Raw genomic sequence first — 57,671 nt, forward strand, 5'->3', positions numbered from 1 at the left:
CTGATTATCGTCGCATTGACGAAATCAAGGGAGTAAGCCATGGCCGACATCACCCGGCGCTTCGGCTGGCGCCATCTGCGCTCAGCGCCCACCACCCACATCCGCCACCACAAGCGCGGCCGACTCGTCCACGACGGGCGGGGGCTCAGCTTCTGGTACCGGTCGCTGTCGGCCGCGCTGTCCGAAGTCCCGGTCGATGACCGGGAACTGGCCATGGCGTTCCACGCCCGCACGTCGGACTTCCAGGACGTCGCCGTGCAGGCCACCGTCACCTACCGGATCAGCGATCCGGCCGAGGCCGCGGACCGGCTCGACTTCTCCGTCGACCCGGACACCGGAAGCTGGCGCGGCGCGCCCTTGGAGCAGATCGCCACGCTCCTCACCGAGACCGCGCAGCAGCACACGCTCGACGTACTGGCCCGGACTCCGCTGGCCGTCGCCCTGGTGGACGGAGTCGCCTCGGTACGGGAGCGGGTCGCCACCGGTCTCGCCGCCGAGCCCAGGCTTCCGGCCACCGGCATCGAGGTGGTGGCCGTACGGGTCGTGGCGATCCGCCCCGAGGCCGAGGTCGAGCGCGCGCTGCGGACCCCGGCCCGTGAGCAGATCCAGCAGGAAGCGGACCGGGCCACCTACGAACGGCGGGCCGTCGCCGTCGAGCGTGAACGCGCCATCGCCGAGAACGAGCTGGCCAGCCAGATCGAACTGGCGCGACGCGAGGAAGAGTTGATCGACCAGCGCGGCACCAACGCCCGCCGTGAAGCCGAGGAGAAGGCGGCGGCGGACGGCGTACGGACCGAGACCGAGGCGGCCCGCAAGGTCCGCCTGGCCCGCGCGGACGCCGAGGCGGCGCGCGAAACGGGCGCGGCCCGCGCCGAGGTCCAGGCGGCCTGGCTCCGCGTGCACGACGAAGCCGGCCCGGGCACGCTGCACGCCCTGGCGGCGACCCGGCTGGCGGAGAACCTGCCGAGGATCGAGAGCATCACGCTCTCTCCTGACGTCCTCACCGGGCTCCTCACCAGGCTCGGACGTCCGGAAGGCGGCTCGGGCGAGTGAGTCTGGCCCCGCGGGCCGTGGTCGTGCACCGCAGGACCGAGTACGAGGAACTGCTCGCCCGGCACGGGACGCACGGGCAGGCCGCGTTCTTCCTTTCCAGCCGGGGCCGGTCGATCGACGAGGTGGTCCGCCGCCACGACCGCACGCGTCAGGCGCTGCGGGAGGTGGCGGCGGCGGTACCGCTCACCTGGCGCAGTTCCCGGGTGGAACGGGCCGACCTCGACCGCTTCCTGTTCGCCCCGGAGGACGTGGTGGTCGTGGTCGGCCAGGACGGCCTGGTCGCCAACACCGCGAAGTACCTGCACGGACAGCCGGTGGTGGGCATCGACACCGACCCCGGGCGCAACCCCGGCGTCCTGGTCCGTCACCGCTGCGCCGACGCGCCCGCGCTCCTGCGTGCGGCGACCGCCGGCGGCCGGGCGGAGGAGCTGACCATGGTCGAGGCCGTCGCCGACGACACCCAGCGCCTCGTCGCGCTGAACGAGATCTACCTGGGCTCGCCCGGTCACCAGACGGCCCGCTACCGCCTGGGCTCCGAGGGCGAGGAGGGCCCGGGCGAGGCCCAGGCGTCCTCCGGGGTGCTGGTCGGCACCGGCACGGGCGCCACCGGCTGGCTGCGTTCCCTCTGGCTGGAACGCGGCAGCCTGGAGGGGCTGCCCGCACCCTGTGACCGGCGGCTCCTGTGGTTCGTACGCGAGGCCTGGCCGTCCCCCACGACCGGAACGACGAAGGTCGCCGGCGAGCTGGGGCGGGGGCAGGGACTGCGGCTGACCGTGGAGTCGGACCGGATCGTGGTCTTCGGCGACGGGATGGAGGGCGACGCCCTGGCACTGACCTGGGGCCAGAGCGTACGGCTGGGCATCGCGGAGACATCGCTCCACCTGGTGACGTGAGCGCCCTGCCCGACCGGTTCCGGCCCTTTCCGTAGGCGACGGTCCGGAAGGCGTGGCTTCGAACAGTTCGCGCCGGTTATCCGGCTTCTGCTCCGGGCTCCGGCCGATGACCGCCCAACGTGTCACGGCAGGTCATGAAGCAGGCAGGGCGAGGCGCATCACCCACCGGCCCGCAGCAACACATGGCGCATACACCGACCCTGGCCGAATGTGCCCCTGGCTCATGCGGAACGGAGCGGGAAGCATCCACCGTGTTGGTAGAACCTCCACGAGACCGGAGTGACCCATGTTTGCTCGTACGTCACGTATCGCCATCGCAGCAGCTACCACCATCCTGGCCCTGGGTACGGGCGCCGCCACCGCGAACGCGGCGCCCGCCCCGAGGAACTGCGTGCTCAACATCGATTCAGGCAGCATGCGGTGCTACGGCACCTTCCAGGAGGCGATCACCGCCTCCACTCACGGACGGATCACCGACGCGCCGCTGTCGGCGAAGCACATCGACCAGAAGCTGGCCGACCGTCTCAAGGCCTCCGCCGACACCGCCGGGGCGCAGGACGCGCAGCTCGGCGTCGTCTACACGGACTCGAACTACGGTGGCTCCGCCCTGGTCTTGACGGGCGGCAGCGGTTGCCAGAGCGGCAACGGCCGCGACGCCCAGATCAACCTCGAAGGCACCTGGAACAACTCCGTCAGCTCGCTGACCACGCTGTCCTGCTGGCTGGAGTTGTGGGACGCCCCCAACACCTCCGGTATCCAACAGGAGTACCAGCAGTCGACCTCGTACGTTGGGGACGCGATGAACGACCGGGCGAGTTCGGTCGCCCTGCTCTGAGGACACCATCACGCAGCGGCGCCCAGCTCCCGCGCATCGCGGGAGCGGGGCGCCGCTGCGCACGTACTGGGCCCGTGCAAGTCACCCGCACCACCTGGCGGCTCACCCGGGACTGGGTCCCACCGTCGCGGCCGTGATCAGGGCTGGTTCGCGATCCGTCGGCCGAGCTGTTCGAGGAATTCCTGCAAGCTGGCCGCGGCGAGCTCGAAGTCGTCGAACCAGGACGCCGTGGTGGACTTCCAGACCCGTCCACTGTCTCCGATCGCGAACAGGTGGCCCCCGCCGTCGCCGGCGAAGACCAGCGCGATCCATTCGCCGGCGATCGGAGCGGGACCGTACGCGCGGAAGTCCTCCGCGGTCTTCGCGGGCGAGTGGACGAAGTACCCGCTGTCGACATCGGGCAGGGAAGCCTCGCTGATCACCCAGTAGAGCGTGGTCAGGTCGGAGGGGATCGGCGTCAGGTCCACCAGCGCGTCCGTCGCCCGGTGGCTGTCGTCGGTGGCGAGCGTCACGGAGTTCTGGCCGGGTGGAAAGCCGTGCGCCGGGAGGAAGGACCGCATCAGCTCCGTCAGCGCCGCATCGGCCTGCTCCCACCAGGACCGGACCCACTCCGCGTCAAGCCGTTCACCTGCCACGATCCCCCCTCACCGACACGTGTGACCCGCCCGCGCGGGTCCGCAAGACCCTACGCGATCACACCCTGGTACGCGGGTGGCGGCCGGGCGGGTAACTTTGCTCGGATGAGTCTCCTTGATGATGTAGCAGAGCGTGACGGCTGGCGGTGCTGGGTGTGTGACGAGCCGGTCGATCCCGACGAGTCGGTGAACGACCCGCGGGGGCCCAGCGTCGACAGCCGGACCGCCGACCGGAAGGCCAAGGTCGCCGAGCGGCTCGCACACCGCGGGTGCAACACCCGCAAGGGTGCGGTCAAGGTGGTCATCGCCTGGCCGGAGCGCCTGTACGTCGTCGAACCCGCGCCGCTGATCGCCGTTGCCGAGAGGCTGGAGCGCAAGGGGGGCCGCGAGATGGTGGGCCGTTGTCCGACCAGGAAGGACGCCCAAGAGGCGGCGGATTGGCTGGTGGACCGCTTCTCCCGACTGGTACCGGGCATGCCGGTGACCGCCGACATCCAGGCCGGCGGCGGCCAGTTCCTCGTCATCCTGGCCACCGGCCGCCGCTGACCGGAGACCACCCGCGGACACGCGCGCCGATGAACCCTTGGATCACTTCGCATCATTACCGGGAGAACCCGTGACCGACAGCAAGAACATCAACAACCCCGTGGGCCAGGGCGGCGGCCAGCGCAAGAAGCTGTCCCGCGCCGAACGGCAGAACAACGGTCCGCACCGCAACCGCGACCGCCAGGGTGCGGCCGACCAGAAGGCGGAGCTGGTGCGCAAGATGCGCGAGAAGGCGCGCGCGGCCGAGGAGGCCGCGCAGGCGAGCGAGGACACCGCGCAGAGCTGACGCACCGCCGCCGCAGAGCGGCGCCGCACGGGGCAGGGCCCGGACCGCGACGCGCGGTCCGGGCCCTGCCGCCGTACCCGGGGCTTCGCCGGGCGCGGCCGGTCCCGGTCAGGCCTGCGGGCGCGTGCACGCGAACTGCCCCTTCAGGGCCGGGCGGTCCGGCGCGCGCGGATGCCGGTGTGGAGGGCCCAGGCCGTCAGGAGTGCACAGGCGACGACGGCCGCGAACCGTACGGCGGTCCAGGTGCCGGTGGCGACGGCTCCGTCGAGTTCGGGGTCCCCGGGCAGGCGCAGGTTCATGTCGATCATCGCGATCAACGGGACGATCAGGCGGAAGGCGAGTCCGCGCAGATGCGGCCGGCGCGCCAGGGTTCCGGCCCCTCCCAGCAGCGGGCCGAAGACGCAGGCCGCCACCCACCACGCCAGCGCGTGCCCGATGAAGCCGGCCCAGTCGACGGGCAACGACTCCACCTGCCGGCTCCCCGCCGCCATATCGAAGACCCGGAACTCGCCCTGCCCCAGCTTCACCAGGTAGTAGGCGGCCACCGCCACCATCAGCGCGGCCGGAGCCAACCACACCGCCCGCTTCCACGACCGGCACACCAGCCCGATCGCGAACGCGAAAGCCGCCCAGGACCACCCCGCGCTCGCCACCAAGTGCAGGACGTGCCCCGCCGCTCCGCCGACAGCCTCCCTCCCGCCGTCCCCCCTCGGCCGCGTCAAGGCCGGGCCCAAGGCCCCCAGAACAGCCCCCGCCACCAGAGCGAGGGGGACCACCACACGCGCACGCGTCCACGTCGTATCCATAGCCGGAGATCCTCGACCAGCCCGCCCCGCACCACCACCCCTTTCCGGCCCCGCGCCAGCGGTCCTCTCCTCGGCCTCCGCGCGGCGAGCGCGGCAGGGTGCGCGGCGGTCGCCCCGGGTGGTCACCGCGTGGCATCCGGCCATTGCCGGACATTTGCGGGCAGAATGCGCCTGCGGGCATGGCGGGCCGGGTTCGGTGCGGGCGTAGTAGGAGGCACATCTCGCCGGAGGTGTGATCGGGCGGCCGGATCGGCGGCCCCCGTCCCAGGGTGGCGGGACGTACTCGGGTCCGGATCTCCACGTCCGGATGATTCCCGAGGACACGCCCCGGTGTTCCCGTCCTGTCGGACGCCGCCACGGCTCCAACGACGACGGGAGATCCTCATGAGCGCCTACCCGGCGATCGCCGACCACGGAATGGTCGGTGACCTCCAGACGGCCGCGCTGGTGTCCTCGGACGGGACGATCGACTGGTGGTGCACGCCCCGGTTCGATTCCCCCAGCGTGTTCGCCTCGCTGCTCGACAGCGAACGCGGGGGTTACTGCCGGCTGGCCGCGCACCTCCCCGGCGGGCAGGAGCCGGTAGTCCGCCAGCTCTACCTCTCCGATACCGCGGTCCTGGTCACCCGCTTCATGGCGCCGGGCGGCGTCGGCGAGGTCGCCGACTTCATGACCCCCCTGACCGGCGGCCCGACGGACCGCCACCGCCTGGTGAGGGTGGTGAGGGTGGTGCGCGGCAGCATGGACTTCCGCCTGACCTGCCGGCCGCGGTTCGACTACGGGCGAGCCCCGCACACCCTGGAGCGGACCGGCGAAGCGGCCGCGGTCTTCCACGGCCCCGGCACCGACCTGCACCTACAGGTCGCCGGCCCCTTCGTGCTCCACCCCGACGACGACGACCTCACCGCCCGCTGCACCCTCACCGCGGGGCAGACCGCCGCCGTGGTCCTGACCTCCGACGCGAGCGGCGCCGCCGCCCCGGCCGAGCTGGCGGCCGAGGAGATCCGGGCGGAGCTGGAAGCGTGCCGGACGTTCTGGCACGGCTGGTTGCGCTCCTCCACCTACCGCGGCCGGTGGCGCGACATCGTCAACCGCTCCGCGATCACCCTCAAGCTGCTCACCTACGCCCCCACCGGCGCTCCGATCGCCGCGGCCACCATGGGGCTGCCCGAACAGATCGGCGGCGAGCGCAACTGGGACTACCGCTACACGTGGGTCCGTGACTCCTCCCTGGCCGTCAGGGCCCTGTCCGACCTCGGCTTCACCAAGGAGGCCGCGGCCTTCCGCCGCTGGATGCGCGAGCGCCTGGAGGCCGGCGGCACCGCCTCGGGCGAGCCCCTCCAGATCATGTACCGCATCGACGGGAACCCCCATCTGACCGAGGAGATCCTGGACCACCTGGAGGGCTACGAGGGCTCGGCCCCCGTACGGGCGGGCAACGCGGCCGCCGACCAGATCCAGCTCGACATCTACGGCGAGGCCGCCGACGCCCTGTCCCAGGCCGGGGAGATGGGCGGAATCCGCGGCTGGAAGACGTTCGCCGACGTGCTGGACTGGCTCACCGACCACTGGGACCGGCCCGACGAGGGAATCTGGGAGACCCGCGGCGGGCAGCAGGAATTCACCTACAGCCGCCTCATGACCTGGGTCGCCTTCGACCGCGGCATCAAACTCGCGACCCTCCATTCCCGGCCCGCCGACACCACCCGCTGGGCGCAGGCGCGCGACGCCGTGTTCCGGCAGATCGTCGAACGCGGCTGGAACGAGCAGCGGCAGGCCTTCGTCCAGCACTACGCCACGGACGTCCTGGACGCCTCCCTGCTGCTGATGCCCCGCGTCGGATTCCTCTCTCCCACGGACCCGGCCTGGCTGAGCACCCTGGACGCCATGGACCAGGAGCTCGTCAGCGACAGCCTCGTCTACCGGTACAACCCCGAGGCCTCCCCGGACGGACTGCGCGGCTCCGAAGGCACCTTCAACCTCTGCAGCTTCCTCTACGTCGAGGCACTGGCCCGCTCGGGCCGCCTCCAGCAGGCCCACTACGCCTTCGACAAGATGCTGACCTACGCCAACCACGTCGGCCTGTTCGCCGAGGAGATCGGCCCGTCCGGCGAGCAGATGGGCAACTTCCCCCAGGCGTTCACGCACCTCGCCCTGGTGGCCGCGGCCATCGCCCTCGACGAGCAGCTCGACAAGGCGGAACGCGGCGGCGCCGATGGCTGACCCCGCCCCGGCCACACCCGCCGCCCTGCGGCGGGTCATCGCCCCCCTCGCCCTCGCCCAGTTCATCTGCAGCTTCGCCGGCTCCAACATGAACGTGATGATCAACGACATCAGCGAGGACCTCGACACGACCGTGCAGGGCGTCCAGGTGGCCATCACCATCTTCCTGCTGGTGATGGCCGCCCTGATGATCCCCGGCGGCAAACTGACCGACCGCTACGGCCGCAAACGGTGCCTGCTCACCGGCCTCGTCGTCTACGGCGTCGGCGCGCTGATCAGCGCCGCCGCACCGGGCCTCGGCGTCCTCATCCTGGGCAACTCGATCCTCGAAGGCGTCGGCACGGCCCTGCTCATCCCGCCCGTCTACATCCTCACCACGCTGCTCTTCACGGACATGACCTCACGCGCCCGCGCATTCGGCACGATCATGGCGCTCGGAGGCATCGGCGCCGCGGCCGGCCCGCTGATCGGCGGACTCATCACCTCCGCGATCGGCTGGCGGGCCGCCTTCGTGTTCCAGGCCCTCGTGATCGTCGTCATCATCGTCCTCAGCCGCCACATCGAGGACCCCCTCCCGCCGGACCCGACCCGCCCGTTCGACACCGTCGGCACCGTCCTGTCCGCCGTCGGTCTCGTCCTGGTCGTCACCGGCATCCTGGCCGCCGACGACAACGGCTGGCTGATGCTCGCGCTCCTGGCCCTCGGCGCGCTCTTCCTGTTCGCCTTCTTCCGCTGGGTCCGCGCCAGAGAACGGGCAGGCAAGGAACCACTGCTCTCCACGAGCCTGTTCCGCAGCCGCACCTCCAACCTCGGACTCGTCACCCAGAACACCCAGTGGCTGCTCCTGATGGGGGTGTCCTTCTCCGTGGCCTCCTACCTACAGGTCGTCCGCGGCTACGACGCGATCCAGACCGGAGTGATCTTCACGGCGGCCACCCTCGGCATCCTCGTGTCCTCCCTCGCAGCCGAACGCCTCGCCAAGCGCCATGCCCAGCGCACCCTCATCCTCACGGGATTCGTCACCACCATCGCCGGCATCATCGTCCTGACCGTCGTGGTCGGCGCTTCCCCCAACCCCTGGGCGTTCGCGCCCGGACTGCTCCTCATCGGCCTCGGGCTGGGCGTGATGCTCACCCCGTCGGTCAACATCGTCCAGTCGAGCTTCGCCGAGGACCAGCAGGGCGAGATCTCGGGCCTGTCCCGCAGCGTGTCCAACCTCGGCTCCTCCCTCGGCACGGCGATCGCGGGCACCATCCTCGTCGCCGGCCTCACCAGCCACGCGTACGCCGCCGCGATGATCACCCTGGCAGCCGTCGGCCTCATCGGCCTCACCGCCGCCGTGCTCCTCCCTCACCGCCCGCCGCACACCCCCGCCCCGACCGGCCGACAGGGCGCACCCGACCCGGCCGACGAACGCTGAACACACGCTGCGCCCGCCCGGCCGTCGGGGCCGGCTCCGCGTTATCCTGCGGTCGGCGGCGGAAGCACGGGCGGGCGTTGACCGCCCCTCGCGGCGTCAGTGCAGTCCGCTGTAGGCGGCCATGACGATCTCCATGCCGCGGTTGTCCTCCTGCTGGTCCCGGTCGAGCATCTGGTTCATGACGTAGGCCACCGTCATGCGTGACTCGGGATCGTTCACGACCAGCGAGCCGCCCCAGCCGCCCCAGCCGAAGGCATTGCCGAACCTGCCGAAGCCCGCGGTCCAGGACATCGGCGTCCGCAGGACGCGGTCGTCGCCGCGGAACACCTCCTGCCACGCGGGCTCACAGCCCTCGGGGGACAGCAGTCGCACACCGCGGGCCGACCCCCGGTTCGCCAGTACCGACTGGGCGAGGGCGACGGACCGGGCGTTGCCGAAACCGTTCACCGCGGGGATCTGCGCGCGACGCCAGGCCGCGGAGTTGACGTCCCTGACCCGGATCGCGGCACCGGTGTACTCCCGGCGTGCGCCGTCCGGTCCGGGCGGTGCGCTGGAGGCGTACTCGTCCGTCAGGGACGGCGGCGGGACGAGCGGTGCGACCCGGTGGTCATGCTCCGCGGGGAGCCCGATGTGGAAGTCCGCGCCCAGCGGCGCGGCCACCTCCTCGGCGAAGAACTCGGCGAGACCGCGACCGGTGATGCGGCGGACGATCTCACCGACGAGGAACCCGAAGGTCAGCGCGTGATAGCCGGCGGCCGTTCCGGGTTCCCATTCGGGAGCCTGCGCGGCCAGTCCCGCCGTCACGCCCTCCCAGTCGTAGAGCTCCTCGACCGCCGTCAGCCCGGCCAGGTCCGGCAGGCCCGCGGTGTGCGACAGAACGTGCCGCACCAGCACGTTCTCCTTGCCGGCCGCGGCGAACTCAGGCCAATAGGCGGCCACCGGCGCGGACAGGTCGAGCCGGCCCCGGTCGGCCAGGACCAGCGCACACAGGGCGCTCATGTTCTTGCTCGTCGAGTTCACGCCGGTGAGGGTGTCGCGCTCCCATCGGGTGGAGCGGTCCGCATCGGCGTAGCCACCCCAGATGTCGACCACCGGCTCGCCGTCCACGTAGACGGCCGCCGAGGCACCCACGTCGTCCTTGCCGAGCAGTGCCGCGAATGTCTCACGGACCGCGGTGAACCGCGGCTCGCACGTTCCCTCGATATCAGTCATGCCGGTAAGCCTCGGTCGACGCCCGGGCTACCCGCCCGACAATTCCCGCGCCGGTTCTGTCGGGCGGGTGCGACCGGATTCGCCCACCAGACGGCACTAGGCTCGGATGCCGGCCGCCACGGCTCGCCGGGCCGGGCCCGCCGGCGGGGCGGGCCTTCCCGCGGCGGGGACACGAGGAAGAAGGACGGATACACGTGCTGGAGCGGCTGAACCAGGCGCTGGACCACCTGGAGACCTGCCTCGACCGCGAGGTCGACATGGCCGAGGTGGCCCGGATCGCCGCGGTGTCGGAGTACCACTTCCGCCGGCTGTTCTCCGCGCTCGCCGGGATGCCGCTCCCGGTCTACGTGCGGCGCCGGCGGATGACGCTGGCCGGGGCCGAGGTGCTGGCCGGGGAGCTGACGCTGCTCGATGTCGCGGTGCGGTACGGGTACGGCTCGGGCGAGGCGTTCGCCCGGGCGTTCCGGTCGGTGCACGGCATCGGGCCGGGCGAGGCCCGGCGCACGGGCGCGGTGCTCACGGCCCAGCCGCGCATGTCCTTCCGTGTCGTCGTCGAAGGGGCTACGGCCATGCGGTACCGGATCGTGGAGAAGGAGCCGTTCCGCGTCGTCGGCAGGAAGGCCCGGGTCCCGCTCGTGCACGACGGGGTCAACGCGGCCGCCTCGGCGCACGTGGAGGGCCTGGACGAGCAGGCGGTCGTACGGATGAAGGAACTGGTCCACCGGGAGCCGCAGGGGGTCCTGTCGGCGGTGGTGTACCTGACCGGCAGCCGGGAGGAGGGAGCCGAGGTGGACTACTGGATCGGCGTGGTGACCGGTCCCGACGCGGCCGCCGAGGACCTCGACGCCCTCGACGTGCCGGCCGGGACCTGGGCTGTCTTCGACAACCACGGGCCCTATCCGAGCGCCCTCCAGGAGCTGTGGCGGGACGTGTTCACGCAGTGGTTCCCCTCGAACCCGTACACCAGCCGGCCGGGCCCGGAACTCCTGCGGACGCAGCCGGTGGAGATCGGCACGGAGACCGACTCCCAGCTGTGGATTCCGGTCGAGCGGGGGAGCGGGAGTCCCGGGGCCTGAACACCGCCGGGGCAAGGGTCCGCCCTGCGCATCACGGACGGGGTGTCGTCGTACCGCCGCGTAACCACACGGGGGCGGAGTGCGGGCACGGTCGCGGAGCACGGGGGAGAGCGGCACTGTCTCCGACGCGGCAGGACGTGACGCGGGGGCGGCGTACTCCCGTGCGCCCCCGCGTGCTCCTTCGGCGATACGGAGCTCCCCGCTACGGTTCCGGGCCATGAGCGGATACACGATGAAACCGGCCATGCCGACGGAAATCAGCACTGATGTGCTGCCGCCCTCCTCGCCGTGGTCAGCGTCTCCCGTCATGCCGGCGCCGGTCTGCCGCTTCGAAAACTTCCTGGGAGCGGAACGCGCCGCCTCCCTGCTGGCATACGCGATCTCCCGGGAGGCCGACTTCTACGCGGGAACCGTCCTGGACCCCCTGTCCGGGCAGGTCACCCGCAAGGGGCGCAGCTCCCTCGTGCTCCCCGTCACCAGTTCCGTCTTCGCCGCGCACCTGGCGGACTCCCTCCCGCTCGTGAGGGAAGTCCTCGGCCATCAGGCCGTGCTGACGCAGACCTTGACCGTCCTGACGGCTCACGGCGAAGGGGGCCACTACGGCCTCCACACCGATGCTTCGCGCGTACGGGACGTCAGTACGGCCCTGTCGGCGGTGTACTACCTCCACGGCAGGCCCCGCGGCTTCGAAGGCGGCCAACTCCGCCTGTACGACACCACGTTCCACGACGGCGAGGCCCGGCCGGCGGAATCCTGCCGCACTATCGAGCCCGAACACGACAGCATCGTGTTCTTCCCGGCGAGTGCGTTCCACGAGGTGGTCCCGTCCACGTGCCCCAGCGGCCGGTTCGCCGACTACAGGTTCTCCCTCACGACGTGGATCAGCGGCGCCGAGTCCGAGACGGCGTCGCCCGGTCCTTCGTCCGGGATCTGGCAGTGGATGGCGCGCGCGGCCGAACACACCCGCCCGGTGGAGGGCACTCCGCGGAACCACGACGGCGCCAGCCCCGTCGCTCTGCCCTCGGGCGACCCCGCCGCGCGGCTCGTCTTTCCCCGGCCCCGCTCGGTGTAGGTGGTGCGACGCGGATCGGCGCGGCCGGTTCCGGCTCGCCGCGCCGCGCCGCGACCGCAGGTGAGGTCAGCCCGGTGCCGGGGGAGGGGGCGTGGTTCCTGGTGACGTGGCGTGGTGCGGGGGCCGGCGGGGATCGGCCTGGGCGCAGTGCAGACAGGTGGTCGCGGCGGGCCGGACTTCCAGGCGTTCGGGCGGGATGGTCCCGCCGCACCCCTCGCACTGTCCGTACCGTCCCTGTTCGAGCCGTTCCTGTGCCCGGTCCAGTTCTCGCAGGTGCTCGCTCGCCCGCTCCAGCAGGGAGGCGACGTGGGCGCGCTCGAAGGCGGTGCTGCCTCCTTCGGGGTCGTGCTCGTCGTCGACCGCGATCAGGGCGTTCGCCGCGACGATCCCGTCGAAGTCGCGGCTCAGCGCGGCCGCCCGCGCGAGGGTGTCGGCGCGGTCGGCAGCGATGCGTGCGCGGGCGGTCACCGAACTGGACGGGCCGAGCTCGTCATGGTCGTAGCCGCGCTCGTCATGGTCGTACCGGGATGCATCGCCCATACGCGGGAAACGCCCGTTCGCGGTCCTGGATTCCCCGCTGACCGGGGATCCCCGACCAGGGCCGGCGGCGGACGGGGCGATCGCCCGGGCCCGCCGGAAGCCGCCTGGCCCACCCCGGGCGGGGTGGGCCCCGTACGTCAGTCGTGCGGCACGACGGCCACAGGGCACGGGGCGTGGTGGATGACGGCGTGGGTGACCGCTCCGATGTGGGAACCCCTGGCCGCCCTGCGCCGGCCGACGACCACGAGGCTCGCGTCCGACGCGGCCCCGACGAGGTGCTCCGCCGCCCGTCCCGGAGCGGACACTTCGGACACCTCCACCGTGGGGAACTTCTCCCGGAACGGGCGCACGGCGTCGGCGAGCGCCGAGGCCAGTTCGGCGTCGGCGGGTGCCGCGCGGTGGGGGAGGAAGGAGTGGTGCCATGTGTGCACGACCTCCAGCGGGACGCCGTGCCGCCCGGCGAAGTCGAACGCGAAATCGAGGGGCGCGTCGTGTGCTTCGCTCACATCCACGCCGAGGACCACCTTCCGGGGGCCGCCTCCGGAGGAGCCGCGCGCACCGTTCTGCCCGTATCCAGGACGCACCAGGACCACGGGACGCGATGCGTCCCCGACCACCTCCTGCCCCACCGAACCCACGATGAAGCCGCGGACGCTGCCGAGCCCATGAGATCCCACGACCAGGAGCTCGGCCTCGGCGGCGGCCGCGAGCAGCACGCCGGCGGGGGCGTCCTCGATCTCCTCCGCCGTCAGCGCCAGCTCCGGCCGCCGGGCCCGGACGCGTTGCTCCGTCGCCGCGAGGACGTCTTCCGCCTCACCCGCACGGTCCTCGTGCGACACCCTCACCGCCGCCACCTGGTGCTGAGCCCAGCGCGTGGCGTACACGAGCCGCAAGCCGTTGCCGCGCAGCGCTGCCTCTTCGGCGGCCCAGTCCACCGCCGCCACGCTTCCTTCGGAGCCGTCCACTCCCACGGTGATGGGTCGGGACATGTCGCTCTCCTCGCCTCGGGGCTGTCGTCAACGGGCCGTCACATGGCGCCCGAGGGCGTCCACGCGCGAGGCACCTGATCGAGAAGCTACCCAGTGGCCGGAACACGGCGGTGTACCGCGTTCGGCGACGCCTCCGAAGTGCCCCATCCGGCGGATCACACCGGGCCGACACGCACAGCACGGCCCCCTACGTCGCCCGCCGCCACACCGGGCCCTCCGCTGACTGGCGGGGGCCGCCCGGCAGGTGGCCGGAGCCCGTGAGGTCCTCACCGGCCGCCGGAGCCGTCGAGGTCCGGGTCCGGTGACGCGGGCCGGTGCCGGCTGCGGTACGCGCCGGGAGGCATGCCCTCCCACCGGGTGAAGGCCCGGACCAGGGCCGTCGCGCCGCTCAGACCGACGAGCGGGGCGACCCGGTCCAGTGGCAGCGAGGTGGTCTCCAGCAGCCGCCTGGCCCGGCCGTGGCGGGCGGTGTCGAGGAGCGCGCGCCACGACGTGCCCTCCGCGTGCAGGGCCCTGCGCAGGCTCCGGACGCTGAGGCTGAGCTCCTTGGCGGGGCCCTCGGGTCCCGCGTCATCGAGCGCGGCGTCCTCCAGCCACTGCCGTACGCGCCCGGCGACGGTCACGGCCGCGGACAGCCGGTGCAGGAGCCGGTCGGCGTAGGCCCGGTGCAGGGCGTTGAGCGCCGGGTCGTGGAGGGGGCGGCGCCGGTCGAGGTCTTCGGCGGCGACCGTGATCGCGGTCTCCGGAGCGTCGAAGACGACGGGGCAGCCCAGGACGTGGGCGTACGGTTCCGCCGAGCCCCTGCGGGGGTGGGTGAACGACACGGCCAGCGGCGCCCAGCCGTCGCCCGCGATCCAGCGGCCCGCCCGCACCATGCTGCTGACGATCGCCTCCACCTGCTGGGGGTGCATGGCCGCCGGGTCCACGGTCGGCCGGTAGCAGACCCGGCCGACCCCGGCGCGGCGGTGGAGGGTGACCGTGCCGGCCTGGCTCACCAGGGGGTGGTAGCGCTCGGCGGCCTCCGCGGCTTCCGCGAGGCTGGCGGAGGTGAGGACGAGGTGGCCGAGGATGTGCAGCCCCTCGGGCTTGATGCGGTCGCCCACCAGGAGCCCGGTGTGCGGGCCGGAGCCCGCGGCGCCGAGGACCTCGTCCCACAGGGCGCGCATCTCGCCGAACTCCAGCCGGTCCGTGGGCAGCGCCCAGGGACCCGATCCGCCGGTGCCCTCGGCCGTGGCGCTCAGGACGGCGAAGGCGTAGCACGCGGTGACGGAGGGCGGCTCGATGACGGACACGACCGCCAGTCAATGCGGGCACCCCGCCCGCGTCAACACCGTCGGCCGGCCGATTGCCGGGCCCCGTCCCGGGCTCCGGTCCGGGTTCCGGTCCGGGGAGTCAACGGGTTGGCCGCCGGAGTGAATGACGGGGCCGTCGGCCGCTCCTAGGGTCGGCCTTCGGACACCGAGGAGTACGCCGTGATTCTCTTCCTGCTCCCCGCAGGCGACTACGACCCCACCGAGGCGGCGGTGCCCTGGGCGGCACTGCGGGACGCCGGATTGCAGGTACGGTTCGCGACCCCGGGCGGGAAGGCCGCGTACGCCGACCCCAGGCTCACGGACCTCGGCTTCTCCTGGCTGTCGCCCTGGCTGATGACCCGCCGCGCCGAGCTCGCCGCCTACCGGCGGCTGACCGAGGACCCCCATTTCCTCGCCCCCTGCTCGTACGCGGATGTCGATCCGGCCGCCGTCAGGGGCCTGTTCGTACCCGGCGGCCACGCCGCGGGCATGCGGACGCTCCTGGAGGACGCCACCGCCCAGGAGCTGTTCGCACGGGTCTTCACCCGGGGGCTGCCGGTGGGAGCCGTCTGCCACGGCGTGCTGCTCGCCGCCCGGGCCAAGGATCCCGCCACCGGGCGCTCGGTCCTCCACGGCCGTCGGACCACGGCGTTGACGGCCCTGCTGGAGCTGACCGGGTGGAACCTCACCCGGTTCTGGCTGGGCCGCTACTACCGCACGTACCGCACCACCGTGCAGCGGGAGGTCACCGAGGCGCTCGCCGATCCGCGCCACTTCCGCCCGGGCCCGCCGCTGCCCGTCCGCGACACCGCCGCCCGGCCCGGACGCGGCTTCACCGTCACGGACGGCAACTACGTCTCCGCGCGGTGGCCCGGTGACTGCCACCGCCTGGCGGCCGAGTACCTGGCCCTCGTGCGCGCCCACGAGGCGGGAGAGCTGCACCGGCCGGGCTGACCGGCCCCCGGGTTCACGCGTGAACGAGGGCGGTTCCGGGCTCGGCGCCGTAGCGGCGCACAAGAGGTCCCACGGCTGGGACGGGGCTGCGCCGGCCTGTCCGATATCAGCCGCACGGTCGGCCGGATCGGTCCCTGGCTTGTTGTCACCCGCGCAGGACAATCGTCGTATGCCCCTCTCGAACATCGCGCTTCCCGTCGCCGTCAGCGCCTTCATGACCCTGGTCCCCCTGACCGATCACGTCGCCGCCGCGGACGCCTCCCCTCCGGCGGCCTCGGCCGCCTGCCGGGGAGCCAGGACCTGCTACGTGGACGTGTCCGTCGCCCAGATCTGGGAGAGCCCCGACAAGGTGCGGACGGTGGACGCGAAGGCGCTCACCAACCCCGTCGACATCAGGGGCTGGTTCGCCGCGATGGCCCACGACATCAACCTGCGCCGAGACGTTCCGGGCGAGACGCAGGCCCTGTACGGCGGCAGGGTCACCGTGGTGGACACGACGACGAAGGACGGCGTGCTCTGGGACAAGGTGGTGGTCCACGGCCAGCCCACGCCCCGGGACGCGGCCGGCTACCCCGGCTGGATGCCCGACCGGCAGCTGACGAAGCTCCGGAAGAAGGCCCCGTCCGGCACGACGGCGGAGCGCGTCACCGGTCCGACGGCCTGGGGCTACCGCTCGCGTCAGGCACTGGCGGCGGGGGCGCCGTCCAAGGGGCGCACCGAGTACTCGTTCAACACGGAGTTCGCCGTGAAGCCCGTCCCCGGCGCCCCGTCCGTCGTGGAGGCCCGGGCCAACGACGGCACGCCGATCTACTTCGAGCGCGACGACCTCGCGAAGGTTCCGACGTCGGGGGTGACCGGCGACGACGTGGTCGCCGAAGCGCGCAAGTTCCTGGGCCTGGAGTACCTCTGGTCCGGCACGGCCGGGTTCGGCTACGACTGCTCCGGCCTGACGAGCCAGGTGTACTCCACCCTCGGCATCACCATCCCGCGCGACAGCCAGCCGCAGTTCGACGCCGGAGGCGGCGCCGCCCCCGCCAGCTCGGCCGAAGGCGAGCGGATCACGTCTCCGGCCGACCTCCGGCCGGGCGACATCGTGGGCTTCGGCAGCAGCACCTCCAACGTCACCCACGTGGGCATCTACGTCGGCACGAACGACCAGGGCGAACCGATGATGATCAACTCGCCCAAGACGGGGGAGAGGGTGAGGGAGGAGCCCCTGTCGAACCGTCCGTTCGTGGGCGCCACCCGCTTCATCGGCTCCTGAACCGGTGCTCCGCACCGCCGGACGGTCGGGGGTGGCACATCGGGATCACCGGCCGTTTCCTTCGAGCTGGGCGGGGACGCGGGAGGTCCGCCTCGGGGTGCGGGACGAGCGTCGGCCCGGGGTCACCAGGGCAGGGTGACGAGCACCGTCCCTTCGGTGGTCCGGACCGACACGCTGCCCGTGTCGCCGTAGACCTCGCGCCGCCAGTCGGCGAACAGCCCGGCCAGGCGGAGCGCGGCGCCGTGGCTGAGGGCGTCGTCGGTGAAGTCGGAGTAGAAGGTGATCCGTGCCTCGCCGACGGCGCCTGCCTTCCGGACCCGGGTCTCCCGTACGGACCGATGGGAGACGGTTCCGTCGTCGGCCTTGGTGAGATGCTGTACGAGGTAGGCCTGGAAGTCCCGGGTCATCTCGAACCAGTCCGCGGGCCCGCAGGGGCCGCCCCCATTGCCGATCTCCGCGTCGGTCGGCGGACCGGCGCCGCCCGAGGCCTCCTGATCGGTGGGCGGTCCGGCATGGCCGCCGGTCTCCTGGTCGGTGGGCGGACCGGCATGTCCGCAGTCGGCGGTCGGCGCGAGGGAGGGCGCGGGCCCAGGTCCTGCCGCCCCTCCCCGCGCGGTACTCCCGCACCCCGCCATCAGGGCGCACAGGAGCCCCACCACCAGTACGCGCCCCGCTGCCGGAACGGCCTTGCCTGCCATGGACTTCTCCCTCGGTCCTCCACCAAGAGGGGATTCCGCTCGCTCCGGTTCACCCGCCCCCGCCCCTCAGGCACTGACGGAGTCCGGCCGCGCCCACGGTCGTCGAACGGGCTCTCACCGGACAGCTGATCTGCTGACCTGCCTGAACCGGCCGACCGCTTAAGATGATCACCAGACGATCAACCGGCGGGAGAAGAACACCAGTGCCGACCACGCGCGAACACGAAGCGGCCCAGGTCAGGGATGCGGCCCTCTTCATAGGACTGCCGAATCCGGCACTCTGGTCGGGGCCGCCCGTACGCGAGGGTGACCTCGCCGCGTGGATGAAGTCGGTGGAATACTTCACCACCCTCGAGATCAACTCGGTCCTCACCGTGCACAGCCGCTCCGGCAACGCCTTCGAGTTGTACGGCAAGGGGCGCAGCTTCCTCAACCCCGTGCGGCTGGCCCGCTATTCGCCCTGGGCCATCGAGGCGGACTCCGCCGAGGAGAACCCGGAAGTCCTCGTCCGCGCCCACGCGGCCTGGCGGTACTACGTCGACGGTGTCGCGCGGCGCCTGGGTCCGCCCGTCCGCGTCACCGAGGACGGGGACCGCTTCCCCGAGGCCATCTGGCTCCCCGGCGGCGAGGAAGGCCCCCGCCTGCGCCTCTGGCTGAACTGCTCGCAGGTGCTGAACCCGGACATCCAGCTGTCCGACAAGATGCCCGGGGCCGCCCTCGTCCGCCTCGACGCCTACGCCCCGGCGCAGCCGGCCGACGCCGCACCGGCCGAGGTCTCCTCGGCCAACGACGTGCCCGAGTGGATCCCCGCGTCCTACCAGGAGTACGCGGTGCAGCAGGCGCGGCTCGAGTACGAGGCCCCGGAGGACGACGACGACCTCGTCAAGCGGATCCAGCACGCGCTCGCCGGCGCCCTCCGGAACGGCGGATCGGTGCGGGCCTACCTCGGCGACCTCGCCGAGAGCGCCGTCGCGTCACAGCCGGACGTCGACTCGTACCACTGGCAGCACGTCTTCCAGCACCCCGACGCCCCTCAGGGCCGGCTGCCCGCCCTCCACATGGCGCATGTGATCAGCGTCCTCGTGAACCAGACGACGGACGGTTCGGCCCGCATCCCCGAGACCGTGGAACCGGGACTGTCGCTGCACTACTACGACCTCTTCAACCCCCGCATGCAGAACTCCCTCGGCATCACGGGGCAGGAGGCGTGCGCGGTGTGGCGAAGGGTCAACACGTCGTACCGCGCGTCGATCGACGGGAAGTCCTACATGGTGGCCCCGACGGACGTCATCGAACGCCTGTCGGCGAACGCCGACAAGACGCCCTGACATTCCGTTCCTCCCCTCCGCCTCCTGTGGTGTCAGTGGGCCGGGTTATTCTTCCGGGCACCGCACACCGACTGTGAGGACCACCAGAAGTGACCGGCTCGTCCCCCTTTCCTCTGCCCTTCCAGAGCTCCCCTTCCCCGGCGTTCGCGGCGCCACGGACGCTGCGGGAGCTGGAGATGATGCAGTGCAGCTCGCACCTGCGCGCGAAGCCCGCGTGGTTCGACAAGATGAACGACGCCGACATCGTCGCCAGGTGGACGCGGGAAGCGTTGGCGCAGGGCCTGACCGAAGCGCAGGTGCGCTACGTTCTCGCCGAGCTGGAGCACTACGCCGCGCTGCGGGACGCGCGCACCGGCGTCGAGGTGTCCGCGGTCGACGGGGTCTGGCAGTCGGACACCCTCGTCGACGAGCAGCTCAGGACCCGGTTGCGTGAGGCGGTCCGCGTCCTGGAAGAGGTCCCCGAAGCGGAGCGGGACTGGCATCCCGGATCCGACGGCCAGGTGCTGGATCTCGTCCACCCCTCACTGTTCTGCCTGGTGAGAGAGGTGAGCGGAGGTCCTGAGCGGGCCTGGCAGAACCCGACGAACCGCTACTCGAAGTACGAGTTCTCGGAGAGGTTCCAGTGGCTGCCCACGGACGCCGACGTCAGTGACGACGGCGCCGTCGCCTTCCGCTCGTACGTCAACAACGTCCACCCCGAGACGCATCACGCACTCGCGTCCGTCCTGCCGGACGTGTTCGCGCGCCTGCGCCCGCTGTTCGAGAACGTGCTCACCGACCTGAGGCACCCGCGGCCCCTGCGGATCGAGGCCGATCCCTACGGCTGGTACGACTCGGAACCGGAGTATCCGAGCCAGTCGTCCTACAGCGACAACGCGGCCTACCTGGATGCCCGCGACGCCTGGGAAGAGGCCCATGAGGCCTGGTGGGAGAACCGCCGCCCGGTCGTCCCGGACGCCCCGGCCTTCAGCCCGCCCGCACGGCCCGACGCCTCCGCCCGGGTCGACCTGCGCGGCCGCCGGCTCCAGGTCATCGTCAAGCTCGCCACCCTCCACCTCACCCCGGAGAAGCCCGAGTACCCCGGAGGTTCCTGGCACGTCGAGGGCATGCTGAACGAGCGGATCGTCTCGACCGGCATCTACTACTGGGACAGCGAGAACATCACCGAGAGCCGGCTGGGTTTCAGGGCCGCGCTCGACGACCCGCGCTACGAACAGAACGACGACGCCGGGCTGCGCGAGGTCTATGGCCTGGAGGACGAGGACGCGCTCAACCAGGTACTGGGCGCGGTACCGACCCCGGCCGGCCGCTGCCTGGCGTTTCCCAACGCCCTCCAGCACCGTGTGGACGCGTTTCGCCTCGCGGACCCCACCCGCCCGGGACACCGCAAGATCCTCGCGTTCTTCCTGGTCGACCCGGCGGAACGGATCGTCTCGACCTCCGACGTACCGCCGCAGCAGCCCTGGTCCGACACGTCGACCATGACGCTCGACCAGGCCAGGACGTACCGCGAGGAACTCATGAAGGAACGCAAGTTCTTCGTCGACGAACACAACGAGCAGCTCTACGAACGGGAGTTCTCGCTCTGCGAGCACTGAACCGCGCGGGCAAGCCCACGGGTACTCGCCCCCGGCGGCGCACACAACGCTACCGGGTGGTCCGAAGAGACGCACGAAGAGGGGGACCGGGACGGGAGGGGCGGCCTCGCCACCGGGCGTGACCGCACCGCGAGCGCGCGAACGCTCCGCCGGGTAGCGTTGAAGACGTGCGTTCCGCCCAAACCGCTGCGGCCTGGCCGGGCAGGTCAGGCACCTCTGTCCGGCAGAGGAACGAGATCACATGCCAAAGCACAGCATTCGCGGGGCGACCGCCGCGACGGCTCTGGTCTGCCTGGCAGCCTTCGGCCCCGTACCGAGCAGCTCCGCTGCAGCCCCGCCGTCAGCGGCTCCGCAGCCGGCCGGGCAACCCGGCGCGGCAGGCTCCTCACGGTTCGTGCCCGGTCCCTGTCCGAAGCCGCCCGAGCCGATCGAAGCGCTGAGCGACGCACAGTGCGGGTACCTGGAGGTCCCCGAGAACCGCTCCCGCCCCGGCAGCCGGACCATCAAGCTGGCCGTCGCGAGGATCCCGGCCGCCTCGGACAAACCCGCCGCGGACCCCGTGGTGTTCATGGCGGGCGGCCCCGGCGCCGACACGTTCGACGACATCCCGTTCCTCGTCGAATCCGGCCTGAACAAGGACCGCGAACTGATCGTCATGGCCCAGCGCGGCAACCGCTACGACCAGCCGAACCTCGCCTGCCCGGAGGTCGACCGGTTCAACGGGCAGGCGGTGGGCCTGGGCTATGACGCACAGCAGGCGGAACGGATCATGCTGAAGGCGGTGACGGACTGCCGGACCCGCCTCATGGCCGACGGAGTCGACCTGAGCGCCTACAACAGCACGGAGAACGCCGCGGACTTCGCCGACCTGCGCAAGGCGCTCGACATCCCCCGGTGGAACGTCTACGGGTACTCCTACGGCAGCAACCTGGCCCTCACGTACCTGCGCCTGCACCCCGAGGGCATCCGCGCGGTGGCGATCGACTCGATCGCACCTTCCCAGTTCGTGACCCTGCCGTGGACGTGGGGCAGCACCGCCGAGGGGATCCGCAACATCTTCGCGGCCTGCGCGGCCCAGCCCGCCTGCAAGGACCGCTACCCCGACCTTCCCCGACTGCTGACGGAGCAGGTCCGCGAGCTGGAGGCGCGGCCCCTGACGCTGAACGTCACGCCGCCGGACGGCGGGAAACCGGTCAAGACCGTCCTCGACGGGGGTGCGCTGCTGAACCTGATCGTCGCCTTCACCCCGCGGCCCAAGGACATGCCCGCAGCGCTGGAGGAACTCAGCAAGGGGAACCCGGAGCGCTTCGCGCAGGCCCGCGCGGCCGGCTCGGTCCAGAAGGCCGGCGAGTTCGCGCACGGCCTGACGAACTCGATCGCGTGCAGTGAATGGGCCCCGGGGTACTCGGAACCCGACGTGCTGAAGGCGGGACAGAAGGCCTACCCCGGCTGGCCGGACACCGTCCTGGCCCAGCCTCCGCAGCTGCCCTTCCAGTACCCGGTGTGCGGGATCTGGAACGTCCCGGACCGCGCGTCCGTCCAGCGGGTACCCACCTCCAGTTCGGTGCCGGCACTCGTCATCTCGGGCACGTTCGACGTGAAGACCGGGGCGAGTTGGGCCAGGGGAGTGGCCCGCAACCTGTCCAACTCGACCTCCGTGCAGGTCCCCGGGATCGGCCACTGGGTGGTCCCGCAGTCGCCTTGCGCGCAGAGCGTGCTCGCCTCGTTCTTCGCCCACCCGACCGCGCCCGACACGCGTTGCGTGGACGACCTCGAGCCCCAGCCGTTCACGATCATCCCGAAATAGCCGGGAGTGCAGATGACCCTCCACCAAGCTCCCCGTCGCAGGCGCCCCGCACGACGGCTCCTGGCGACGTCGGCCGGCATGGCGACCGGTCTCCTCGTCACCGGCCTGCTCACCGCCCCCGCCCAGGCACAGTCCCGCACCGAGCCCAGCCCCGGAGCGCCGATCGGCACGGTCGCCCGGACGGTGGGCGACGCCGGCTTCGAACCGGGTCCCTGCCCGAAGACGAAAGACCCGGTCGAGGAACTCGCAGGGGCCCGTTGCGGAACGCTCACCGTCCCCGAAAACCGCGCCGCACCAACCGGCAAGACGATCGAACTCGGGGTCGCGATCGTGCCCGCCGTGGCCGGCACACCGAAACCCGACCCCATCGTGTGGCTCGCGGGCGGACCCGGAGACGACGCCGTGGGCGAGGCGAAACTGGCCGTCGACGGAGGCCTGAACCGCGACCGTGACGTGATACTCATGTCCCAACGCGGCACCTACTCGGCCGACCCGGAGCTCCTGTGCCCCAACGTCGACGAGTTCAACGCCCGCGTGGTCGGCCTGGTCTACGACGCTCCGTCCACCGAACGTCTGCACGTCGAGGCCACGAAGGCCTGCCGCGACAAGCTGGCCGCCCGCGGGATCGACCTCAGTGCCTACAACGACACCGAGAGCGCCGCCGATTACGAGGACCTCCGCAAAACCCTGGGCGTCGACCGGTGGAACCTGTACGGCATCTCCTACGGCACCCATCTGGCGCTGGCGTACATGCGCCTGCACCCCGAAGGTCTCCGCTCGGTGGGCATCGACGGCATCCTGCCGCCGTCCAGATCCGGGTCGGCCGCGACCTGGAGCAGCTTCCGGCAGGGCACCGACGGCCTGTTCAAGGCCTGCGCGGACCAGCCCGCCTGCAACAAGCGCTATCCGAACCTGTCGGCCACCTTCGAGAAGCTCGTCAGCGACCTCGAAGCCAAGCCCGTCACCACCACCGTCACGGTCCCCGGCAGCGACAAGCCGGTGAAGGTCGTGCTGGACGGCGGGACCCTGGTGAACTGGCTGACCTCCGCCACCCACACCGCGGAGGACGTACCCCTCTTCATCGACGAGCTGGCGAACGGCAACCCGCAGAAGATCGCCCAGCAGTGGGCGGCCTGGAGGACCAACCCCAAGGGCATCGGCGTGGTTTCGCACGGTCTCGCCTACGGCATCTTCTGCAGCGAGTGGACGCCGTACGAGAGCAAGGACGCGGCGCTCCAGGCCGGACGGAAAGAGTTCCCGTCGTTCCCCCGCTCGGTGCAGGCCCAGACTCCGATGCTCACCTCCCTCCATCCGGACTGCGACGTCTGGAACATCCCCAAGGCCGCGCCCTCGATCCGGGACGTCACGACCAGCGACATCCCCACCCTTGCCCTGTCGGGTGCGTTCGACGCCCAGACCGGAGCGGACAACGGGGCCTACGTCGCCCGCACACTGAGCAACGCCAAGGTCGTCACGATCCCCTACGAGCCGCACGTGGTGATCGCCACCTCGAAGTGCGCCCAGGACATCGCCGTCTCGTTCTTCGACAACCCGGACGCGCCGAAGACCGAATGCCTGAAGAGCCTTGAGGCGCCGGAGTTCAAGACCGCGCCCTGACACCGCTCTTCTTCCCCGCCCCGTCGGAGTGTCACCATGGCCCCCACCTGGGAATCACGTCCTCCGCGCCGCTCGGGAGCCTCGCTGCTGCCGGTCCTGCTCCCCTTCGCCATCCTGATCGTGGTGGCGGTGGCCGTGGGGTCATGGCTGCAGTTCACCGAGCGGCAGGTGCTCGACACGGTCCGCACCGTCGGATCCCAGGCCGCCGACCGGGTGGACGTGGAGGCCGACGTCCAACGCGTCGACGCCGCGGCCAGAGAGCTGACGCTGCGGGTCCGGGTCACCGCGCGCGGGACCCTCGGTGAGGAGGACGGGACCGCCCCGGTCGCTGATCTCAGCCTCCAGACCTCCGCGCAGACACTCGGCGATCTGGAGTTCAAGGCCCACGAGCGGCTCACGATCAGGGACGTGCAGGTAGCGATCACGGATGGATCGATCAGCGACTACCCGTTCGACACCTACGAGACCGACATCGAATTCTGGGCACAGATGGACGCCGAGCAGGTGCCGGTGCGGCTGCTGTTCTCCAACCACGACACGCTCTTCGCAACCTCCGCGACACCCGTCCCGTCCGCGCAAGAGGCTGCCGGCATGGCGCTGGTGCTGGCCCGATCGGGCAGCCTGCTCGCCTTCGCCGTCTTCATGATGATCGTGATGTGGGCGCTGGCAGCATCCGTGACCATCGGTGCCTGGTACATGGCGACCCGCGGGGAGGGCCTGGTCTGGGCCGCACTCGGCTGGATGGCCGCCACCCTGTTCGCCCTCTCGGCGTTCCGCAACAACGCCCCCGGCGCGCCCCCGATCGGCTGCGTGCTGGACTGGTTCGCCTTCCTGTGGGCCGAAACCGTCATCGCCCTCTGCCTGATCTTCGTGGTCGTCACCGGCGTCCGCACCGCCCTCCGGGACGACGACCACGACTAGCCTGTGCCGATGGGACTCGACATCACCGTGCTCATGGTCGACTGGGACCACCTGGCGCGCATACCGGCGGACGACAGGGTCGAAGTACTGCGCGACGCCGCCTGCCCCGACTTCTGCTGCACGGCGTGCGAAGACGCCGACTCCGCCGTGACGGGCGGCTGGGCGTGGCAGCGGCAGGTGACCTGGTGCGCCGAGTACCGGTTCTACGGAACCACCGGTTCCTACGGCTACCACCCCCGGTTGGCCAACGCCTGGGAGGACGTCCGGACCTGGGTCGCCCCCGAACTGCGGGACGCCCTGGACCACTTCCTGCGCGGCCTGTTCTGGGACGACCCGGACGACCTCACGGGTATGGACTCCACGTCCTCCGCGGAGGACGAGCGGCCCGCCGCGCGCGGCTTCCCCGACGACCCCGCCCCGTGGCGCCCCCGGGTGCTCCTGCTCAGCGCCCCGGACGAGGTACCGGAGCTGGTCCGTTCCTGGCAGATCGCCGCGCCCCGGCTGGAGGAGCTTCGCGGGCCCTTCGCGGACGAGGCCGCCGGCTGGGCGGGCCGGCCCGCCGGCTTCGACGCCACCGCGGCGCTGCTGCGCGAATGGGGCGACGTGGCCACGGAGGCCGGCGCCCGTGGGTGGGGCCTGATCGGACTCCCCTTCTAGCCGGGTGTCCGCGAGAAAATCCGGGCCGGGGTGAATCCTTTCCGGGCCTGCCCGCCTCTTGTGTGTGTACCGGCCGAACGGGCCGGCGGAACCGGGAGGAAACGCACATGATGGTCACTGGACTCGTAGTGGTCGGAGCCCTGCTCGTGGGCGCGTGCAGCTGGCACCTGATGCGGCGCTACAAGGGCCGAAGCTGACCGGCGCGGCGCGCGAGGGGAGCCTTTGGGAAGATGAGGAGCAGATGAACCAACGCTACGCCTGGCCGGACGAGCCGCTGATCAGGGCCGCTCAGGACGGCGACTTCACGTCGCTCACCACGGTCGTCATGGAATCGCAGCCGCACGTGCGCAAGTTCGCCCTGTCGCTGTGCGCCTCGCCGCAGGACGCGGAGGACGCGGCACAGGAGGCGCTGATCATCCTCTACCGGAAGATCGGCACCCTGCGGAGCACCGGGGCGCTCGCCTCTTGGATGTTCCGGATCGTGCGCAACGAGTGCCTGCGGCAGGTACGGCTGCTCGTCTCGCGGGGCGGCGAGGCGCCGGCCGGACCGGAGACGTCCGCGGAACGCTCCGCCGAGGACGCGGTGCTGCACCGGCTGGAGGTGGAGCGGATCGCGGCTGCGGTCGGTTCCCTGCCCCGTGACCAGCGGCAGGTCCTGATCATGCGGGACATCCAGGGCCTGCCCGGCGGCACCGTCGCCCGTGCGCTGGGTCTGAGCAGCGCCGCGATGAAATCGCGGCTGCACAGAGCACGAGCGGCACTGCGTCACGCGTTGGAGACCACCGACCGGACGACACCCCAGCCCCCCGACCCGCCCATCGACCCATCCGCCGGAGGGGACTCGACACCGTGAAGACCTTGGACACCGTGAACACAGTGAAGACCGTGAACAGCGCGCAGGGTGCGACGGGCCTGGTCACCGCGGCGCCCGTGCCGCCCGTTGCGCCCGTGGCGGCCGAGAGGAACTTCGCCAGCGCCTCCGTCCCGCGCCACCTGGCGCGCGGCGCCATCGGTTTCGGGCTGATCATCGGCTCGATCGCCCTGGTGCCCGTCCTCGGGCCGGCCTCCCTGCTGGCGGCCCCGCTGGCGCTGGTCGCCTTCCGCGGCTGCCCCACCTGCTGGCTGGTGGGCCTCGCGCAGACCATCTCCCGCGGCCGTCTGGAGCGCCAGTGCACGGACGGCGTCTGCACCCTCACCAAGGCGCACCCGTCGTAGGCGATGAGGAAGGCCCCGCTGCCGGCCGGCAGCGGGGCCTTCCCGTCGAGCCGGTCCGTACTGGCCACCCGGGCGCCGGCCCCCGCGACGTGGGGGCGCTACACCCAGTCCGTTTCCGGCGTGGCGGAGCGGAGCACGGCGCCCGCGTCCTGCGTCAGCGGTTCGCCGTGGGGCACGCACACGACCTCCGTCTCCAGCGCGGCCAGCCGCCGGAAGGAAGCGACGGCCTGCTCCCTGTCCACGTTGAACGGACCCAGGATCGCTCGGCCCTCCGCGGTGGCGACGGTGTCACCCGGGAACAGCACACCGCTGGACGTGAGATGGAGTGCGATGCTGCCCGGGGTATGGCCCGGAACGTGCAGGACCCGGACGGGCTCGGCCCACCCGTCGAGGACTTCTCCGTCGCTCAGTTCCACGTCCACCGGTACGGGTTTCGCGGGCGGCACACCCGCTTCTGCGAAGCCGGCCATGACCTGCTCGTAGAGGGCACGCTCCGAGGCGGTGAGCACCGGCTCGGGTCCGGGCGCGGTGCCGCTGATGAACGGCGCGTCCAGCGCACCGGCCAGGACCCGGGCGCCCGTGGCCGCGACGAGGTCCGCGGCCGAACCCACGTGGTCGCCGTGGAAGTGGGTCAGAACGATCTGGAGCACGTCCTGAGGACGGCCGCCGAGCCGGTCGACAGCCTCCAGGATCGCCGGGGCGGACCCCGGCACACCGGTATCGATCAGCGCGTAGCCGTCCGGCAGACGCGCCAGGTGGACGTGTCCGACGGGGAGGGACAACTGCCAGACGGCAGGGGTGATTTGGATGAGGTCCATGGTGTGACGCTAACGGGCGGCCGGGGAGCGGCCGGTCTCTTTGCGCTGGGGGTGGATTCCGCGCAGCGTGAACGGCCGACGGTTCCGCGAACGGCTGCGGCTCAGGAAGGGCCCGCTCAGACCCGGCGCCAGATGGCCATGGCCCAGGAGAACACCCCGAACAGCACGAGCCCGGCGGCGACCGCCACGAGGAGCCATGGACCCGCCGGGGTTTCCGCGAACGTGCGCAGGGTGTCGTCGACCCCCTTCGCCTTCGCCGGGTCGTAGCTGACCGCCGCGTGCACGACGAACGCGCCGACCGCGGCGAAAACGGCACCGCGCGCCACCCCGCCCACCACCCCGAGGAGCTCGACCGCCTTGCGGACCCCCTCGGGCTGCCGGTCCATCGCCAGGTGCTTGCGGAAGGTGCGCCGCACGGCCTGTACGGCGATCACGACGCCGCCGATGGCGATACCCGCCCCGGCCGCCGCCACCCACCACGGGCCGCCGGGCAGGTCCAGGGCCTGGGCCGTCACGTCGCGGGACTGCTCGTCGCCGGACTGCCCGCCGCCGGAGCCGGCGGCGAAGGAGAGCACGGAGAACGCGACGACCCCGTAGAACACGGTCCGGGCGGCCGCGGCCAGTCGCTTGCCGGCCTTGTCCCCGTCCGGGCCCGCCGCGCCCAGTACCGCCTCCGACAGCCGCCACAGCGTCATGCAGACCAGGCCGATGCCGACGGCCCACACGAGGACGCCGCCGAAGGGCTTCTCCGCGAGCTCCTGCAACGCGCCCGTGCGGTCGGCTTCCTCGCCGCCCCCGCTCCCACCGAATGCCACGCGGACCGCGATCACTCCGGTGAGTACGTACAGCAGGCCGCGCGCGACCAGCCCGCACCGGGCCATCACCGCCCGGCCCGTGCCGCCCTTCGAGGCGGTCTCCACACCTTCACGTGCCGCTTCGCCAGCTGTCATGTCCCGCGATTACCCCCGCATCCCGCCTCCATGCCCGGCCCGGCGCCCGGCCCGCCCCGGCCACGGGGGCGCAGCGGGATCCGGACGGTCGGGGCGACACCCCCTACACGAAGAGTGACCGCGCGGACCGGCTCCGGGGCCCGACCCGGTACCGGCGCCAACCGGCTTGCGGACGGAGTGGTTTGGCGCCAGTTTGGTGGCGACAGGAAGGGGCGGACCGTGCTCGTGATCAACGCGGTGCCGGCCGGAGCCGCGTGGCTCCTGCTGCTGATAGCCGCCGCTCTACGCCTTCACCCCGGCCGGAAGCCGGTGTCCGGCCCGCTCGGCCGCCGGCTCACTCCCGTCGAGACGGGCCTGCTGCGCGGGGGCGGGCGGGGTGCGGCGCAGACCGCACTCGTAGAGCTGTACCTGGCCGGTTCGGTCGAGGCCGGATGGCGGCAGACCGTCCAACCCGGCAAACCCCGACTGCCGCGCGGCTGCTCCGAGGTGGCCCGCGCCCAGTACCACGCGCTGTACGGGCCCCTTCACCCGCGCCGCCTTCACGACACGGAGCGGGTGCGACGTGCCGTCCAGGGGGTGGCCACGGAACTGGAGCGGGCGGGACTGGTGGTGTCCCGCAGGCGGGTGCGGGCCGTACGGAGCCTGCTGCTGCCGGTCTTCGCCGCGGCTCCACTCGGTGCCGTCATGGGGGGCCGGACAGTGGTGTGGCTCCTTCTCGGCCTCCTCGCAGACCTCGGAGCCCTGGCCCTGTGGGTGTGGCCCCGGCGCACCCTGCGCGGCGCGGGGCTGCTCGCCCGGCTGCGTCGCGACCACGCGGAGGTCCGCGGGGCGACCGTGCGTCGGCCGGACGCCCTGCTGCTGAGCGTCGCGCTGTTCGGCGCACCGGCGCTCCGCGACCAGCTACCCCGGTTCACCGAGGAGAGCGGCATGCTGACCCGCCCCGCGAGGGAGCCCATGGACCGGGGCGGCGGCTCCGGCGAGGCGTTCGCGAGCTGTGGGGGTTAGGCCGTTTTTCCGGCCCTGCCGTCTCTTTCTTGAGCCTCTCAGGGGCGACCCGAGTGGAGGGCCGCCAGGCCACGCGCGTGGTGGAATGCCGCCGCGGCATCCTGGTTGTCGGTCCAGGGCGCGGCTCCGCACCACCCGCCGATGAGCCGGAACTGCGCCAGGGCCTCCGCGTACCGCCCCGTCTTCACGAGTACGGCGGCGTACAGGTGCCGTATCGCGGGAAGCCGGCGGTCCGCAGGGTCGGCCTGCGCCAGATCGGCCTGAATGCGGGCGAGCATGGGCTTGGTGGCCCAGGTGCGGTAGGCGGCATCGCCGTCCTGGAGGGCCGCTTCGTACACGGCGTGCAGGTAGATGCCCGAGATCAGGCTTCCGGCCGGAGCCGCGGCGGCGGCCTGCTTGGCGAACTTGAACATCAGCTGGTGGGAGCCGTGCCACTTCTCGCACCAGTACTGGAGGGCCTGCCAGTGCGCGTCGTAGTGCTGCGGCGCACGGCTTGTGACCTGGCTCCACAGGCGGCGGAACTCGTCGTGCGGGACCCCCAGTCCCCGCGCGGCGGCGACCATCGTGATCCACGGCGACGGATCGCCCGGTGCCAGCCTGGCCGCCTCCTGGGCGGCGTACATGGAGGTCGGCAGCAGCTCGCCGAACAGGGCCACCTGCTCATCGGAGGTCTGCTTGATGTACTTCTCGCCGCGCGCAGCCCAGGCGCGGAGCAGCAGGGCGTGGGCGTGTACGACGACGGCGTCCGCGTCCTGCGGCCGCTTGGCGCGCCAGATCCGCAGCCAGCGCTCGTCCTCCACGGCCAGATCCGCGAACACCTCGACGAGCCGCCAGCGCTCCGCCCAGTCCTGGCGTTCCGCGGTGTCCGCGAGGAGCCCGGCAGCGGGTTCCCAGGCGCCGTTGAGGGCGGCCTCGACGGCGAGGCGCAGCGCCGGTTCGTCTCCGGGCGGGCCGGAGCGCCGGCTGTCGAGCTGCTCGCGGGGGACGAGGCCGTAGGCGGAGGCGTCGAAATGCCGGGCCTTGCGGTTGCGGACGACGTTGCGGGTGGTGTGGACGAGCGCCCAGAGGAGGGTGGCCAGACCGACGACGGTGATGATGTTGGTGAGCACGAGGGGTCATCATCCCTGGTCAGGGTCACGGCAAGCGAACGCTGCGGCAAAGTACCGGACTCGTTTCGGTCTCGGGCACCACCCGCCTTCCCCGAGGTAGGAGCCGTACAGCTGTCTCCGGCCGTGGGTGGGGTGGGTGGTTCGGGGGCTCGCGTTCCGGCTCGGCCCGAACCATCTTCGTGGTACCGCTGTATCAACAATATGGTACGTTCGTATCACGAAGAACGGATCTGCCTGGAGGTGCCCCGTGCCCGAGAACACGACCCGAGCGCGACGAGACATCGGCCGCTACGTGAGCGACGAGCTGCGCGACCGCTACTTCGCCACCTGCGAAGTCCTCTACGCGAAGGGAGCGCCCATCCGATCCGAGACGGACGTCGAGACGAGCTTCGGCACCACCCACGTCTACCGGTACGGACCCACGGACCCGGCAGCCGAGTCCCGCACGCCCGTGGTCCTGATACACGGTTCGGGCGGCTGCTCCGCGCAGTGGTACCCCAACACCGTCGCGCTCAGCGCCGACCGGCCCGTCTACGCCCTCGACACTCCCGGCGACCCCGGCCGCAGCGTCCAGCGCGAGCCCATGTGGCAGCCCGAGCGTGCGGCGCAGTGGATGGACGAGGCCCTCGACGCGCTGGGCCTCGACAAGGTCCACCTGGTCGGCTCCTCGTACGGCGGCTGGCTGGTCATCAACCAGGTCCACCTCAGGCCCGGACGGCTCGCCTCCGTCACCGCCCTGGACCCGGGCGGCCTGGAAAAGGTGGGCCTGCGCTTCTTCGTCTGGATCTTCGCCAGCCTCTTCGCCACCTACGCCCCCAAGGCGTGGCGCCCCCGCCTCGCCGCCTGGCTGGAACAGCCGGTGATCATCGTTCCCGAGCTGCGTACGTGGATCCAGGCCGGCGTGAAGGCCTTCCGGATCCGCCGCCCCGCACCACTGCCGCTCTCGGACGCCGAACTGGGCTCGATCCGCACGCCGTTCTACCTGATCATGGGCAAGCGCAGCCTGCTCGTACACCCCAAGCGGCAGCTGGAACGCGTACCGCGCCTGATCCCCGGCGCCCGCGCCGAGATCGTCGCCGCGACCGGTCACGGCCCGCAGCTCGACCACCCCGACCTGGTCAACGGCCGGATGCTGAGCTTCATGGAGGACGTCGACTCCCTCGATCCGGCGGCGGCCCGGGGTGCCGCGGACGCGTAGCCGCGAGGCCGCCGACGCGGACTTCCCCGACCTCGCCGCGGCCGTCGAGCAGCAGCGGCGCTCGCCGTCGGTGCTGGCCGGACCCTCGACCGATTGTTGGGGACATGATGAATCCCGCTAGGGTGCCTTGATCACCGCCCCAGGTGACCGAACCGACACCTCCGAGGGGACCATCGTGGCCACTCCACCACCGCAGCAGGGCTCGGTCCCGCAGCACCAGCACAACCCGTACGCCCAGCAGCCCGGCCAGGGCAACCCGTACGCCCAGCAGCCCCAGCAGCCGCCGGGGCACGGCAATCCGTACGCGCAGCAGCAGCCCGCCGGCCACGGGAACCCGTTCGCCGCGGGCCCGCCCCAGCAGGGCGCCCCCGCCCCCTACCCGGGCCACCAGGCACCGCCGCAGGGCGGCCCCGGCTGCCGGCTGTGCGGCGCGCAGCCGGCGGCGCACGCGACCGTCAGGGGTCACCAGGGCCTGGTCCTGATGATGCGCTCGCTGAGCGTGCAGGGGCCGTTCTGCCGTGACTGCGGGACCGCGACCGTCCGGGACATGTCCGCGAAGACGCTCTGGCAGGGCTGGTGGGGGCCGATGTCCCTGCTGCTCACCCCGATCACGGTGCTGCGCAACCTCGGCCCGAGGTCGACGTTCGCCGGGCTCGCGGCCCCGCAGGGAGGCTTCCGCCCGCCGCTGGACCCCGGCAAGCAGTTGCGGCGGCGTCCGCAGGCGCTGGTCGTCTCGGTGCCGATGGCCCTGTCCCTTCTCTTCTACGCGACGTTCATCGTCATCGCCGTGGCCACCGGCTGACCGGCGTCCGACCGACGTGACCGTGCCCCCGGAGGCCCCCGCGGCATTCGGGGGCAGGTAGGAACCCTGGCGTCGGCAAGATCGACTGTTGCAACAGGCCCTGTTATTCGGCTGTTTGGGGACTCGTCCACTCCGCCGACGGCGCGACGGCCCGCCGGGTCTTCGACCGGGGGCCATGAACTCGGCCGGGCCGACTCCCTGGACGAGGTCGCCGCCCTGCGGGCCGTCCTGACCGCACGCCGCACCACCCCGCGGGAGCCCGGCCCCGGGATGAAATCGCACATCGCCCGTCTCGTCCGCCTGACCTGAAACACGGGGCGGGGCATTTCGCCGCGTGACGACCGCGCCGACGGCGCGACGAAAACGAAGGCGCGGTGCGACGGGTCTGGTCGAGGTGGCCGAGGCCGCACGCAGGCGGCCACACCCGCTGCCTCCGGCGACACCGCGGACCGCGCGAGCGGTCCGAGAACCGCGGCGGGCACCAGCAGGGCGGGTGGACCGCGTCAGCGACGGTGGGCGTGTCATCCCAATGGGGCGATGTGCGGCACGGTGGATCAGGCAAGACTCTTGCGAAGCCCCACTTCGCCCCGGAGGTTCCATGTCGAAAAACGGCGCGCCCCGCACCGACGTTCCGCGTGAGGCCCCGGCGCGGGCGCCGCTCGTTCTGGCGTCCCTGATCACTGTGGCCGCGGTGGCCAACCTGAACCTGTCGGTGGCCAACGTGGCGCTGCCCGCGATCGGGAAGGCCTTCGACTCCTCCCAGACCGCGCTGAACATGGTCGCCGTCGGGTACTCCCTCGGCCTGGCCGCATCGGTGCTCTATCTGGGTGCGATCGGCGACCGCCACGGGCGCAAGCTGCTCCTGATCCTCGGCGTCGCCCTGTCCATTCCCGCCTGCCTGCTCGCCGCGTACGCGCCGAGCGACACCGTCCTCGTACTGGCCCGGATCCTCGGCGGACTCTCGGCCGGCATGGCCTACCCGACCACCCTGGCGCTGATCACCGCCCTGTGGGCGGGGCCGGGGCGGACGAAGTCGATCGCGCTGTGGTCGGCGCTGGGCGGTGGCATCTCCATGCTCGGGCCGGTGATCGCGGGCGGGTTGCTCCAGCACTTCTACTGGGGGTCGGTCTTCCTCGTCACCCTGCCCCTCGCCGTGGTCGCCCTGGTCATGGCCCTGCTGTTCGTCCCCGCGCACGCCAACGAGTCGACCGAACCGGTGGACAACCTCGGCGGCATCCTGTCCGTCCTCCTGATCGCCGGACTGGTGCTGGGGATCAACTTCGCCGTCGTCCCCAATGAGGGGGCACTGGCCGTCGGCCTCATCGTGGTCGCCCTCGTGGCCGGGGCGGCGTTCATCTGGCGCCAGCGCCGGGCCCCCAACCCGCTGTACGACCTCCACATCGCCCGCCGGCGCACGTTCTGGGTCGCCGCATGCGCGGGAATCATCGTGTTCGGCTCCATGATGGGGTCGGCGTTCATCAGCCAGCAGTACCTGCAGAACGTGCTCCAGTACAACGCCGTCGAAGCCGGCGCCGCCATCCTCCCGCTCGTCGTGATGATGGTGCTCGTGGCACCACGGTCCGCGAAGCTGGTCGAGACGCACGGCGCCCGCACCACCCTGCTGTTCGGCTACCTGTTCCTCTTCCTCGCCTTCGCCTGGATGCTGCTGTTCTGGAGCGAGGACAGCAGCTACTGGCAGATCGGCCTCGCCTACGTCTTCGTCGGCATCGGCGCCGGCTTCGCCGGGACGCCCGCATCGCACTCGCTGACCGGATCGGTGCCCGTGCGACGGGCCGGCATGGCCTCGGGCACCGCCGACCTGCAACGGGACCTCGGCGGGGCCATCATGCAGTCCGTCATGGGCGTGCTCCTCATCGCCGGGTACGCCTCGGCCTTCAGCGCGGCGATCGCCGCTTCCCCCGAGGGCAAGGACGTGTCGGACCAGGTCCAGAGCGAGCTGACGAAGTCGTTCGCCTCCGCCGGCGAGGTCGCCCAGCAGCACCCCCAGTACGCCGACCAGATCGTCGCGGCGGCACGCCAGTCCTTCCTCCACGGCGACGACTGGGCGTACACCGTCGGCCTGGCCGCGATCGCCCTGGGCGCACTGCTGATCTTCTTCAGGTTCCCGCACCGGGACGCCGAGCGGGAACTCCTCCTGCGCTACTACACCGAGGACTCCGCCACCGCCACCCCCGAGCGACCGAACGGACCGGGAGCCTGAGGGGCCAGTCGGCTGACCGACCGCTAGCAGCTGGGCGAGAGCCCGGACGGGGAGAAGCGGTTCGGCTGCCACCTCGGGAGCCGTGCTCGGCCGGCCTGCTCAACCGTGAGCAGGAGCCCCTAAGGTGTGGAGCGGCAGTCGATGATCGATCAGAGGGGAAGAGGCCGAGGCTCGCCTGCTGGAACTGGGAGCGGGCAAGCCGGATCGGCAGCCCGGGGAGGGCAAGTGGCGCGTGCTCACCGACCCGGCGGGGCACCCCTTCTGCCTCGTCAGGGCTGGTCAGGGAACGCAGGAGCCGCCCGAGTGAAACGGCACTGCCCGCGCATCGGTAGACGGGGTACCCCGCTCTACGGCGACGGGTTGGTGGTCAGTGGTCGTGCCGCGCGCCGTGTTCCAGCCGTTGGGTCCGGGGCGCGAGGGCAGCGGTGCCCAGGGGGTTCGGGCGTGGTTGCCGGTCGGGACCTGTCGCGGTGAGGGGGATGCCCAGGCTCTGGCACATTCGGTGGGCGCGGGCCAGGGCGCTGAGAGTCATGGGGGAGGGGTGGGACGTCGGGAGTTCGACGGTGACCTGGCGGGGGCGGTGGGTGTGGACGAGGGCCTCGATCTGCAAGGCGGCCGCGGCGCGGTTGGTGATGTCCAATTCCCGGGGGACCTGGATGCGGAGGGTGTCGTCGGTGATCTGATGGGTGATGACCATGGTCAGCCTTCCGCCTTCCGCCTCACCGGTTGGACGGCACCCGCCCGGCGCATGGGATTCCGGTATCAGTGTGGGATGTATGCCGGGTGAGTGCGAGGCGAGCCGGGCCTCGCTCGCGCCGCCGCACGCCGAAGACGCGAGCCCGTCCGCGGCCGGTCCTCGCAGCCCTGATCTCGCCCCCCTCTCTCTCTCTGACCGCCGGCGGCCATGCCCTGTCGTACTGGGACTCCCACGGCGCCGGGAGGCCCCTGCTCGCGCCGCAGGGCCACCTCTGGGGTTCAGTGCGGTCACGGTGACTCTGACCGGGCCGACGATCGCATCCGCGCCGGCTACCCCGCAGACCTCGTAGTCCTCCTGGCCAAGGCACTAGGCATCGGTCGGGTCGTCTACGACTAGCCTGTGGTCCGCCGCCGGGCGAACGGTGCCCGGCGGCGGAGCGCGGGGAGTACGAAGGTGAGAGGCATCAGGTGGGCCGGCGCAGCGGCCGCCGCGATCGCGGCGGCCGCGGTGGCGGGCTGTTCGGCCGGTGCGACGGCTGCGGACGGCTGGGTCCCGGAGCGGTCCGCGACCGCGAAAGCCCCCGCGCGGGCCGGCGGAGAACCCTCGCGTGCCGCGGTCACGGCGGAACTCGCTGCCGCCGCCACGGCCACGGGGCTGCCCCGGGGTGAGGTGTGGCCCCTTGCCGAGGGGGAGCTTGCCGACTGCCTCGCCGACTGGGTCGGCAGCGGCCCCGCGGACGAGAGGCAAAAGGCGGCCCTCGAAGCCGCCCTGACGGAACGCGGCTGGCAGGTCACGGCCCGGCGAGGGGGAGCCGTACCAGCGGTGGCGCTGACCAGCGGCGCCTGGCGCCTGGAGGTCCACGACGGCGGCATCCTGCAGCGCCTGACCATGGTGGCCACCCACTCGGGCCAGACCTGTCGAGAGGCCCTCCGGCGGCAGGAAGCGACGCGGGGGCCGAGAGGGTAGGTCCGTCGGGCGGGCCCGCTGGGTGTGGTCCGGGAGTGGCACCACGCGAAGGAGTTCCGCGCGCACAGGCCAGGGCCGCGCCCGGCCAGGGTGGTCGGGTCGGCGACACGGGCTGCTCGCCGTGCCGGTCGGGTAGAGCATCCCGCCGGTCCCGGTGCCCCGGGGACGACATCAGCGTCCCGCCCGCACGCGGGGAGGCGGCGCGATCGGACAGTTCTAGCGGTACTGGGCGTGCCGTCGGGTGCTCGACTCCACCAGCTCCCTCCTCATCCTCATCCTCATCCCGGCCGGCCGGAACCGGGCGATCGGCCACCAGCAGCCGGCGCAGGCTCCCCGGGCCCCGTACCGACGGGCGTCCCGGACCGGGCGCACCCGCCGTCGGTACCCGGGGCCGCTGACCACTCGGTGTCGACGACTGTCGACGCTCAGTCGCCCCCGCAGCCCGACCCGCAACCGGAGCCGCAGCCGCCGCCGTTGTACCGGTTGCCCGAGCCGCTCCCACGCCCCCGGGACGACGAGCCGCTCCCGCGCCCCCGCGAGGACGAGCCGCGCGGTGCGTTCCTGCGGCGCGCCTCCGCCGCGCGCTGCGCCTCCCGGTAGCGCTCCTCGCGCTCCCGCTCCTCGCGGAGCCGCTCGCGCTGCCGGGCAGGGCCGTCCGCCGGCTCCCACGGGCCCAGCCCGTGGCGGCGGTCCGGGCGGAGCGGGGCAGTCGTCACGGTCGCGTACATCCGCCCCATCTCCTGCTGGTGGTATTCGGCACAGGCGTATTCGAGGACGACTTCGTCGCCCTCCGCGAGGGTGCCGTAGAGGACCGCTTCGAAGGGCTCGTGCTCGGGGTCGATGTCGTGGTGCCCGTTCCCCGCTCCGTACGCCGAGCCGCTGCCCAGGAGCCGCGTCCTGGCGTGGGTGTCGCTCTTGCGGGGAACGTACGCGATCAGAGGCGCCGCCGAGCGGGTGCGGGCGTCCGAGCACACCCAGTGGCGCCCGTCCGCCCCGGCGCGCACGCCTACGATCAGGGCCGGCTGCGGCTCCCCGTGCAACCGCCGGGCCGCCCGGTAAGCGAGCTGGCCCCGGCCGTAAACGGTCGTACCGGCCACGAGGAGCACCAGAGCGACGCCCTGTTCCCCGACGGCGTCATAGGCGACGTCGGGCGCGGTCGATCCCCCGAACAGGCCGTCGGCGAGGATCGCGGCGGAGACCAGGCAGATCACCAGCCCGAGGTAGACCTGCCGGTGTCCGCGGTGGCCGTCCGATTCCGGGGTGCCTTCGGGCAGTGGGAAGCGGCGCCCTCCCGCAGCGGCGAGGGCCAGCGCCCGCTGTCTGCGTCGGGCCCGCAGCCGCAGACAGCTTCCTGTGAACGCGACGGCGCAGGCGGCGAGGATGACCAGCCACCCGGCCCTCGCGGGCTGGTCCACGTCACCGGGCCGGGCGAGAACCAGAACTGCTTCCACGGCGACGAACACGGCCGCCGGTACGGCCGCGACCGGAACGTGCCGGTACCAGAGCGGCAAGGCGGTCAGCAGGATCAGCCCCGGATACCTCCGCCAGTCCGTCCCGTCCCCGGGCCCGCTGTGCCAGGCAGCGGACGCGGACGAGAGCCCGAACAGCATGACGTACGCCGCCGCCACCAGGACGGCCAGGACCCAGCCGCCCACGGCCGGGGCGAGAACGGCCGGGACGGACGCCTTCCGCCACCGTTCGGCGTCGGCCACCGGCCAGGTCGCGACGCCGCCCCGGGACCGCGACGCGACACCGTCCCGGGCCACCGACCAGGTGCCGGCACCGTCTCCGGGCAGAGCCCCGACCGGCAGATACTTGATGTGATACACCGTCACCGAACCACCGCCACGCGCCCCCGTACGCCCATCCCCGCCCCCGCACTCACCCGTGCCTTCCCGGCCAGTCTGCCCGCCGGGTCCGATGCCTGAAGCGTGCCCGCCCACGGCTTCCACCACAACAGGACCGGGCCCGAACCGAGTTGTCCAGCCGGGAATCTTCAGGGAGCGGGCGCGAACTTCGCCGCGGCGGGCGCCGCCGCGGCTTCCTTCACCACCTTCATGCCGCCCGGGACCCCGGCGTCGGGCTTCAGGATCACGCTCTGCCGGGTGGAGGGCGCCTTCGGGTCCGAGAAGTCGTGGGTGATGCCGAAGCCGTTGTCGTAGGACTTCAAGCTCAGCAGCGCCGCACGGATGCCCTCCCGGGTCAGGTCCTTGTCGGCGCACGCCTTCTTCAGCACTTCGCCGAACAGGGCGCCGGCGGTGAAGCCGGCCACCACGCCGTTGTCGAGCCCGGAGTCCGGGTACTCCGCCTTGTACGCGGCCGCCAGCGCGGCCGGGGCCGCCTCCGCGGAGCCGATCGGCAGGGCGGAAGAGGCGACGTAGTAGTCCTTCTGCAGGGCCGCACCGGCAGGTGTGGCCAACAGCTGCGGGGCGAAGGCCGAGTTGTTGCCGACGATCGGCACGTTCCAGCCACCCGCCGCGGCCACCCCGACGAGCGAGGCGGCTTGGCGGGGCCCGGCGCTGATCACCACGGCCTTGACCCCGGCCTGCTTGAGTGCGGCGACCTGGGCCGTCATGTCGTTGTCGGTCGGCTTGATCTTCTGCTCGACGACGGTCAACCCGGCCTCCGCGGCCACGGCCTTGGCCCCGGTCAACGCGTTCTCGCCGTAGTCGCCCTCGAAGTACACGTGCCCGATCCTGTCGCCCCGGGCGATCCGCTTCTGGTCCAGGAGGAAGCCGACGGCGTTGATGGTCTCCACGTCGTACGTCGCGCCCACCGTACGGATGTACGGGCTGCCCAGCAGCGAGGCCGACCAGGCCTGCGGGATGACCAGGCCCTTGTCCCGGCCGTCGATCCGCTCCTTGACCGCCGAGACGAACGGGGAGCCGATGAACTGGGTGAAGCCCAGTACCAGGGGCTCCAGTTCGGTGTAGGCGGCGAGGGCCTTCTGCGGGTCGTAACCGTGGTCGCGCACCTCCAGCTCGACGGTGCGGCCGCAGATGCCGCCGGCGGCATTGGTCTGCTTCGCCCACAACTGCTGGGCCTGGGTGACGCTCTTGCCGAGGGACGCGTAGACGCCCGTCATGTCGGTGAGCGAGCCGAGCCGGATGGTCTTGTCGCTCACCCCGACCCCGGCCTTGACCCCGCCCACGGCCGGCTCGTCCCCGGCGGTGCCCGCGGCGGGCTTCGCCTTGCCGCTGCACCCGGCGGCGCCGGTCAGGACGAGCGCGGCCGCCAGGGCCGCGGCAGAGAGCCTTCTTCTGTTCACGTTCGCTCCTTCGGGGGTGTGGTGCGGTTCCGGACGGTCCGGGTGACGCCCGTGAGGCCGCCGGGCAGGAACAGGACGACCGCGACGACCGCCGCGCCGTAGAGGTAGCGGGAGGCCTCGCCCGGCGACACCCCGCCCGTTCCGGGGGCGGACACCAGCGGGAGGGCGTCGCCGTAGCGGGTGAGCAGTTGCGGCAGCAGGGAGACGAAGACGGCGCCGACGACGGCGCCCGAGACCGTACCCAGGCCGCCGATCACGATCATGGCCAGGTACTCCAGGGACAGGACCATGCCGAAGTAGTCGGGCACGGTCCGCTGGAAGACGAGGGCGAGCAGGACGCCGGCGAGCCCCGCGTACATGGACGACAGGACGAAGACGGCGGCCCGGTACCGGGCGACCGCCACCCCCATGACCCCCGCGGCGATGCTGTGGTCGCGCAGGGCGTTCATGGCCCGGCCGGGCCGGCCCCGCAGGACCCCGCGCGCGAACAGGGCGCCGCCTAGGAGAGCGGCCAGGGCCACGTACCAGAGCTTCTCCGCGGAGTGGAAGGGGACGGAGGCGATGACGGTCTCGGTGTCGTCGAAGGTGAAGCCGAAGAGGGACAGCGGCTCCACGGCACGGCCGTTGAAGCCCCCGGTGAGGCTGGTCGCGTTGAACAGCAGGTGCTGGCCGATGAAGATCAGCGCGAGGGTGGCGATGCCGAGGTACGCCCCGCGCAGACGGCCGGCGATGGGGCTGAAGAGACCGCCCGCCGCCCCGGCGAGGGCGACGGCCAGGGCGGCCGCGAGCCAGCCGGGCAGGCCGAGCCCGACCAGGGTGTGGCCGCCGGACGCGCCGCCGTCCCCGGCGAGCGCGCAGTACCCGTACGCGCCGACGGCGAGGAAGAAGGCGTGGCCCATCGACAGCTGACCGGTGGCCCCGGTGAGCAGGTTGAGCCCGATGGCCCCGATGGCGGCGGCGATCGCGAACAGCCCGGCCTGGAGCCAGAACCGGTCGAGGTAGAACGGCAGCGCGAGGAGCACCAGGCCCGCGGCTGCCGCGCACACGCTCCGGACGCTCGCCGACCGAGGCCGGCCGGCCGCCCGGGAGGCGGCGGCCCCGGTGCGCCGTACGGCGCTGCGGGTGTCAGACACGGGCGAGCTCCTTCGTGCCGAGGAGTCCGGCGGGGCGGACCAGCAGGACCGCGACCATCACCAGGTACGGAGCGAGGTCGCCGATGCCGCGGCCGAGGAAGGCCAACTGGCTCTGGTAGCCGGTGGCGAGCGCCTCGGTGACTCCGATGATCAGGCCGCCCGCCAGAGCGCCCGAGGTGGAGTCGAGGCCGCCGAGGATCGCGGCGGGGAAGGCCTTGAGCGCGGCGAGGGAGGTGGCCCGCTCCAGACCGGGGGTGGGAAAGACCGTCAGGAAGAGCGCGGCCACGGCGGCCAGGGCCCCCGCCACCGCCCAGGCCGCGAGCGAGACCCGACCCAGCCGTACGCCCATCAGCGCTGCCGTCTCCGGCCGTTCGGCGGCGGCGCGCATGGCCACGCCCCAGGAGGTGTGGCGGAACACGAGCAGGAAGACCGTGATCAGCAGGCCGGCGGCGAGGATCGCCGCGATCCTCGTCTGGGGCACCGTGACCGGCCCGAGGTGGACGACGCGATCGCCCCACGGATCGCCGAGCGAGAGCACGTCCGTGCCGATGCGCCGGGTGAGGTCCGTGATGAGGAGGATGTCGACGCCGATGGTCACGATGGCGAGCACGTTCTGGTCCTGGCCCCGGTAGCGCCGCATCACCAGGAACTCGATCGCCGCCCCCACCGCCGCCGCCATGAGCACGCCGGTCAGGAGGGCGCCCCAGAAGCCGAGCTCCTCGTGCAGCGTCGCGGTGACGTACCCGCCCGCCAGCAGCAGGGAGGCGTGGGCGAAGTTGACCACCTCGGTCGCCTTGAAGATGACCACGAAGCCGAGGGCGATCAGCGCGTAGACGGAGCCCATGGAGAGCCCGCCGAGGAGCAGTTCGAGGAAAGTGGTCATGCGGCCGGCTCCTCCTCTCCGAGGTACGCGCGGACCACCGCGGGATCGTTCTGCACCTGCGCGGGAGTTCCGCCGCCGATGCGCCTGCCGAAGTCGAGTACGGTCACCGCGTCCGCGAGCCGCATCACCACCCCCATGTCGTGTTCGACCAGCACGATCGAGATGCCGAGGCCGTCCCGGACGCCGGCGATGACGGCGGCCGTACGCTGCCTCTCGTCCGCCGTCATGCCGGCGACGGGCTCGTCCAGGAGCAGCAACCGGGGCTCGGTGCACAGCGCCCGGGCCAGCTCGACGAGCTTCTGCTTCCCGTACGGCAGGGAACCCGCGGGCGCCGCCAGGTGTTCTTCCAGGCCGACGAACTCGGCTATCTCCCGCACCCGTTCACGGTGCCGGCGCTCCTCCCGGGCGGCGGTGGGCAACCGCAGCCCCGCGGCCAGGAACCCGGACCGCATCAGCCGGTGGCGGCCCAGCAGGAGGCTGTCGGCGACGCTGGTGTGCGGGGGCAGCGCCAGGTTCTGGAAGGTACGGGCGATGCCGAGGTCCGCGACGGCGTGCGGGGCGAGGCCCGTCAGCTCGGCGTCCCCGAACCGGACGCTGCCGGCGGAGGCCCGGTACACCCCGGACAGCACGTTGAAGCAGGTCGACTTGCCCGCCCCGTTGGGCCCGATGACGGCGTGGACGCTGCCGGGTTCCACAGCGAAGGACACGGAGTCGAGCGCGGTCAGGCCGGAGAAGCGGACGGTGACGTCGGTGACGGTCAACGGCGGGGGAGGGGACGGGGGCGCGCTCACGCCGACCACCTGCCCAGCTCACGCCGCTCCCGGGAGGGAGCCGGTACGGAGCCGTCCGCATCGGAGATGCCGAGGTAGCGGCGCCGCACCTCGTCCGAGGCGGCCAGCTCGGCGGCCGGGCCGTCGAGGGTCACCTCGCCGACCTCCAGGACGTACGCGTGGGAGGAGAGGCGCAACGCCAGTGCGGCGTTCTGCTCGACGAGGAGGACCGAGGCGCCCGAGGCGTTGATCTCGGTGATGGTCTCCGCGATGGTGGCGGCCATCCTGGGCGCCAGCCCGAGGGTGGGTTCGTCGAGCAGCAGCAGGCGGGGGCGGGCCATCAGGGCGCGTCCCAGGGCGAGCATCTGCTGCTCGCCGCCGGACAGCAGCCCGGCGCGCTGCCGCGCCCGCCGGCCCAGTACGGGGAACAGCTCGTGGACCCGGGCGAGGGAGCGGGCGGTGTCGGCGCGGGATCCCGCGCGGCCGCCCAGTGCCCCGGCCCGCAGGTTGTCCGCGACGGTCATCCGCGTGAACACCTGCCGCCCCTCGGGGACCTGCACCACTCCCGCGGCGACGACCCGGTCCGGACCGAGTCCGTCCAGCGGCCTGCCGTCGAAGCTGATGCTCCCGCCCGTCACGGCGCCGCGGTGGAACCCGAGCGACCGTGACACCGCGCGCAGCAGCGTCGACTTCCCCGCGCCGTTGCCGCCGAGCACGACGACCACCGCGCCGGCCGGCACGTCGAGCGACACCGAGCGCAGGGCCCGGACCGGCCCGTAGCCGACGGACAGCGCGCGCACCTGTAGCGAACCCACGTCCTCCTCCTTCCTCTGCACGGCCCGGACGGGCCTTCGCAGGGCCCTCCGTGTGGCCTCTGTGCTGGCGCACACCCCAACACCGGGCCGGGGCACCCGTCCACGCCCGGATGCGGAATCGCTGCCGATGACCAGCCGGAACCGGAACGCGTTGTGCACCGGCACAGACCTGCTGCGCGCGCCCCTGACGGCGGCCGAGACGGGTGGCATCCTCGGCGGCCATGGGCGGCGGACGCAGAACGCGCACGGAAGAGGAATGGACGGTCCTGCTGTCGGCGGCGGACGTGCTGATCGCCGACATCCCCGGACTCACCGACCACCTCATCGAGGACCTGGCGAAGCACTCGCCGCTCTTCGACCTGGCGGTCCCGCGCGACGAGCACTGGCAACAGGTCAGCGAGGCCATGCACTACGGGATCGAGGCCTTCGCCGCCCGCCGGTCCGCCCCGCGCAAGGACCTCGCGTACGCCGAGGAGTTGGGCCGCCGGCGCGCCGAGCAGGGGTTGCCGCTGGACCTCCTGCTCTACGCGTACCGCAGGGCGGGGCGGCTGACCTGGGACGCGCTGCTGGACATCGTCACCGAGAAGGAGCCGGAGGCGCTGCCGGTCCTGGCCCGCGCTGCCGGGGCCATGTGGGCGGGCATCGAGCAGCAGGCGACCGCCACCGCCGAGGCGTACCGCACCACGGAGGTGGAGATGCGCCGGCGCAGCGACGAGAGGGTGCAGGCCCTCCTGGACGCCCTGCTGGAGGGGGACACCTCGCAGGCCCTGGCCGCCCAGGTGGCACTCGCCCTGGACCTGCCCGAACAGGGACGGTACGTGGTGGTGGTGCTCCCGGCCGACCGGGGCGAATCGGTGCACCGGGTGGCGGCGGCGAACGGGATGCGGCTGTTCTGGCGGATGCGCACCGAGCGGGAACTGGCCGTGGTGGCGTTGGGCGACTCCTCGCCGGCCGACCTCGCGGCGGAGCTCGCGGACCGCTGTCCGGGACCGGGCGGCATCAGCCCGGTGGTGGACGGACTGGCCGAACTGGGCCGGGCCCGGCGACTGGCGGAGACGGCGCTCCGCACCTGCGGGCAGGAGGAACGGGTACTGGTGCAGCTGGCCGACCGGCTGCCCACCGCGCTGGTGGTGCGCCAGCCCGAACTCTCGGCGGAGCTCGTCCACGCCGTCCTCGGCCCCCTGCTGGACCTGGACCCGGCGGACCGGGCGATGCTCCTGGAGACCCTCGACGCCTGGCTGGCGGCGGAGGGCTCGGCGGGCCGCGCCGCGAGCCGGCTGTACTGCCACCGCAACACGGTCTTCAACCGCCTGCGCCGACTGGAACACCTCACCTCGACGTCCCTCTCCCGTCCCCGCGACCTGATCGCCCTGACCCTGGCGCGAGACGCCTACCGCCTGTCGGGCGGCTGACCGCACCGCCCACAGACGAGTCCGGTGAAAGCGTGGCTGGACAGGAGAAATCGCTCGATGCTGCCGTCCAGGCAGCCGGGAGCCGTTCCGGCGATCAGCTGACGTGGGCGGCGATGGTTCTCGCACAGACCAGGGACTCGGTATGGGTCGTGTCCACCTCCAGGTCATAGACCACGGCCTCGTGCACCACATCCGCCTGCGACGCGGCCATCCCCCGGATGCGGTCTCCTCGTGCGAGCTCACGGCCTGCGGCGACCGCGCCCTCACACCTGACGCCGACCCACAGCACGGACAGTTCGCCGAGGGCCTTCCGCCACCGCCGCTGGGACCCTGCTCCGCCGAGGAAGACGTCATCGATGATGACCCCGGCGCCTGCACGGGCCATCGCCGCGACGCCGTCCATCCAGGCCGCCTCCAGCGCCCGGAACTCCACCCCGACGTTCACCCCGCCGTCCGCCGCGAACACGATCCCACCGTCCGACGCCCGCATCTTCGCTGGCAGGGCGTCGACCAACGAGTCGCATCCGAACGTCAGCCACGGATCCGGCAGTACTGCCTGCAGGCACCGTGCAATCCCGGACTTCCCCGAGCTGGAACCACCGTTGAGAATGATCACCTGAATCGTCACCGCGCCACGGTACGGCGCCTGACCCGTGGGCACGCAAGGGATATCGGGACACACTGCTCTGCTGGCACAACCCGGTGAACCTCCCGGGCACGGCACTCGGAGCAGCTCGTCCGCGGCCCCGCGCACGACGTCGCACAGCTGGTGTGCGGCGGGGACCGGGGGTGTCGTATGGTGAAGCGGTTCCTGTGCCGAGGTATCGGTGGCAGTGACCGGATTCCCTGTTCCTTCTGCGTATGTCGATCTTGAGGTGACGTCCTATCAACCAGGCCGTGTAGTCGTCCGTGTTCCCCGCGTGCTGTGTTGTCGCACGTGTCCGGGGGCGGACGTCGCGCTGGCCTGAGTTGCGTCACCCTCCCCGCAGTTTTCCGTCTTTCCCGGGTGCAGCTCTGCCGTCTGCCCCGGGTTCCGTGTTTTCCGGCCCCGGTGCGGCTGTCGGCAGGGCTCCCCGATTCATTTGGATCAGGAGTCCCGTCGTGTCTTCCTCCGCGCTCGGAAACGAGCCGCAGCACACCACCCAGTCCCCGGACCATCCAGCACCGGACCACCAAGCTCCCGACCACTCGACGACGGCCTCGGCCGCCCGGATCGCCCTCGTCGTGCTCCTGGTCGCCGAACTCATGGACATCCTCGACCAGTCGGTCGTCCTCACCGCCCTGCCCGCGATCCAGTCGTCGACCGGTGCCGGACCGGCCGCCGTGCAATGGCTGACCGCCGGCTACTCACTGACCGTCGCCGTCGGACTGATCACCGGCGGACGTCTGGGTGACATCCACGGACGACGCAAGATCCTCCTGATCGGCACCGTCGTCTTCACCGCGGCCTCACTGCTGTGCGGCCTCGCGACCGGCACCGGTGTGCTGATCGGTGCCCGCGTGCTCCAGGGCGCCGGAGTGGCCCTGATGATCCCGCAGGTCCTGGCCACCCTCCACGTCACCTTCGAGGGCGAGAGCCGCAGCAAGGCCTTCGGCCTCTACGGAGCAGTCCTCTCGCTCGCCAACGTGCTGGGCCCGGTCCTGGGGGGCCTGCTCACCGAGGCCAACCTGTTCGGACTGTCCTGGCGGCCGATCTTCCTGATCAACGTGCCCGTCGGCATCGCCGTACTGGTCCTGGGACGCAGGTTCATTCCCGAGTCGACCGTCCGGAAGGCCGACCGGCTCGACCTGACCGGCATGCTGCTGTCCGCACTGGCCATCGTCCTGATCATCTTCCCGCTCAGCGAGGGCCACACCCACCACTGGCCCCTGTGGTGCTTCGCCATGCTCGCCACCGGCCTCCTCGCGCTCGGCGCCTTCCTGCGCCACCAGCAGCGCGAGCAGGACGCTCCACTCGTCGCTCTGTCCCTCTTCCGGAGCGGGCAGTTCTCCGGCGGGCTGACCGCGCAGCTGACGCTCGGCCTGCTGTGCGGCCTGTTCTTCATGACCTGGACGCTCTACCTCCAGCGCGGTCTGGGCATGAGTCCCTTCCACGCGGCCCTGGCCTTCGTGCTGCTCTCCCTGGGAGAACTGGCCGGTGCGACGATCGCGGCGAAGAGCGGCGGGCGTTTCGCCCGCCGCCTGCCCCAGGCCGGAGCCCTGATCACGCTTGCCTCGACGGCCGCCTACGGACTCCAGGCCGACAGGCTTCAGGGGGACCTGACCCTCGCGGCGATGACCGCACCGGTGGTACTGATCGGCTTCGGCCTCGGCATGGTCGGCGGCCCGCTCGCCGACATGACGCTGGCCAGGGTCCCGCACGAGGACGCCGGGTCCGCGTCGGGCCTGTTCAACACCGCCATGCACCTGGGCATCGCCTTCGGCACCGCGCTGACCGCCCTGGTGTTCTTCGCCACCACCGGCGGTTCACCCGACGCCGGACCCAACCGCGACGCGTTCACCACCGCGCTGTGGTGGGTCGGCAGCCTCCTCACCCTGATGTGGGCCCTGATGTTCTGCCTGCCCAAGGAGGCCAACAGCCAGGCCGACTGACCCACCACCAGGCCCCGGCACGACGCCGGCCGGGGCCTGGGCCCTCCCCGTGGTTCTCCGAAGGCCGTTTCCGCGAGACCGGGGCACGGCCCAGTGGTCTTCGGGCCGGTCGTGGCCGCTAGAGTCACCGTCCATGGGGGATCGGATACGCGTGAGGCACTGCAAGCAGTGCCGTCGGCCGCTCGACGAGCGCGGCCGGTGGCGGCGCCCGAAGCGGTTCTGCAGCCGCCGGCACCGCCTGGGGTACTGGGTGGAGGAGATCTTGGACGCCGTCCTGGGCTGATGACTCGCCCCGCTGACCGCACGGCGTGGGGTTGCGGCGCCAGGGTCGGGTTCAGTGCTGGTGATGCAGTGCCGTTTCCGCGGTGAAGCACGTCACTCACCCGGGTGAGTCCCGGTGCCGGCCCCTGTTGTCCGGCGGGTTCGACCCGCTACAAACCGGATGGTGACCCGCACCGCTCACTCCCCGCGCCGCCCCAGGTCAGGAGAATGCCGTGGATGAACTGCTGCGCTTTACGGTCATCCGGCCGGCCGAGGCGGTCGAGGGCCGCTTCCCGATCAAACACTCCACCCCGCCGAACACCGCGGGCGCCACGAGCGCCACGGGCGGCGAGATTCCGCCCGAGCACCCCGGCACCCTGGAGGAGATCCTGGGGCGGACGGTGCTCAAGGCGGCCCACCTCGCCTTCAACACGGCCCTCGGGGACGGCCCCGACCACACCTGCGCCGCGATCTCGACCGCCGCGGAGCAGAAGTACGGTAAGAAGCCCGCCCAGTTGGTCACCACGAACGAGTGGAAGCAGGACCTGGTCACCCTCGCGGACGCCGCGATCGAGATCCTCCGGGCCGGCCACGACAAGCCGTCGAGCGGCCCCCGCCTGCTCCTGATCCTGCAGGGCATCGACCTGGTCCAGCGGTCCGCCGGTGCCACCACCGGTACGTTCCGCAGGCGCCCCGTGGAGATCGCACCGCCCCCGCAGCCCCAGGGAGCGACGGCGGCGGCCGGTGAGGGGCCCGCCGGTACCGGTGGTGGAACCACGGCCGCCACCGGACGCCGCCAGAGCCCGCCCCGACCGGGCCTGTACGCGAGCCGGGGCATGGCGTTCGAGGTGACCGCCGACCCCGATCCGCAACCCGGCTCGGGCGGGAGCGGCTACGAGAACCCGCCCACGGGGAAACTGCCGTTCGGCAAGCCCGGCGTGCTGCGCCCGATCGGCGTGGGCGACCTCATCGTGGTCCGCGAGCACATCCTTCGCTACCAGGGCGGCGAACTCTCCCACATCGAAAACGTGTTGAAGTCGGAGCTCCGCGAGCGCGAGACCCGGCGCTTCGAGCGTTCCGAGGACACCTACTCGACCGAGACGGAGACTTCCAAGGAAGAGGAGCGCGACACCCAGACCACCGACCGGTTCTCCCTGCAGCGCGAGGCGAGCAGCGTCGTCAAGGAGGACTCCAGCCTCAAGGCCGGCCTCAACGTGACGGCACGGTACGGCTTCAGCGTTGAGGTCAAGGCCGACGTGGCGGTGGCGCAGAACCGGAGCGAGGAGAACTCCCTCAAGCAGGCATCCACGGTCTCGCGCGACGTCACCAGCCGCGCCGCGTCCAGGCTCTCCGAGAAGACCAAGCAGTCACACATCCGCAAGACCATCGCGGAGTTCGAGGAGTTCAACAAGCACGCCTTCGACAACAAACCCGGCGCGGCCGGCATCGGCGGCGCGAACATCAGCGGCCTCTACCAATGGGTCAACCGGGTCACTCGCGCCCAGATGTACAACTACGGCAGCCGGCTCCTCTTCGACACCATCGTCCCCGAGCCCGCCGCCTTCCTCATCGACGCGGTCCAGCGGCAAGGCCAGACGACCCTCGTCGCGGAACTCCCGGCGCCGCTGACCGAGGACGCGTCCGAGGTGACCGAGGCGAGCTACCGGCACATCGGAAGGCGGTACCGGGCCACCGGCCTGGAACCGGCACCCGGCGACTGGGCGGACGTCGGCAAAGCGCTCGAAGGAGCCACCGGCGAGGAACCCGGCGCGGTCAACAAGACGCTGGAGATCGCCCTGCCCGACGGCTACGAGGCGATCTCGCTCCACTGGACCTTCAAGGGCAACGGCATGGCCCCGCCCGGCGGATCGACCTTCCCCAGCGTGCAACTGGCGGTCGGCGCCGCGGGGACCTGGGACAGCAGCGGCTCCACCTACACGTTCGCCAGCCCGGTCCGCAATTCCCTCGGCATCGGGGTCAGTTCCTTCGAGACGCGCAATTTCGTGGCCACCTTCGACGTGCGCTGCGCGCGCACCCCCGAGAGCCACGAGAAGTGGCAGAACAAGACGTACGACGCGATCGTCACCGCGTACACGGGGATGAAGCAGGCGTACGACAAGGCGGTGACGGAGGCGCAGGTCCAGGCGCTGGGGGGACCGCAGGGGCGCAACCCGGCCGAGAACCGCGACCTGATCCTCGGTGAGCTGAAGAAGGCGTGCATCAGCCTGCTCACCCAGGACCTGTTCGACGGCTTCGGCGCCATCACGGTGGATCCCGTCGAGAAGTTCCCGCAGCTCAACCTGGAGCGCGCCCGGGAGCAGGGTCCGTACATCCGTTTCTTCGAGCAGGCCTTCGAGTGGGAGAACATCCAGTACCTCCTCTACCCCTACTTCTGGTCCCAGAAGTCCCGGTGGCGTGCACGGGCGCTCACCAGCGACACCGACCCGACCTTCGCGGAGTTCCTGCGCGCCGGCGCCGCCCGGGTCGTCTTCCCGGTCCGGCCCGGCTTCGAGGACGACGTACGGTACTTCGTCCAGTTCGGGAAGATCTGGGGCGGCGGACCCGTACCCGGACTCAACCAGCCCGACTACGTCCCCATCTCCGAGGAGATCCGCCGCGCCACCGGCGCCCCCGGCGACGAGCGCCCCGTCGGGGACCCGTGGGAGATCGAGGTCCCCACCGAGCTCGTCCGGCTCAAGACCAAGACGGCGCTGCCCGTCTGGGAGCAGGACGCGAGCGGTGCCTGGAAGGAATCGGCCGCCACCGCCGAGACGTAACCGGACCGGCCCCCCGCCCGAACCCCGCACCGGGAGATGCCCATGGCGCAGCGCCCCGCGCGCCCAGCCGTACCGCGGTCGCCGAGCCGCCCCGCCAGGCCCACGGTCGGCGCAGGCCCGCCCGCTCCGCCGCCGGCGCCCGCGCGGCCCGCTCCGCCCCCCTCGCCGGTGCCGCGCCCCGCCCAGGCACCGGCGGGGCCGCCCGTACCGGCACCGCGGATCGCGCCGTACCTCTTCGGGTTCGACCGGGCCGAGGCGCCGGCGCCCGGCTGGCTCACCGAGCTGTACGACGCCTCCAACCTGCGGTTCGCCGGTGCCTACGTCGACGGGCCCCCGGTGCCGGGCAACCCGCCCGAGAGCTTCACGGTCTCCTCCAGGAGCCGGGACCGGCACTGGATGGACCGGCTGGCCGCGGTGGCGGCCGATGGCTGGGGCACCGTCTTCTTCTACATCGGCTACAGCAGCTCCCACGACACCTCCGCGCATCCGTCCACGCACCCGCCCGCGGGCCAGCCGACGCCGGAGCGGGGCCGGCTGCACGCCCAGCACATCAAGACGATCATCGGAAGCCGCAACCCGGGCTGGGCCGGCGGTGTGGTCATGATCGACAACGAGAACTCGGCGAAACTCGACCTCGACGGCCGCGCCGAGCAGCCACTGCGCGACTACTACCTGGCCATGTGCGAGGAACTCGCACTGCCCGGCCCCGGTGACGCCCCGCCCATGCGGCCGGGGTTCTACCTCCATTCCCCCGTCGCCGTTCCCCTCCTGCGCGCCCGCCCCGACCTCTTCGTCTGGGACGTCGAGATCGACGTCAACGACCCGGGCAGCACGAACACGGTCGTCCCGCCGTTCGACCCCGCGCACCCCACCCGCATCGAAGTGGGCGAGCCCCACACCTCGGTCACCCTGAGGCCGGTGCTCGTGACACCGCCGCCGGGCGCGGCCGCCCCCGCCTGGAACGCCTGGCCCGTGGGCCGCCAGTTCCGCTTCTACGTCGACCGCATGCCCCAGCGCGGATCGCCGATCACCCGTGTGCGACGCTCCCTCACCCCGACGACCCCGGTCGACTTCGACTGCGCGCTGGTCCGCAACCCCGCCTTCCCCGTCGCGGAACCCAGGGTGACCGCCTTCGGGGGGCGTCCCGACCCGCAGGTGCTGCGGGGCACGTTCGCCGAACCCGTCCGCGGCGGCGACACCGGCACCCCGCCGATGATGCCGCTGCACCTCCTCGGCCTCCGCCGGCCCGGGCCGCACCCGGAAACCACCCCGGCCCTGGCGGTGGAACCCGACGCACCGATCGTCGCGGTACCGCCCGAGCGGCCCGCCGTCGTCTTCTCCCAGCTCCGGGGCGGCGTACCGGTCGAGTGGCGGCTCCAGCGCAACGCCTGGGTCCGTACGGTCCTGCCCACCCTGACGGGGATCAGCGCACGGCGGATCCGCGCCCTCGCCGCCGCCCGGCAGCAGGACCGGTCCGTCCACCTGTTCACCGTGTCCTCCGCGCACCGGCTCTACGCCCAGCGCCGCCCGGCGGACGGGCCCTGGAGCGAGCCCGCGCCGATGGCGGGCGACCTGCGGCTGCACCCCTTCAGCTCCCCGGCCGTCGCCTCGCGCGGCCGCACCGTCGAGGTGGTCTTCCTCGACCGCGACGGGCGTCTGGTCAACGCCTGGTGGTCACGCGGCGGCGAGTGGCCCGGCAAGGCCCACACCGTCGTCGACAAGGCGGCCCCCCTGCTGCCCGGGGGCGCGCTCGTCGCCCTCGCCCCCACCCAGGACGACCTGCTCGCCCTCGGCATCGGCCGCGACCTGCGACTGCACCTCGCGGACTACCGGGCCGGCCGGGGCTGGGAGCCGCCCAGGCCGCTGGGCCGGCCCGAAGACCGCCTGACCCCGCACTCCCGTTTCGCCGCCCACGTGGTGACGCCCGAACTCGTCGAGGTGTGCGCCCTCACCCACCGGCTCCAGCCCGTCGTGTACCAGCTGCGCCTCGGCGAGGGCGAGTGGCAGGCGGCCGACCCGCGGCCGCTGCCCGCGATCCCTCCGCGGCCGCCCCGCGACTACCGGCCGCCCGCCCAGGACTCGCCGGTCGAGCCGGCGTACGGCTGGGTGTTCAACCCGTTCGGTGACGTGACCCTCGGGCGTACGACGACGGGTCGAAGCTTCGTCACGCTCTCGGCGCACACAGGAGGCAAGACGGGAGGGAAGGCGGCGGCCGTATCCCGGTTCCTCGACGGCAACGAGGAGTGGTGGCTCTACCGCTGAACCGTCCTCAGGGCCGGCGTCCGGCCCAGGCCACCAGCCGGTCGATGGCCGGGGCCCCCGGGTCCACGGCCACCACCTCTGCGAAGGGGATCGGCCCGCCGCGGGCTTCGGCCGGCAGCGCGCGGCGTACGACGCCGATCACCCGCTCGATGAGGGCCGGGTCCCAGTCCGGGTCCTGTCCGGTCGCCGTGGCCAGGTCCCAGGTGTGCACCGTGAGCTCGTGCGTGTAGACGGCCGCGGCGGCCGCGCCCGGCAGGACGCCCATCGGCAGGCGCAGCTGCCGGCCGAGGACGCCCGGATCCGCCCACACCTCGGCGACTTCACGGGCACCCGGAACCCAGGCCGCCGCCCATGCGCCGTCGGCGATCTCGTCGGCGAAGGAGGGGACGCTGAACGGGTCCTCGCCGCGCCCGATCACCGAGATCCGGCGCACGACGGCGACGAGGTGGCTCGACAGCCGCCGTACGTCGAACTCCTCGCAGGGGGTCGGGGCGTCGTACTGATCGGGCCGGACGGCGGCCAGGGTCCGGCCCGCCAGCTCGACGGCCGCGGCGAGGTCGGTTCGCGGATCGAAGGAGGAGGAGGGGTCGGCGACGGTACCGGTGGAGTCGGACGGGGTCTCGATGAGCTGCTCGGTCTTGTTCATGGGTTCATCCTGTAAGGAAAAGTGGCCACCTTCTGGCCTGTTTTCCGAAGAGAATGCAAAGCGACGAGACGGCACCCACCAAGGAGGACACGGGCACATGAGAGCCGACCGGCTGGTGGCGGCGCTGCTCTTCCTCCAGGAACGCGGCCGCGTCACCGTCCCCGAAGTGGCCGCCGAACTGGAGGTGTCCGAGCGCACCGCGCGCCGGGATCTGGAGGCCCTGGCCGCGGCCGGCATCCCCGTCTACTCGCAACGCGGCCGCGGCGGCGGCTGGTCCCTCGTCGGCGGGGCCCGTACCGACCTCACCGGGCTGACCGCCGACGAGACCCGGGCGCTCTTCCTCGTCACCGGCCCCCTCTCGGCCACCCCCGAACTGCGCACCACCCTGCGCAAGCTGGTCCGGGCCCTGCCACCGACCATGCGGGCGCAGGCCCAGGCCGCGACCCGCGCGGGCGTCGTCGACGCCACGGACTGGTCCCGCAACTCCGTCACCGCCGATGCAGCCCACCGCTCCGCGCTCCAAGGCGCCGTCGTGGACGGGATCCGCGTCCGCCTCGGGTACGCGGGCGTCGGCAAACCAGCCGGCGAACGCACCGTCGACCCCCTCGGGCTCGTGGCCAAGGCGGGCGTGGACTACCTGGTCGCCGGTACGGACAAGGGCCTGCGCACCTTCCGGCTCAGCCGGGTCACCTCCGTCGAGCCGACCGGCGAACCGGTGACCCGGCCGCCCGACTTCGACCTCGCCACGGCGTGGCGGACGCTGTCCGGAGCCTTCCAGGACGGCATGTACGCGGTGACCGCCCGGGCCCGCGTCCACCCCGACGCGCTGGCCCTGCTGCAACGGCTCCTCGGCGGCCGCGTGCGCGTCGGCGGTCCGCTGCCCGACGGCTGGACCGAGGTGTGGGTCGACGGCCCGGCCGCCAAGGCCCTGGCAGGACATCTGGCCGGGCTGGGCGCGGGGGTCGAGGTACTGGAGCCGCCGGAGGTACGACAGTGGCTGGCCCGGATCGCCGCCGAACTCACGGGGATGTACGCGGGGGAGGAACCGAACGCACCCCACGGCCGGTAGTTTCCAGTCCAGTCCAGTCCAGTCCAGTCCAGTCCAGGACGGGCAGGGCCGGGCGATCGGCCGACGCCGGAAACGGCGGCGGAGGGTGGGAAATCCCCGCCTCCCCGGCCTCCCCGCCTCGCTCAGTCCGTCGCTTCGCGGACGTCCTTTCCCTGCTCGGCGAACGCCTTGAAGTCCCGCATGTGCTGTTGCGACTGCTTGCGGAACGCGCCGGGCATCAGGAGTCCCACCAGCTTCATCAGGAATCCGCTGAACCGGTATTCGTTCTCGCTCTCCCAGAGCGTCGTTCCGGGGCCGGCTTCGGTCAGCCGGTCGCGCACGGCGCTCCACATGCCCTCGCCGACGATCTCGCGGTCGAAGTGCACGACGCTCGTCTTCGGGATCTCGCGCAGGTCTGCCGGTTCCCGGCGGGTGATGGTCTCGGTGCACTCGATCTTCCGCTGGCCCATCTGCATCACGACCCGCGACGTGGTGCCCAGCTGCCCGTGCTCCCCGCTCAGCGGCTCGTGCAGCACCAGGCCCCGCAGCCATTTCGGCAGGTGTGCCGGGTCGGCCAGCAGCTGGACCACCTTCTCCCGAGGCAGGGCGATCTCGATGGATTCGGTGTATTTCAGGGGGCGCATCGTTCTTTCCTTCTGAAGGACGGCAAAGAGCGGCTCGTGCGTCAGTGGATCGTGTCCGCGGGAACCATACGGGTCGCCGGCTCACGATTCCCGCGCCCAGCGAAGGCGCGGCGACGTGTCGGCTGATAGTGGGCGGGCCCGGCCACCGCCCGTGGCAGCCGGCCCGTACCGGTCAACCCTGACGATCGTCGGGGTAGCGGGCTGTCCTTCGGCCAGGGTGCTCTGCCTGCGGTGTTCCTACCGTCGGCACATGGATTCGATCAAGCGATATGGATGGGGCCGACGGCTGTCGATGGCGGTCGCGTCGGCCGGGCCAGGTACAGCGGTGGTGGTCTCGCTGGCTCCCGACGGCACACTGGGCACGAACGAACCGGTACACGTCACGGCAGGCCTGTCAGCGAGGGCCTACCGGTCGTTGACCGGGAGTGTGGCGGACGGGCCGCCGTGGGCCGTGACCGTCTTGGAAGCGGCGAGTGAGGGTACTTTGCTGTTCCTGGGCCTGCTCATGGCCTGGGTCGGCTGGAGCGCCCTTCGCCGCCGTGACGTGCTGGGCCTGGCCGGGCTGGCAGTGGCGGCCGTCGGCACCGTCGTCGCCTACGGAACCAGCGAGGCGGTCAAACTCCTCGTCGACGAGGAACGTCCGTGCAGGGCCCTGCCAGGGGTCGCGGCCCTCGCACCGTGCCCGGCGCCGGGCGACTGGTCGTTCCCCAGCAACCACGCCACCCTGGCGGTCGCGCTGGCCGTCGGTCTGGTCGTGATACGGCCTCGGCTCGCGGCCCTGGCCCTGCCGGTGGCCGCGGCGGCCGCCCTGCTGCGGGTCCTGGTCGGCGTGCACTATCCGCACGACGTCCTGGCGGGCACGGCGCTCGGCGCGACGGCCGTGGTGACGGTGCGGCTCCTCGTGCTGCCGATGGCCGTACGGGCGGTGTCAGCGTTCCTCGTACGTCAGCCGGCCGGACGGCACCGGGACCACGTCGGCCTCGTGCGCGACCACGGCCGCCGCGGCCCGGTTGTCGACGCCGAGGCGGGCGAGGATCGAGCTGACGTGGGCCTTCACCGTCCCCTCCGCCAGGCGCAGGCGGCGCGCGATCTGCCCGTTGGAGAACCCGCCGCCGAGGAAGCCGAGCACCTCCCGCTCCCGCGCGGTCAGGGCCTCGACGCGGGCGCGGGCCGCGGAACGGCGGCCGGCCTGGGCGCCCGCGCCACCGGAGGCGAGATGTGCGACGACCCGGGCCGCGACCTTCGGTGACAGGTAGGCGGCGCCGTCGGCCACCGCCCGGACACCGGCGATCAGTTCCTCCGGCTCGCCGGACTTGATCAGGAAGCCGGTGGCGCCTCCGCTCAGGGCACGCAGGATGTACTCGTCCTCGCCAAAGGTCGTCAGCATCACCACCCCGGTTTCGGGGACGGTCCTCCGTATCTCGGCGGCGGCTTCGATGCCGCCGGTTCCGGGCATCCGGATGTCGAGGACGGCCACCTGCGGGCGGTGGCGCTGTACGAGTTCCACCGCCTCGTGGCCATCGGCCGCCTCGGCGACGACGGTGATGCCGGGATCGGTGGCAAGGACGGCGCGGACGCCCGCGCGGATCATGGGCTCGTCGTCGGCGATCAGGATCCGGATCATCGGACTTCCTTCCCGGTGTAGTTGTCGGTGGAGACCAGGCGTCCGGCCCGGAAGCAGAGACGGTAGATGTCCCCCGAGCGGTCGTCGAACGGGTCGGCGGTCTGTACGTAGAACTCGCAGGCCGCATCCTGCGGTGCGGGCGTGGGCGCTGCCGGGCGACGGGTCGTCTGGCGCTCGGGCAGGTACGGCGTCACGTCTGCGCGTGCCTGACCCACGCGCAGGAGGGCGTAGTCCTGCGGCGCGAGTACCGACTCCCGTGCCGTCACGGTGTCCCACGCCCGTATCCCGCCGACGAGCAACGCGGAGGTGCACAGCGGTACCAGGGCGGCCGCGGCGGCGGTGCGGCCCAGTCGGCGACGGGCACTGCGGTGCTCAGGAGGCAGTACGTCACCTGGACCATCGGGCTGGGCGCGGCGTGGCGGGGGCACGGTTCCGGGACGGTGCGGGAGCGTGGCCCGGACGGCGAACCCGCCGCCCTCGGGGCCCGATGCGAAGCTGCCACCGGCCAGTCGGACGCGTTCTGCTAGGCCGATGAGACCGAAGCGGTGGCCGTCGCCGGACGCGGTCGCCCGGGACTCCGGTGCGCTGCGGGCAGCGCGGTCGTGGTGGGCCGTAGAGGCGCCGGGCACCGGCTCGTTCGTCACACTGACCTCGGTCCGTCCTTCCGCGTGCCGGACGACGACGGTCGCCCGGTGCCCGGGCGCGTGCTTGGCAACGTTCGTCAGCGCCTCCTGCACGACCCGCAGCACGGCCCGCTCGACGACCAACAGCGCCTCACCGGCCGCCACTTCGCCCTCTACGCGGAGCCGGACGTCGAGCCCCGCCGCGGCCGC

At 72.2% G+C, this 57,671-nt stretch carries 51 protein-coding genes and 2 pseudogenes (1 of these 53 cut by a window edge); 31 read left to right on the top strand and 22 right to left on the bottom strand.

All coding sequences use genetic code 11. The annotated features are described in order from the left end of the window. Positions 1–39 precede the first annotated feature (39 nt). The 3 genes from AC07B0_RS03750 (at position 40) to AC07B0_RS03760 (ending at position 2,781) form a co-directional block, all read left to right on the top strand. Complete coding sequence (locus AC07B0_RS03750; RefSeq protein WP_356880759.1) at positions 40–1,053, top strand: SPFH domain-containing protein; 1,014 nt, start codon at positions 40–42, stop codon at positions 1,051–1,053. Then, a complete protein-coding gene (locus AC07B0_RS03755) occupies positions 1,050–1,946 on the top strand; it encodes a hypothetical protein (RefSeq protein WP_478896532.1) in 897 nt (298 codons plus the stop codon). Before AC07B0_RS03750 ends, AC07B0_RS03755 begins: the two co-directional genes overlap by 4 nt. Positions 1,947–2,232: 286 nt before the next feature. Then, positions 2,233–2,781: a hypothetical protein gene (locus tag AC07B0_RS03760; protein ID WP_356880755.1), complete on the top strand. Its 549-nt coding sequence runs from the start codon at positions 2,233–2,235 to the stop codon at positions 2,779–2,781. 137 nt (positions 2,782–2,918) lie between these two features. On the opposite strand, the gene AC07B0_RS03765 is transcribed toward AC07B0_RS03760, so the two are convergent. After that, positions 2,919–3,416 carry a hypothetical protein gene (locus AC07B0_RS03765; RefSeq protein WP_356880753.1) on the bottom strand — a complete coding sequence of 166 codons (498 nt, stop codon included), beginning with the start codon at positions 3,414–3,416 and terminating at the stop codon, positions 2,919–2,921. Between the two features lie 105 nt (positions 3,417–3,521). Between AC07B0_RS03765 and AC07B0_RS03770 the strand changes: the two genes are divergently transcribed. Together AC07B0_RS03770 and AC07B0_RS03775 are read left to right on the top strand one after the other, a co-directional pair. Next, complete coding sequence (locus tag AC07B0_RS03770) at positions 3,522–3,962, top strand: hypothetical protein (protein ID WP_215140860.1); 441 nt, start codon at positions 3,522–3,524, stop codon at positions 3,960–3,962. Positions 3,963–4,032: 70 nt separating this feature from the next. Then, the gene (locus AC07B0_RS03775) at positions 4,033–4,248 is read left to right on the top strand and encodes a DUF6243 family protein (protein ID WP_356880751.1); all 216 of its coding nucleotides are present in this window, start codon (positions 4,033–4,035) and stop codon (positions 4,246–4,248) included. 143 nt (positions 4,249–4,391) lie between these two features. Here AC07B0_RS03775 and AC07B0_RS03780 read toward each other — a convergent pair whose 3' ends face one another. Further along, positions 4,392–4,901 (bottom strand): DUF6518 family protein, encoded by a 510-nt coding sequence (locus AC07B0_RS03780; protein ID WP_478896535.1) that lies wholly within the window; start codon positions 4,899–4,901, stop codon positions 4,392–4,394. A gap of 537 nt (positions 4,902–5,438) precedes the next feature. Here AC07B0_RS03780 and AC07B0_RS03785 point away from each other — a divergent pair. Both AC07B0_RS03785 and AC07B0_RS03790 read left to right on the top strand, forming a co-directional pair. Then, on the top strand, positions 5,439–7,277 hold the full coding sequence (locus tag AC07B0_RS03785; RefSeq protein WP_478864923.1) for a glycoside hydrolase family 15 protein: 1,839 nt from the start codon (positions 5,439–5,441) through the stop codon (positions 7,275–7,277). Then, the gene (locus AC07B0_RS03790; protein ID WP_478896537.1) at positions 7,270–8,697 is read left to right on the top strand and encodes an MFS transporter; all 1,428 of its coding nucleotides are present in this window, start codon (positions 7,270–7,272) and stop codon (positions 8,695–8,697) included. Before AC07B0_RS03785 ends, AC07B0_RS03790 begins: the two co-directional genes overlap by 8 nt. 96 nt (positions 8,698–8,793) lie before the next feature. Here AC07B0_RS03790 and AC07B0_RS03795 read toward each other — a convergent pair whose 3' ends face one another. Next, the gene (locus tag AC07B0_RS03795; protein ID WP_478896539.1) at positions 8,794–9,909 is read right to left on the bottom strand and encodes a serine hydrolase domain-containing protein; all 1,116 of its coding nucleotides are present in this window, start codon (positions 9,907–9,909) and stop codon (positions 8,794–8,796) included. A gap of 194 nt (positions 9,910–10,103) precedes the next feature. On the opposite strand from AC07B0_RS03795, the gene AC07B0_RS03800 reads away from it, so the two are divergent. After that, complete coding sequence (locus tag AC07B0_RS03800) at positions 10,104–10,985, top strand: AraC family transcriptional regulator (protein ID WP_478896541.1); 882 nt, start codon at positions 10,104–10,106, stop codon at positions 10,983–10,985. A 217-nt stretch (positions 10,986–11,202) separates the two neighbouring features. Further along, complete coding sequence (locus tag AC07B0_RS03805; protein ID WP_478896543.1) at positions 11,203–12,057, top strand: 2OG-Fe(II) oxygenase; 855 nt, start codon at positions 11,203–11,205, stop codon at positions 12,055–12,057. A gap of 66 nt (positions 12,058–12,123) precedes the next feature. Here the strand turns inward: AC07B0_RS03805 and AC07B0_RS03810 are convergent, their stop codons facing one another. The 3 genes from AC07B0_RS03810 to AC07B0_RS03820 form a co-directional block, all read right to left on the bottom strand. Then, positions 12,124–12,597 carry a TraR/DksA family transcriptional regulator gene (locus tag AC07B0_RS03810; RefSeq protein WP_478896545.1) on the bottom strand — a complete coding sequence of 158 codons (474 nt, stop codon included), beginning with the start codon at positions 12,595–12,597 and terminating at the stop codon, positions 12,124–12,126. 137 nt (positions 12,598–12,734) lie between these two features. Then, positions 12,735–13,586: a universal stress protein gene (locus AC07B0_RS03815; protein ID WP_356880735.1), complete on the bottom strand. Its 852-nt coding sequence runs from the start codon at positions 13,584–13,586 to the stop codon at positions 12,735–12,737. 266 nt (positions 13,587–13,852) lie between these two features. Beyond that, positions 13,853–14,878 (bottom strand): AraC family transcriptional regulator, encoded by a 1,026-nt coding sequence (locus AC07B0_RS03820; protein WP_478896548.1) that lies wholly within the window; start codon positions 14,876–14,878, stop codon positions 13,853–13,855. 180 nt (positions 14,879–15,058) lie between these two features. Between AC07B0_RS03820 and AC07B0_RS03825 the strand changes: the two genes are divergently transcribed. Further along, positions 15,059–15,832, top strand: coding sequence for a type 1 glutamine amidotransferase domain-containing protein (locus AC07B0_RS03825; protein ID WP_356880731.1), 774 nt, complete (start codon positions 15,059–15,061; stop codon positions 15,830–15,832). A 169-nt stretch (positions 15,833–16,001) separates the two neighbouring features. Further along, on the top strand, positions 16,002–17,096 hold the full coding sequence (locus tag AC07B0_RS03830) for a C40 family peptidase (RefSeq protein ID WP_478896550.1): 1,095 nt from the start codon (positions 16,002–16,004) through the stop codon (positions 17,094–17,096). 122 nt (positions 17,097–17,218) lie between these two features. On the opposite strand, the gene AC07B0_RS03835 is transcribed toward AC07B0_RS03830, so the two are convergent. Beyond that, the gene (locus AC07B0_RS03835; protein ID WP_478896551.1) at positions 17,219–17,794 is read right to left on the bottom strand and encodes a hypothetical protein; all 576 of its coding nucleotides are present in this window, start codon (positions 17,792–17,794) and stop codon (positions 17,219–17,221) included. Positions 17,795–17,997: 203 nt separating this feature from the next. On the opposite strand from AC07B0_RS03835, the gene AC07B0_RS03840 reads away from it, so the two are divergent. The 8 genes from AC07B0_RS03840 to AC07B0_RS03875 all read left to right on the top strand — a co-directional run bounded on the left by AC07B0_RS03840 (position 17,998) and on the right by AC07B0_RS03875 (position 26,937). Beyond that, on the top strand, positions 17,998–19,122 hold the full coding sequence (locus AC07B0_RS03840; protein WP_478896553.1) for a hypothetical protein: 1,125 nt from the start codon (positions 17,998–18,000) through the stop codon (positions 19,120–19,122). A gap of 89 nt (positions 19,123–19,211) precedes the next feature. After that, positions 19,212–20,720, top strand: coding sequence for a DUF4246 domain-containing protein (locus tag AC07B0_RS03845; RefSeq protein WP_478896555.1), 1,509 nt, complete (start codon positions 19,212–19,214; stop codon positions 20,718–20,720). Between the two features lie 241 nt (positions 20,721–20,961). Then, positions 20,962–22,527, top strand: coding sequence for an alpha/beta fold hydrolase (locus tag AC07B0_RS03850; protein ID WP_478896557.1), 1,566 nt, complete (start codon positions 20,962–20,964; stop codon positions 22,525–22,527). A gap of 12 nt (positions 22,528–22,539) precedes the next feature. Continuing rightward, positions 22,540–24,144 carry an alpha/beta hydrolase gene (locus tag AC07B0_RS03855; protein WP_478896559.1) on the top strand — a complete coding sequence of 535 codons (1,605 nt, stop codon included), beginning with the start codon at positions 22,540–22,542 and terminating at the stop codon, positions 24,142–24,144. Between the two features lie 36 nt (positions 24,145–24,180). Next, a complete protein-coding gene (locus tag AC07B0_RS03860) occupies positions 24,181–25,065 on the top strand; it encodes a DUF4436 family protein (RefSeq protein ID WP_478896561.1) in 885 nt (294 codons plus the stop codon). A gap of 9 nt (positions 25,066–25,074) precedes the next feature. Beyond that, positions 25,075–25,722, top strand: a complete 648-nt coding sequence (locus AC07B0_RS03865; protein ID WP_478896563.1) for a hypothetical protein — start codon at positions 25,075–25,077, stop codon at positions 25,720–25,722. A 241-nt stretch (positions 25,723–25,963) separates the two neighbouring features. Further along, positions 25,964–26,575 carry an RNA polymerase sigma factor gene (locus AC07B0_RS03870; protein ID WP_478896565.1) on the top strand — a complete coding sequence of 204 codons (612 nt, stop codon included), beginning with the start codon at positions 25,964–25,966 and terminating at the stop codon, positions 26,573–26,575. 59 nt (positions 26,576–26,634) lie between these two features. Next, positions 26,635–26,937 carry a hypothetical protein gene (locus AC07B0_RS03875; protein ID WP_356880824.1) on the top strand — a complete coding sequence of 101 codons (303 nt, stop codon included), beginning with the start codon at positions 26,635–26,637 and terminating at the stop codon, positions 26,935–26,937. A 98-nt stretch (positions 26,938–27,035) separates the two neighbouring features. Here AC07B0_RS03875 and AC07B0_RS03880 read toward each other — a convergent pair whose 3' ends face one another. Both AC07B0_RS03880 and AC07B0_RS03885 read right to left on the bottom strand, forming a co-directional pair. Then, positions 27,036–27,755, bottom strand: coding sequence for an MBL fold metallo-hydrolase (locus AC07B0_RS03880; protein WP_478896567.1), 720 nt, complete (start codon positions 27,753–27,755; stop codon positions 27,036–27,038). A 116-nt stretch (positions 27,756–27,871) separates the two neighbouring features. After that, positions 27,872–28,705 (bottom strand): DUF1206 domain-containing protein, encoded by an 834-nt coding sequence (locus AC07B0_RS03885; protein ID WP_478896569.1) that lies wholly within the window; start codon positions 28,703–28,705, stop codon positions 27,872–27,874. A 219-nt stretch (positions 28,706–28,924) separates the two neighbouring features. On the opposite strand from AC07B0_RS03885, the gene AC07B0_RS03890 reads away from it, so the two are divergent. Further along, positions 28,925–29,710, top strand: a complete 786-nt coding sequence (locus AC07B0_RS03890; protein ID WP_356880708.1) for a TIGR04222 domain-containing membrane protein — start codon at positions 28,925–28,927, stop codon at positions 29,708–29,710. A 38-nt stretch (positions 29,711–29,748) separates the two neighbouring features. Here the strand turns inward: AC07B0_RS03890 and AC07B0_RS03895 are convergent, their stop codons facing one another. Further along, positions 29,749–30,819, bottom strand: coding sequence for a DUF4034 domain-containing protein (locus AC07B0_RS03895; RefSeq protein WP_478896571.1), 1,071 nt, complete (start codon positions 30,817–30,819; stop codon positions 29,749–29,751). Between the two features lie 247 nt (positions 30,820–31,066). On the opposite strand from AC07B0_RS03895, the gene AC07B0_RS03900 reads away from it, so the two are divergent. From AC07B0_RS03900 to AC07B0_RS03915, 4 genes and pseudogenes are all read left to right on the top strand, one after another. Next, complete coding sequence (locus AC07B0_RS03900; protein WP_356881782.1) at positions 31,067–32,017, top strand: alpha/beta fold hydrolase; 951 nt, start codon at positions 31,067–31,069, stop codon at positions 32,015–32,017. Between the two features lie 175 nt (positions 32,018–32,192). After that, positions 32,193–32,819, top strand: coding sequence for a hypothetical protein (locus AC07B0_RS03905; RefSeq protein ID WP_467298757.1), 627 nt, complete (start codon positions 32,193–32,195; stop codon positions 32,817–32,819). Between the two features lie 598 nt (positions 32,820–33,417). After that, a complete protein-coding gene (locus AC07B0_RS03910; protein WP_478896573.1) occupies positions 33,418–35,040 on the top strand; it encodes an MFS transporter in 1,623 nt (540 codons plus the stop codon). A 157-nt stretch (positions 35,041–35,197) separates the two neighbouring features. After that, a pseudogene (locus tag AC07B0_RS03915) lies at positions 35,198–35,347 on the top strand (VOC family protein); the annotation flags it as partial. 60 nt (positions 35,348–35,407) lie between these two features. Here the strand turns inward: AC07B0_RS03915 and AC07B0_RS03920 are convergent. Beyond that, positions 35,408–35,737: a hypothetical protein gene (locus AC07B0_RS03920; protein ID WP_356881773.1), complete on the bottom strand. Its 330-nt coding sequence runs from the start codon at positions 35,735–35,737 to the stop codon at positions 35,408–35,410. A 453-nt stretch (positions 35,738–36,190) separates the two neighbouring features. Here AC07B0_RS03920 and AC07B0_RS03925 point away from each other — a divergent pair, with 453 nt between their 5' ends. Then, positions 36,191–36,703 carry a hypothetical protein gene (locus AC07B0_RS03925; RefSeq protein ID WP_478896575.1) on the top strand — a complete coding sequence of 171 codons (513 nt, stop codon included), beginning with the start codon at positions 36,191–36,193 and terminating at the stop codon, positions 36,701–36,703. 425 nt (positions 36,704–37,128) lie between these two features. On the opposite strand, the gene AC07B0_RS03930 is transcribed toward AC07B0_RS03925, so the two are convergent. From AC07B0_RS03930 to AC07B0_RS03955, 6 genes are all read right to left on the bottom strand, one after another. Then, positions 37,129–38,538 (bottom strand): hypothetical protein, encoded by a 1,410-nt coding sequence (locus AC07B0_RS03930; RefSeq protein WP_478896577.1) that lies wholly within the window; start codon positions 38,536–38,538, stop codon positions 37,129–37,131. Between the two features lie 161 nt (positions 38,539–38,699). Further along, a complete protein-coding gene (locus tag AC07B0_RS03935; protein ID WP_478896579.1) occupies positions 38,700–39,971 on the bottom strand; it encodes an ABC transporter substrate-binding protein in 1,272 nt (423 codons plus the stop codon). Next, on the bottom strand, positions 39,968–41,104 hold the full coding sequence (locus tag AC07B0_RS03940) for a branched-chain amino acid ABC transporter permease (protein ID WP_356881767.1): 1,137 nt from the start codon (positions 41,102–41,104) through the stop codon (positions 39,968–39,970). Before AC07B0_RS03940 ends, AC07B0_RS03935 begins: the two co-directional genes overlap by 4 nt. Continuing rightward, positions 41,097–41,987, bottom strand: coding sequence for a branched-chain amino acid ABC transporter permease (locus AC07B0_RS03945; protein WP_478896581.1), 891 nt, complete (start codon positions 41,985–41,987; stop codon positions 41,097–41,099). The genes AC07B0_RS03940 and AC07B0_RS03945 overlap by 8 nt, the downstream gene beginning before the upstream one ends. Then, complete coding sequence (locus AC07B0_RS03950; RefSeq protein ID WP_478864952.1) at positions 41,984–42,787, bottom strand: ABC transporter ATP-binding protein; 804 nt, start codon at positions 42,785–42,787, stop codon at positions 41,984–41,986. The genes AC07B0_RS03945 and AC07B0_RS03950 overlap by 4 nt, the downstream gene beginning before the upstream one ends. Beyond that, complete coding sequence (locus AC07B0_RS03955; RefSeq protein ID WP_478864953.1) at positions 42,775–43,572, bottom strand: ABC transporter ATP-binding protein; 798 nt, start codon at positions 43,570–43,572, stop codon at positions 42,775–42,777. The genes AC07B0_RS03950 and AC07B0_RS03955 overlap by 13 nt, the downstream gene beginning before the upstream one ends. A 221-nt stretch (positions 43,573–43,793) precedes the next feature. Here AC07B0_RS03955 and AC07B0_RS03960 point away from each other — a divergent pair, with 221 nt between their 5' ends. Then, the gene (locus AC07B0_RS03960) at positions 43,794–44,984 is read left to right on the top strand and encodes a PucR family transcriptional regulator (protein WP_356881759.1); all 1,191 of its coding nucleotides are present in this window, start codon (positions 43,794–43,796) and stop codon (positions 44,982–44,984) included. A 94-nt stretch (positions 44,985–45,078) separates the two neighbouring features. Here AC07B0_RS03960 and cpt read toward each other — a convergent pair whose 3' ends face one another. Beyond that, positions 45,079–45,612, bottom strand: coding sequence for a chloramphenicol phosphotransferase CPT (gene cpt / locus AC07B0_RS03965; protein WP_478896584.1), 534 nt, complete (start codon positions 45,610–45,612; stop codon positions 45,079–45,081). Positions 45,613–46,085: 473 nt separating this feature from the next. On the opposite strand from cpt, the gene AC07B0_RS03970 reads away from it, so the two are divergent. From AC07B0_RS03970 to AC07B0_RS03980, 3 genes are all read left to right on the top strand, one after another. Further along, positions 46,086–47,576, top strand: a complete 1,491-nt coding sequence (locus AC07B0_RS03970) for an MFS transporter (RefSeq protein ID WP_478896586.1) — start codon at positions 46,086–46,088, stop codon at positions 47,574–47,576. Between the two features lie 494 nt (positions 47,577–48,070). Next, a complete protein-coding gene (locus tag AC07B0_RS03975) occupies positions 48,071–50,614 on the top strand; it encodes a hypothetical protein (protein ID WP_478896588.1) in 2,544 nt (847 codons plus the stop codon). Positions 50,615–50,782: 168 nt separating this feature from the next. Further along, positions 50,783–52,876 (top strand): hypothetical protein, encoded by a 2,094-nt coding sequence (locus AC07B0_RS03980; RefSeq protein ID WP_478896590.1) that lies wholly within the window; start codon positions 50,783–50,785, stop codon positions 52,874–52,876. A gap of 7 nt (positions 52,877–52,883) precedes the next feature. Here the strand turns inward: AC07B0_RS03980 and AC07B0_RS03985 are convergent, their stop codons facing one another. Next, positions 52,884–53,522: a TIGR03086 family metal-binding protein gene (locus tag AC07B0_RS03985; protein WP_478896592.1), complete on the bottom strand. Its 639-nt coding sequence runs from the start codon at positions 53,520–53,522 to the stop codon at positions 52,884–52,886. Between the two features lie 97 nt (positions 53,523–53,619). Here AC07B0_RS03985 and AC07B0_RS03990 point away from each other — a divergent pair, with 97 nt between their 5' ends. After that, positions 53,620–54,591, top strand: a complete 972-nt coding sequence (locus AC07B0_RS03990) for a helix-turn-helix transcriptional regulator (protein ID WP_478896594.1) — start codon at positions 53,620–53,622, stop codon at positions 54,589–54,591. 122 nt (positions 54,592–54,713) lie between these two features. Here the strand turns inward: AC07B0_RS03990 and AC07B0_RS03995 are convergent, their stop codons facing one another. After that, positions 54,714–55,214 carry an SRPBCC family protein gene (locus AC07B0_RS03995; RefSeq protein WP_478896596.1) on the bottom strand — a complete coding sequence of 167 codons (501 nt, stop codon included), beginning with the start codon at positions 55,212–55,214 and terminating at the stop codon, positions 54,714–54,716. A 505-nt stretch (positions 55,215–55,719) separates the two neighbouring features. Here AC07B0_RS03995 and AC07B0_RS04000 point away from each other — a divergent pair. Continuing rightward, positions 55,720–56,049 (top strand): annotated as a pseudogene (locus AC07B0_RS04000) (phosphatase PAP2 family protein); the annotation flags it as partial. 93 nt (positions 56,050–56,142) lie between these two features. Here the strand turns inward: AC07B0_RS04000 and AC07B0_RS04005 are convergent. After that, positions 56,143–56,838: a response regulator gene (locus tag AC07B0_RS04005; protein ID WP_478896598.1), complete on the bottom strand. Its 696-nt coding sequence runs from the start codon at positions 56,836–56,838 to the stop codon at positions 56,143–56,145. Further along, a protein-coding gene (locus AC07B0_RS04010; RefSeq protein ID WP_478896714.1) for a sensor histidine kinase crosses the window boundary here: on the bottom strand, positions 56,835–57,671 show its 3' portion. The gene runs 654 nt beyond the window's last position; only the last 837 of its 1,491 coding nucleotides appear in the window; its start codon lies off the right edge, out of view; its stop codon occupies positions 56,835–56,837. The genes AC07B0_RS04005 and AC07B0_RS04010 overlap by 4 nt, the downstream gene beginning before the upstream one ends.

Source organism: Streptomyces sp. NPDC044704, assembly GCF_056433525.1.

Excerpts from the sequence above, each read along its gene's own strand:
- AC07B0_RS03760 (WP_356880755.1), top strand. The coding sequence starts at position 2,233 with ATGTTTGCTCGTACGTCACGTATCGCCATCGCAGCAGCTACCACCATC.
- AC07B0_RS03855 (WP_478896559.1), top strand. The coding sequence starts at position 22,540 with ATGACCCTCCACCAAGCTCCCCGTCGCAGGCGCCCCGCACGACGGCTC.
- AC07B0_RS03910 (WP_478896573.1), top strand. The coding sequence starts at position 33,418 with ATGTCGAAAAACGGCGCGCCCCGCACCGACGTTCCGCGTGAGGCCCCG.
- AC07B0_RS03995 (WP_478896596.1), bottom strand. The coding sequence starts at position 55,214 with ATGCGCCCCCTGAAATACACCGAATCCATCGAGATCGCCCTGCCTCGG.
- AC07B0_RS03990 (WP_478896594.1), top strand. The coding sequence starts at position 53,620 with ATGAGAGCCGACCGGCTGGTGGCGGCGCTGCTCTTCCTCCAGGAACGC.
- AC07B0_RS03960 (WP_356881759.1), top strand. The coding sequence starts at position 43,794 with ATGGGCGGCGGACGCAGAACGCGCACGGAAGAGGAATGGACGGTCCTG.
- AC07B0_RS03770 (WP_215140860.1), top strand. The coding sequence starts at position 3,522 with ATGAGTCTCCTTGATGATGTAGCAGAGCGTGACGGCTGGCGGTGCTGG.
- AC07B0_RS03880 (WP_478896567.1), bottom strand. The coding sequence starts at position 27,755 with ATGGACCTCATCCAAATCACCCCTGCCGTCTGGCAGTTGTCCCTCCCC.
- AC07B0_RS03830 (WP_478896550.1), top strand. The coding sequence starts at position 16,002 with ATGCCCCTCTCGAACATCGCGCTTCCCGTCGCCGTCAGCGCCTTCATG.
- AC07B0_RS03810 (WP_478896545.1), bottom strand. The coding sequence starts at position 12,597 with ATGGGCGATGCATCCCGGTACGACCATGACGAGCGCGGCTACGACCAT.
- AC07B0_RS03805 (WP_478896543.1), top strand. The coding sequence starts at position 11,203 with ATGAGCGGATACACGATGAAACCGGCCATGCCGACGGAAATCAGCACT.
- AC07B0_RS03865 (WP_478896563.1), top strand. The coding sequence starts at position 25,075 with ATGGGACTCGACATCACCGTGCTCATGGTCGACTGGGACCACCTGGCG.
- AC07B0_RS03850 (WP_478896557.1), top strand. The coding sequence starts at position 20,962 with ATGCCAAAGCACAGCATTCGCGGGGCGACCGCCGCGACGGCTCTGGTC.
- AC07B0_RS03945 (WP_478896581.1), bottom strand. The coding sequence starts at position 41,987 with ATGACCACTTTCCTCGAACTGCTCCTCGGCGGGCTCTCCATGGGCTCC.
- AC07B0_RS03750 (WP_356880759.1), top strand. The coding sequence starts at position 40 with ATGGCCGACATCACCCGGCGCTTCGGCTGGCGCCATCTGCGCTCAGCG.
- AC07B0_RS03920 (WP_356881773.1), bottom strand. The coding sequence starts at position 35,737 with ATGGTCATCACCCATCAGATCACCGACGACACCCTCCGCATCCAGGTC.
- AC07B0_RS03790 (WP_478896537.1), top strand. The coding sequence starts at position 7,270 with ATGGCTGACCCCGCCCCGGCCACACCCGCCGCCCTGCGGCGGGTCATC.
- AC07B0_RS03835 (WP_478896551.1), bottom strand. The coding sequence starts at position 17,794 with ATGGCAGGCAAGGCCGTTCCGGCAGCGGGGCGCGTACTGGTGGTGGGG.
- AC07B0_RS04005 (WP_478896598.1), bottom strand. The coding sequence starts at position 56,838 with ATGATCCGGATCCTGATCGCCGACGACGAGCCCATGATCCGCGCGGGC.
- AC07B0_RS03885 (WP_478896569.1), bottom strand. The coding sequence starts at position 28,705 with ATGACAGCTGGCGAAGCGGCACGTGAAGGTGTGGAGACCGCCTCGAAG.
- AC07B0_RS03870 (WP_478896565.1), top strand. The coding sequence starts at position 25,964 with ATGAACCAACGCTACGCCTGGCCGGACGAGCCGCTGATCAGGGCCGCT.
- AC07B0_RS03795 (WP_478896539.1), bottom strand. The coding sequence starts at position 9,909 with ATGACTGATATCGAGGGAACGTGCGAGCCGCGGTTCACCGCGGTCCGT.
- AC07B0_RS03815 (WP_356880735.1), bottom strand. The coding sequence starts at position 13,586 with ATGTCCCGACCCATCACCGTGGGAGTGGACGGCTCCGAAGGAAGCGTG.
- AC07B0_RS03860 (WP_478896561.1), top strand. The coding sequence starts at position 24,181 with ATGGCCCCCACCTGGGAATCACGTCCTCCGCGCCGCTCGGGAGCCTCG.
- AC07B0_RS03985 (WP_478896592.1), bottom strand. The coding sequence starts at position 53,522 with ATGAACAAGACCGAGCAGCTCATCGAGACCCCGTCCGACTCCACCGGT.
- AC07B0_RS03785 (WP_478864923.1), top strand. The coding sequence starts at position 5,439 with ATGAGCGCCTACCCGGCGATCGCCGACCACGGAATGGTCGGTGACCTC.